This window comes from Bradyrhizobium sp. Gha (assembly GCF_900113735.1).
Classification (GTDB): Bacteria; Pseudomonadota; Alphaproteobacteria; order Rhizobiales; family Xanthobacteraceae; genus Bradyrhizobium.
Map to the genome: position 1 here is coordinate 55501 of NZ_FOQM01000027.1, position 53448 is coordinate 108948.

The following is a 53448-nucleotide window of genomic DNA, read 5'->3' on the forward strand; positions in this document are numbered from 1 at the left end:
TGCGACTTCGCACGGGGAGACCTCTTCTGTTTCCTGGTGGTCATGAAACGATTTGCATTCGAATTAGGTTTATCGGCGATCCTTTGTTCGCTATGGCTCGCATGGGATATCGTGTCGCCGCAGCCTCGTTCCAAAGAACTTCAAAATGACCTTCAGGAAGTCGTCTCCGGATTTTTGGCGGACGAACCACTTGTAAGGAATTGCGAGATGTCGGTTATGCGGGGCGATGGGTCATTCGCGTGGTCGGGTGCCGCTAGCTATGCTCACGACCGAGTTTTGATGATCGTGAGATATTACGCCGCCGCAAGAAGTTGGTCGCTATGGGGACGAAGCGGACATGCTTTAGTCGCATCACGCCGCTGGGTTTATGTGTAGAATCTCACGATTAAGTCCGCGGGCGCTCAGCCCGCCGCTCTCAGGTCTTCGGGTGACTCCACGGCGTACCCGATATCCCCCAGCGAAGTCTCTTCCTGGACTGTGATGACTTTTCGGGTCATGACGTCTTCGACCTTTCGGCCGCGCTCGTGAATGAACTCTGCCGCCGCCCGCCCTGGTCCCATAAAGAATTTCAGCCAAGCCGCATGGTTCCGGCCCGTGCCGATCTCGCTCCGGCGGAGAAAATCGCTTTCCGAGACGATGCCGACGAGATTACCGGCATCGTCGATGACCGGCAGGCCGCTGATGTGCATCCGCAGCATGATCTTCGCAGCGTCCTCGATTGTCGTGTGCGGCGTTACGGCGACAACATCTCGCGTCATGACATGAATCGCGTGCATTTGGCTGTTCTCGGCAGGTTGAGGGGGCGATAAGACTTGTGCGGCAGGAGGCGGCGACTACGGCCGCCTCGTGCCAGCGAGGCCATCAGGCGGCTTTCACATTAATGGTCTTGGCCGGCTTCTGGGCTTCTTCTGTCTTCGGCAAGACGACCTTGAGCACGCCATTCTTGAAGGTTGCCTCGATCTTGTCGGCGTTGACACCGTCCGGCAGCGCGAAGTAGCGCTCGAAGGAGCCATAGCGGCGCTCGGAGACGTAGTAGTCCTTCTTCTTCTCTTCGGTCTCTTCCTTCTTCTCACCCCGGATGGTGAGACCGCCGTTGACGAGCTTGACGTCGATGTTCTTCTCGTCGAGGCCGGGAAGTTCGGCGGTGATCTCGTAGGCCTTGTCGCTTTCGGCGACATCAACGGCCGGCGCTGCAACCGACTTTGAGAAATCGCGTTCGAGCCGCGCGAGCGACCGGAACGGCCGATTCCAGAAACCATTCCCGAAATCGTCGAAGATCTGATCGATCTCGCTCTTCAACGCCTGGAATGGTCGCCAAGGCTCACCGGCGGGTGCGGGCGTCGTTGTGGATCTCGTGACGGGAAGCTTGGTCTCAGTTGCCATGATCATTTCTCCTTCGAGGTTTGACCATCTCGGTCGGCCAAGAGAGTAGCCATGAGCACAGAAAGGCAGGTTGATTTTGCTCAAGGCTGAATTGGAACGGCGAGCATCTTTAGGCAGTCGCTGAATAATTGCGAGCGAGTTGCGCGAACTTGCCAAGCAGTGGGTTCGGCATATGACGTAGAATGTGTCAGAAAAACAGACGTTCTTTGGTGAATAGGAGAGATGTGTCCGCTTCGACGTGCACTACTTCGGCACCCATTCGTCCCCGTCTTTGACATACAAACGCTTCACGGCTGCCCAAGCCGTTCGATGTGCTATCTCTTCCTGGCGAACGTCATCGGGATGAGAGGCGAACGCATGGTTGAAAGCCTGCCGATAGATGTCCATGGCATGAGGCGGCAAGTGGTGCCGCACTGCCGGCGGAAGATCTTCACTCGTTCGATAGGGCATCTTGATCCACCCCGAAAAGCATTGCCGGTGGAAAATCGATCTGGCGATGGATAGAGAGCCGAGAGCAGGGCGTGGGAGGTGGCAGCGCTACATAGCCAAATCCCGCTCAGGCATCCGCTCGGGCTTCGTTTCCGGAATTTCGGTCATCGTCGCTTCCGTGAGAAGCAGCACGCTCGCGACGGATACTGCGTTTTCGAGCGCGGTCCGCACAACCTTCACGGGATCAACAATGCCAGCCTCGACGAGGTCGATATAGACCTTTCGAGCGGCATCGAAGCCAAAACTCCCCTGGCTTTCCAGCATCCGGGCCACGACGACGCCGCCGTCGGTCGCTGAGTTTTCGGCGATCTGTCGTGCCGGTGCTTCGAGCGCTCGCTTCAAGATCTGCACGCCGGTTCGCTCGTCGCCTTCACAAGCCGTCTCTTCCTTGGCAACTGCAGCGACGGTCCGAAGCAGGGCCAGACCGCCTCCGGGAACAATTCCCTCCGCAACCGCGGCTTTGGTCGAGCTGATGGCGTCGTCCAAGGCCTCCTTCTTTGCCTTCATTTCGGCTTCAGTCGGCGCTCCGACCCGGATCACTGCGACGCCGCCCGACAGCTTGGCGATGCGCTCTTCCAGCTTCTCCCGGTCGTAGTCGCTGGTTGTTTTCTCCATTTCAACACGGATCTGCGCCAGCCGCGCCTCGATCCTGGTGCGATCGCCGCCACTGCCGATCAACGTGGTATTCTCCCGGTCCGCGACAACCCGCGCGGCGCGGCCGAGCTGTTGCAGGCTTGCGGTCTCCAGTTTCAAGCCGATCTCCTCTGAGATCACCTGGGCGCCTGTAAGGACGGCAATGTCTTCCAGCATGGCCTTTCGTCGGTCACCGAACCCGGGTGCCTTGACGGCACAGGCCTTGAGGACGCCTCGCAATTGATTGACGATGAGAGTTGCAAGCGCTTCGCCTTCGATGTCCTCGGCGATTATCAGAAGTGGGCGTCCGCTCTTGGCGACCTGTTCCAACAGCGGGACCAGATCGCGCAGCGCGCCGATCTTGTGATCGCATAGGAGGACGTAAGGGTCCTCCAAGGCCGATTCCATGCGATCCGCATCAGTGACGAAATAAGGGGACAGAAAGCCGCGATCGAACTTCATTCCTTCGACAACGTCCAAAAGGGTCTCGGTTGTCTTGGACTCCTCGACGGAGATCACGCCATCGCCTCCGACCTTCTCGATTGCGTCGGCGACCAGCTCGCCGATGGACAGGTCATTATGTGCCGAAATCGTGGCAACTTGCACCTTCTCCGCCCTCGTCTTCACGGGCTTGGCCATGGCGTGCAGCGCGGCGATGGCGGCCTGGGTTCCACGATCAAGTCCGCGTTTGAGGTCGATCGCACTGGCGCCCGCGACGACGTTCCGGACGCCATCCGAGAGGATCGCATGGGCCAGAATGGTTGAAGTGCTGGTGCCGTCTCCGACGACATCGCCGGTCTTCTCGGCCGCTTGCCGGAGAATCTGAGCGCCAAGGTTTTCTTCTGCGTCCTTGAGATCGAATTCCTTGGCGATGGTCACGCCATCGTTGCAGACGATTGGAGTGCCCCAAGATTTTTGAATTAGGACGGATTTCGATTTGGGGCCCAGCGTGACCCGAACGGCGTCGGCAAGCAGGGAAGCGCCGCGCAAGACTTTTTCGCGGGCCGCGGAATGAAATAGGACTTGTTTGTGCGCCATCGGGTTGCCTCAAGCTGCTGTCGTTCCATCAGTTAGTTTCGTACGATCGCGCGCAGTTGAGTTGATCCTGGTCAAACGACAGGCCGACCAACGGGGGTGAGCCTGATGTTGACCTAGCGCAATCGCGCGACAGGCAGCCGCGGTATTTTGAGTAGAGCCGCTAATCCAATCGGCTGGTTCGGGCACGGCACAGTCATGGTCGAACAGGTGTTACCTCTGTCGAAGCAGCAGCATGGCGGCCGCCTTTCTGCTGAAGCAACGTGGTCCGTTCTCATTGCCCACAGATGGTTTTTCCTGATCCTTGTGGTCCTGCTGGGTCTTGGTGTCTGGCAGGGCGTGCGCGTCCTGTTCGGACCTGCCGTCGTGGTCGATCAGGTTTCGCAGGGCCGGTTGATTGAGACGGTAGTCGCCAGCGGGCATGTCGAGACGCCTTATCGGGTCGAGATCGGCAGCCAAATCACCGGGACGGTCGAGGAGGTGCTGGTCGAGGAAGGGCAGAAGGTCACCAAAGGTCAGCCGCTGATTTCTCTGGAAGCACGAGAGTTGAGGGCCTCCGTCGTGCAGGCCCAGGGCGCGGTAGCTCAGGCCGAAGCTCGGATCAGGCAGCTCGAGGAACTCGCGCTTCCTTCGGCGAAGGAAGCTCTGACACAGGCCGAAGCCACGCTTCTAAACGCGCAACAGACCTACGATCGGACCGCACAGCTCGAGCGGAATGGCTATGCGACGCGAGCGGCACTCGACGACGCGCAGAAGACGCTTGATGTGGCTCGCGCCGTCAAGCGTGCCGTGGAATTTCAGGTCTATACCGCGAGCCCCGGCGGTAGCGACTATGTCATGGCGGAGACACAGCTCAATCAGGCGCGCGCTAATCTGGAGACAGCGGAGTCCCGTCTCGGCTATGCGACGATTACGGCCCCGCGTGACGGCGTTCTCATCACCCGCGGCGTTGAGCGTGGCACGGTGGCGCAGGCAGGAAAGACGCTTCTGGTGCTGGCACCCTCGGGCGATTTGCAATTGGTGCTTCAGATCGACGAGCGAAATCTCGGCCGGTTGGCGTTCGGACAGGCGGCGCTCGCATCGGCCGACGCTTATCCCGACCAGCATTTTTCTGCTGTCGTCACCTACATCAATCCGGGCATCGACATTTCCCGCGCCACGGTCCAGGTAAAGCTCACGGTCGCCGAACCGCCGGCCTACCTGCGTCAGGATATGACTGTGTCCGTCGACATCGAGGTCGCAGCGAAGGACAATGCGCAGGTGCTTCCCTCACGCTCGGTGCACGACGTATTATCCGGTCAACCGTGGGTGCTGACAGTCAAAAACGGCCGAGCTATCAGGCGCCCAGTGAAGCTTGGTCTGCGTGGTAGCAGCCAGATTGAGATCGTTGAAGGTCTGCAAGCCGGCGACATTGCAATCCCGCAGAGTTCGGGCGTTCTCACTGGGCAACGCTTACGGACCGTGCTGCCATGAACCCCTGGCTCCCATTCGAGTGGATCGCGGCCGTGCGCTTCCTGCGCGACGGGAGATTGCAGACCATTTTCATCATTGGCGGCATTTCAATCGGGGTCGGTGTAATCGTCTTTATGTCCGCGATGCTCGCCGGCCTCGAAGCGAACTTCATCAAGCGCGTGCTGACTTCGCAGCCGCAGATCCAGCTTCTCACCCCCGATCAGATAGCGCGTCCGTTGCACAAGTCCGCCGGCGAGATCGAAGACGCTGCCGTGCAGCGTCCGAGCCAGCGAGTGATTTCGATCGATCAATGGCCGAAGATCCGCGGCCAGATGCTTGCGATGCCCGAAGTCACCGCGGTCTCGCCGACGATCACCGGATCGGTTCTGGCCCTGCGCGGCGACGCCAGCCGGGCCGTGACGCTGACAGGGATAGAGCCGGAGACATATTTCGATATCGTCAAGGTTCCGGATTATATCTTTGCCGGGGAAGCGCGGCTGACCAGCGAGGATGTCGTCATCGGTATTGAGCTGGCCAAGAATCTTGGCGCGACCGTCGGCGACAAGCTGAACCTGCAGGCCACCGGCGGCGCCAATCGTGTGCTGACGATCTCCGGCCTGGTCGATTTCGGCAACAAAGGCGTCAATCAGCGCGTGGCATTTGTCGCGCTGCGCACCGGCCAGTCGCTGCTCGGCATGATCGGCGGCGTCACGACGATCGACATGAAGATCAAGGATATCTACGCGGCTGAAGTCATTGCTCAGCGAATCCAGGCCGCAACACCAGTTCAAGCCGATAGCTGGATCGCCACGAATGCGCAGTTCTTCACCGCGGTTCAGGCACAGATTTACACGAATACTCTGATTCGTATTTTCGTAGGCCTTTCCGTCGCGTTCGGCATTGCCGCAGTTCTCATCGTTTCGGTCATCCAGCGCTCGAAGGAAATCGGCATCCTGCGAGCCATGGGCACGTCGAAGGGCCAGATTCTCCGCGTGTTCCTGCTTCAGGGGGGGCTCCTCGGTTTCATCGGCTCGATCTTCGGCGCTGCGATGGGTGCGGCTGCGCTGATCTACTGGCATGCTGTTGCCCGCCAGGCGGATGGCAGCGAATTCTTCCCGCTGATTCTGGAACGAAGCCTGTTCGTCTACACGGCAATCCTGGCCACCGTGACCGGCTTGCTCGCTGCAACCGCGCCGGCTGTGCGCGCCGCAAAGCTCGACCCTGTGGTGGCGATCCGTGGGTGACGGGATACTCAAGCTCGAGCACGTCTGCAAAGCCTACAATGTCGGGCTGCCTACGCAGGTCGAGGTGCTGCACGACATCGATCTCGAACTCGACCATGGCGAGTTTCTGGCGCTCATGGGGCCGTCCGGTTCCGGGAAAAGCACGCTCCTCAATATCGTCGGTCTACTTGACCGGCCGACCTCCGGCCGTCTGCTGATCAAGGGCAGGGATACCGCGATACTCGGAGATGATGAGCTCACGCATTTGCGAGGTCATACCATCGGCTTCGTGTTCCAGTATCATTTGCTGATATCCGCATTCACGGCCCGCGAAAACGTGATGATGCCGATGCTTGCCGATCGCGGATTTCCAAGCGTGGAGCTCGGAAAGCGCGCGGACGATCTTCTGCGTCAGGTCGGTTTGGAGAGGTTCGGGAGCAACCTTGCCAACAACATGTCGGGAGGCCAGCAGCAGCGAGTGGCAGTCGCCAGAGCGCTTGCCATGAATCCCGACCTGGTCCTGGCTGACGAGCCGACCGGCAATCTCGACACGAAATCGGCGGATTCCATCTTCGAACTGATGCGACGCGTCAACCGGGAGAGCGGTACGAGTTTTCTGCTGGTTACCCACAATCTAGATCTGGCACGTCGGTGCGACCGGATCATCCAGGTTGTTGATGGGCGGATTGCGGGTCACTGACCATTGTGCGCGAGCCGATCAACTGATTGGCAATGACAACGCAGCGCGGCGGTCGCGTGTTGACCTGAATCAAGCGCACCTCGTTCACCTAAACTACCATCCTCGTTGATCGATCCGACGGGAGGTGCACGTGGATTCCAACCAGGTCTCGCGAAAGCAGACCACAATAATGGCAGTCATCTTCGCGGGGAGCATGCTGCTCGTCGTCCTGCAATTCATTGCGACCACCTACAATTCCATCGAATCCATTCCGTATAGTCAGTTCGAGCAGTTGCTGGCCCAGGACAAAGTCACGGAAGTTACTGTCGGTCCTGATACGATCCAGGGAAAACTCAAGGAGCCGCTTCCTGGCGGAAAGTCAGCCTTCGTGACGTCGCGAGTTGATATGGCTTTGGCCGAGAAGCTTTCGGCAAAAGGCGTCAGCGTGACGGGTATTCCGGGGGGCGGCCTGCTTCAGGGTTTGCTCTCCTGGATCTTCCCGGTCCTTGTCTTTGGCGTGATCTGGTACTGGGCTTGGGGCAGCATGGGCGGGCGCCAGGGCTTCGGCGGTTTGATGGCGATCGGGAAGTCGCGTGCCAAGGTCTATGTTGAGAAGGATATCAAAGTCACTTTCGCCGATGTCGCTGGCGTCGACGAGGCGAAATTCGAGCTACAGGAGGTCGTTTCGTTCCTGAGAGATCCCGCGAGCTATGGCCGATTGGGCGCGCATGTGCCCAAGGGAATCCTGCTGGTTGGGCCGCCGGGTACGGGCAAGACATTGCTTGCCCGCGCGGTGGCTGGCGAGGCGGGGGTCCCATTCTTCTCGATCTCAGGCTCGGAGTTCGTCGAAATGTTCGTCGGGGTGGGCGCGGCGCGCGTCCGAGACCTGTTCGAGCAGGCTCGCAAGGCCGCCCCTTGCATCATTTTCGTCGACGAGCTTGATGCACTCGGCCGCAGCCGCGGGCCGATGTCGTTCTCGAGCCATGACGAGAAGGAGCAGACCCTCAATCAGCTGCTGTCGGAGCTTGACGGTTTCGACCCGAGCGCCGGAGTCATCCTGCTGGCGGCTACCAATCGTCCCGAAATCCTCGATCCGGCGCTGATGCGGGCGGGGCGGTTCGACCGACAGGTTCTCGTCGACCGGCCTGACAAGATCGGACGTACAGCCATTCTCAAGGTGCACGTCGGCAAAATCCGCATGGACGAGGAGGTCGATCTCGACAAGGTGGCCGGCCTCACCGCCGGCTTCACGGGAGCTGATATCGCCAATCTCGTCAACGAGGCGGCGATCGCCGCGACCCGGCGAGGTGGCGACAAGGTCTCGTTCGGAGATTTCATCGCCGCAATAGAGCGTATCGTTGCGGGCGTCGAGAAGAAGAGCAGGGTCCTCCGCAAGGACGAGCGTCGCAGGGTGGCCTATCACGAGATGGGGCATGCTCTCGTGGCGGCAAGCCTGCCCGGCGTCGATCCGGTGCAGAAGGTTTCGATCATACCGCGCGGGATTGGTGCGCTCGGGTACACCATCCAGCGGCCGACCGAGGACCGGTTTTTGCTGACGACCGCGGAGCTGAAGAACCGTATTGCCGTGCTGATGGGCGGACGGGCCTCGGAGCATTTGAATTTCGATGGCGCCATATCGACAGGCGCAGCCGACGATCTTCAGCGCGCGACCGAAATCGCCATCGAGATGGTGACCAAATACGGCATGGACGAGGTGGTCGGGCAGCGCACCTACGCGCCCAAGCCTCAGCCATTTCTTGCGGCTCAGGATGCGGTCGTTGTCGCCGCGGAGGCCACCGGCCGAGAGATCGACCTCGCGGTGCGAAACCTGATCGATGAGGGTGATCGCCGCGCCCGCGATATACTCCAACGCCGGCGTGTCGATCTTGATGCCGGTGTTGAGCTCTTGATTGCCAATGAAACGGTGACCGCCGAGCAGTTTGCTCCCTTGGTCGCCAAGAGCGACGAAAAGAGCGACGAAAGAAATCAGCCGATTGCCGCGTGAGCGCGAGCCGGCCGTGTGCCCGGCACCGGGCGCGATTTTATGCGCCAGAGTGGGATTTGGATGCAGGCCGCCCGGGCGCTAGCCCACAGCGCGCATCAAGGGATCGCGAGGAGCATCCACCGGCTGCTGGCTGATCACGACGTCATGCCACAATTTGGCGATGCTTGCTTGGGTCTCTGGCGCGACGAAGCAGTGACCCTCGTTGTCGAAATCGCAGAAGCGTTGGCCTGCGTCTCCACGCAATTCTGTGAGAGCCGAACTGATAGCCCCCAGGCCCACCATCACCTGGTCGATGCTCTCCAGCTTGCTGTTGTGCAGCATATCCATCAGTCTGAAACTCCTGAGCGGCGGGTTCCCGAACGAGATACCGGGGTGTCTCAATTCGAACAAAACACTGAGTGCAACGGGCATTCCGCGCAGCCGGCCGAAGATGGCCGCTATATCCTCCTCACTGCAAATGGCAGGGCGGTTGGAATGGAGTTCTCGGGGAGCGGAGGCCTGAGGGGCGAGGCGAAGACCGACGATGACCTCGTGCTCGATCCAGCGTCGTACCTCGATCGGCGCGTTGCAGATCTGCTCCGCCGTCAATGTAATTCCGATCATGACGAGCTCCTATTTTTGCTCACCATAACCGCCAGATCGCAGCGGATGTTGATGTCCATCAAAAGGCTGTCGCTGTGAGAGCACCAATCGCCTGTGCTCTCAGACCGAGCGTGGGCCGATCTTGTTTCGCAAGCGCTGGCAGAAGTCATCTAGCAGCGTGTGAACATTCTCGAGATGGATTAAGTGCCGTTCCGCGTCTTGCCGTTGCGATGTACCTGGGACGAAGGAATCGCGGATGGATGCAGCTTGGACAACCTGCTGCCTGCTTGTTGCAACTTTGCTCTCAGCAAACTCAAGATGCTCGGCATCATTGCCTAGCTTGTCCAACTCGGCGACGAGCAGCGATGTTGTGGTGCTGCGTTGCTGCACCGTGAGCGCGGCATCTTTGAGAATACCTAGGTAGTGGTCCACGTTGGCCCGGGCGACATACCGGTGCATTGCGTGCTCCCCCGCTACGCGAAACTGTTCAATATTACCACTTGGAGAGGGGTTGCGGCGATATCCGGTTCCGCCGGCATTGCGGAACACGGTAGGTGTCTAATTACCAGCTTAGCGTGGTGCCTAAGTGAACATCCTGAGTTGTTGAGCTCGAGGGAAAGGAGCAGTTGGGACGCATGGAGTTGTCATGTCCCAAACTTTATTCCGTTGTCCCAACACGGGTATGAATGTCCAGCACTCTGCGGGGGAGGCATCCTCTGAAAAGAAGGATGGCGCCCTTGTGGTTGTGAATTGCCCGGCATGCGCGAGGATCCATCTCGTAAATGCCGCGACCGGCGAATTAGTGAGTGACGCCAGGCGACGATAGCAATTCAACCAGGCTTGATCTCGATCAAGCACGGCCATCCAAACCGGCTTAGCTTGTTTGTGCGTAGCTAACCCCACGGCTATGTCCCCCCAATAGTCGCCGAGGCGCCCCAAATCCTCGGCGGCTCCTCTTTTGTTGTTGCTGAGAGGGCCGGACCGCAGGATCGCACTCATGCACACTTACTATTTCGACATGAAGGACGGCGTTCCCGTTCGCGACAAAGCTGGCTTGGAATTAGCAAATGACGGCGCTGCGATTGCGCACAGTAAGCTTGGCGGACAAGGTCCGACAAGAAAAGCCCGCAGGGAATCCAGATCTAGGGATCGTCGTGATCGATGAAAGCGGTCGTGAGGTTCATCGCGAGCAGATTTACTGAAGTATCTGATGGGCATTGTTCGGCTTTATGACTTCTAGCGCTAACCGAAAGACCCTTTAAGCAGAACTGCGGCATCACGGAAGAATTCTGACCGTCAGTTGATCCCCTTCCGGAAAATTGGCGCTGCGCCAATGCTGTGCGCAAGTGGCACCAAGCTCGCCGCCGATCGGCAAATTGCGCAGCAGTCGACGCATTTGTCTTAGATCAAATTCGCGTCGTTTTCTGCGTCCTAGGATTTCAGCAGATCCAGGAAGTCATCAATCCTGGCGGAGCATCGCGGTCGCTGGGGAGGTTGGAATGACCATTCGCCGATTACTCCACAATCGCTCAGCACCGGCAGACGAGGTCCATCGACTGTATGTGGCTTACCGCAAGTCACTGCGCGGTCTCTGTCTGGTTGATCGCGGCGACCCTGTTTGCGAAATGGTCGCTAGTCGGATCATCGAGATTGCAGGAGCGGGGATTCGCGATCCGAAACGAATATCTCGAATGGCGATCGAGCAGTTTGATCCCGGTGCGATTGGGTAGGAGAGCAAGATGACGACTTTCGCTAGCGCATTGGCAAAAGCTCATGAAAAGAACATTGATCGCTATCATCGTTTGCTGAAGGGCGCGGCTTTCCGACGTCGAGCGCAATTACATTGAAAGCCGAATCTTGGCCGAACGTGCAGCTCTCCGGGCGCTCGGCGCTACTAATTGCCTCGCCTCGGCGGCGGCGGGCGGCGGCATGCCATCGCGAGAGACAGCATCCGTTTCTGATTTTGGCTCAACGGTGCAGCAGATATAGCGCTTCGCGGAGGCAGGCGACGCTAGTGCTTCCCTGGTGGCTCAAAGACTTGATTGCCGGCTGGACGCTGCTCAGTTGGAATACCAATGGTGATGAAGCCTCGCTCCATCGAGGCGTGGCAAGCGTTGCAGCCGTCGGTCAAGCCACGCATGGAAGCAGCAAACTTCTTGCTGTCGCCAACTGTAATGGCATCGGCGATCGATAACAGTGGTTCCTTCATCGTGGTGACGTTGCTCACCGGAATTCCCGGATAGAATATGGCCGCTTGGGCCAGGCTGTCAGTCAACCGTCGCAACTCAAAATTGGCCAGATCCCAATTCTTCGACTTGCCTGCATACCAGAGCTTTAAGTGCTGAACCTGCGCGGCGTTCATGGTTTCGACCAGACGAGGCACATACTTTGCGTTCGGCGAGGGCTGAAAATCCGGTTGTGCAATTGCGACAGACGTCATCGCTGTCGTCAATACCGCCACGATCGCGCGCCAATTTGGTAACTTCATTTGACCAATCCCGTTCAGTGAGGAAAGTCTATCTGGGTGTAAGCCAAGTCTGTTGCGTTGAATCAAAACCTCGATCGTCGGATCGGACGAGGCATCATAGCTTCGCGCCAGCTCAATTCTCGGCCTCCTGATTGGGTCTACTTTGGCCTCAGTTGTTGAAACGGGAGGCACCGATGTTGGCCAAAAACGAAATGGATACAACCAGCACATTTCGTAGCTGGCGCGCCATCCGCAGCTACGCACCTGAACTGCTTGAAAAGAACATCGTCCAGGAATTGATCGATGCCGCCATTCAGGCTCCGACTGCCCTCCACCTGGAGCCGTGGGCTTTTGCAGCGATCCAGGATAAGGAGCGCCTGCGACAATATTCGGACGGCGCAAAGACGTTGTTGCTGGAGCATCAGCAGGCGACGTCGTTCTTCCAGGGGCATGAGCCGCGTGCGTTGATGGCACGGGCGGTTAGGTTAGCGCGCAAAATCGTAGTTCAGGCGCTCGGGCAGCGAAACGCCAACACTGCGGGCCGCAGTTTGTCGTCACGCGGCGTGAATGCTGGCACAGCGCGGCGAGAGCTCCCAACATCACGAGACCACCACCGCAGGCCTCCTGTTTTGTTGGCGGGCGCGCTTCACTAACTAACGTCGCTGGCGACGACATCGCCTTCAGATGTCCCAAGTGCTGCACCGTGGAAGCGGGCGGCTCCGGCCCGCCGCTCACTCACCTGTCTCCCCGCAAGGTGGTCGCGACGCCGCCTAAGCCGGTTCGCGGAGGTTCCACCGGAACGCGCCTCTTTCCCGCGACGTGATGCGAAGGACAACGAGAGAGTGGAGGAGACCATGAAGCCCATCGTAGCGGTCGCGTGCGTGCTGGCGCTGGCCTCGATTTCGCCAGCGGAAGCGAAGGGCTGCATCAAGGGTGCCATCATCGGCGGCGTCGCCGGCCACATGGCTGGGCGCGGCAAGCTCGGGGCGTTAGCGGGATGTGCGATCGGGCACCATGAGGCCAACAAGAAGAACCCGAACGACTCGAACGCCCAAGCCCCGTCGCGTCAGAAGTAGCGGGCGGGACCACAGGGACGGAGAGGATGAAGATCCGCTCCCATTCCGAAAGCCACATCGTCGAGCTCGACGACGGCTCGCGCTGGCAGATCTTTCCGGGCGATCTCGACCTGACGCTCGACCGGAAGCCCGAGACCGAACTGACGCTGGTTGAAGCCGAGGACGAGGTTGCTACGCACGAACTGCTCGGCGGCAGGGGCACGGTGCGCGTGAGGCCGGCGGGCGAAAGCTGGCCGGCGAGGGACGTCAAGGACGCGTAAGGACGGCTGACGAACGCGGCTGCGGAGGACGCCGCGACCCGCATGGAAGCGGGCTGGAATGGCCATGGAAGACGAGAAGACCCGATTGCTCGCCGAAGCCCGGAAGTGCAGGCGCTTGGCAGCTTCCATCACGGATCCGGAGGTGATCCAGCGGCTTACTGCCTTGGCGGAAGAATACGAGCGCCGGGCCAATGCTTCGGATGTGAGGGACGAGAAGGATTGAGGCCCTCAGGCCTCTCCGGACCCCGAGAAGAGCGCCCTGGGCGCGCGGTGCTGGCGTCGGTGGATAGCTCGATCCGCGGCCCTTGAGGTGTATTGTTGAGCCAAGTCGAGCAGGCGCCGCTTGGTAAGCGGATCTTCTCCGCAAGATCGCGCGCGCTGCGCGAAGCCCTTGTAGAACTCTCCCACGACGCCACCCCCGCAACATCACTGAAAGCCTGATTTCAACGGCTGTACCCGAATAGGTCAAGAGCCGAGGAGATCGAGGACAATTTTCCGCGGCACTGCTGCACTCCGGGCCCGGATGCGGGGCCTGGTGCGGTCGCTCGAGTGCATCCCGAGAGAGGATGCACTGCAATCGAGCCTTTAAGTAATCAACCGCAATTTCTCTCGGCCGCCACCGGGCGCATGCTCACCGAATGGAGCGCCAGATCCTATTCAAGTGTCCGCGCACCGGCATGAACGTCCAGCACCGCTTGGAAGACGATCGGCCGGAGCCGCCCGCGGCAAACACTCACGTCCCCGTGCGGTGTCCGGCCTGCATGGCGCTGCACTTCGTCAACAGCAAGAAGTCGGCCCCTAGCCGTCAAGGCTGCCACTTCCTTTCTGGCGGCCTCTACTCTCGCATTATGGTAATTGGCCGGGTCCAGGAGGTGGATGCCCTTAGCGCATTTCTGGCTTGCTTCTATTCGCACCAGAGAGATTGCGAGTTCAGCCGCGCTGATCTTTTGTACTAGCTTAATGGAATTCAGGTGTGAAAGGTAATCCCGACACACGTCTTCAATCGGGATGATGGCCTTACCTCCGTACTGCGTCATCAAAAGGAATGCCGTGTTCATTGGGCCAAATTTCAACGCTCGTTATTCTATCTCTTCTAGCTTCCAGCGCTCTGTCCGCCATCGACGTGGAGGATCTCGCCGGTGGTGAAGCCCGCTCCTTCGAGGTACATCACCGCTTCGACAATTTCGCTCACTTCCCCCATCCGTCCGATCGGATGCAGCCTAGCCAGGAATTCATACATTTCAGGTGCATGCATTGGCGTTTTCGTCGCGCCCGGCGCCACGGCGTTGACGCGGATTCCTCGGCTTGCATATTCGACCGCGAGCGATTTCGTGGCCGCGTTCAGGCCGCCTTTCGTCAAAGCTGCCAAAACAGACGGTGCGCGGCTGTCGACGTTCTCGTCGAGACTGCTGGTGATCTGCACGATATGCCCGGCTCTACGCCTGAGCATTTCCGCGACAGCGCGTTGGGTGATGTGGAAAAAGCCGTTGAGATTGATCGCCAGGATGCTGGCATAATCTTTTGACGTATATTCGGTGAATGGCTTTCCGATGAAGATGCCGGCGTTGTTGATAAGGGTATCCACGCGGCCGAAGCGCTCGACCGCCTGCGATATGATGCGTTCCGCAGTGGCTGGATCGGTGATGTCCCCAGCTACGGCTGCGATTTCCGGATCAGACGAGGGCCTGATCGAGCGGGAATTTGCGACAACGCGAAAATCGCGATCGCGATAAGCCCTGACGAGGGCCTCACCGATACCCTGCGACGCGCCTGTGATGATCGCGACTTTCTGACTAGTACCCATGATAAGCCTCCATGTTAGATCGGACCGGCGGGCTGCGCCCGCCGCGTTTGTTCCGTTACTGCGCGGTCCAGCCGCCATCGACCGAGATTGCCGTGCCCGTGATCTGGTCTGCCGCTGGCGAACAGAGGAAGGCCACTGTGCCGCCAAGCTGTGAGGGAGAGACAAACTCAAGAGACGGCTGCTTCTCAGCCAAGATCTCCTCGGCCGCCTCCTTCTGGCTTATGTGTTTTTGGGTAGCGATATCGCTGATTTGCTTTTCCACTAGAGGCGTCCGCACCCAGCCTGGACAAACCGTATTGCAGGTGATGCCGCTGCCCGCGGTCTCCAGGCCGACCACCTTTGTTAGGCCTACCAGTCCATGCTTGGCTGCGACGTAGGCGGCCTTGTGGGTCGACGCGACCAGACCGTGCGTCGAAGCGATGTTGACGATCCGTCCCCAACGCTGCTTTTTCATCTGGGGCACCGCCGCGGCAATCCCGTGAAACGCGGCCGATAGATTGATGTCGAGAATTGCATTCCACTTGGATGTAGGAAATTCTTCGACGGGCGCGGTGAACTGGATACCGGCATTGTTGACCAGGATATCGAGACGGCCGAATGTCTCGATCGTTTTGGCGATCAATTCGCGCACGGCTTGTTCCTTTGACATATCGGCGCCATCGTAGATGACGCGCACGCCGTGCTCACGCTCGAGGCCGCTGCGGATCGTCTCGATTTCGCCCGGATCGCCGAAGCCGTTCAACACGAGGTCGGCGCCGAGCCCGGCCAATTCCTTGGCGATGCCGAGCCCGATGCCGCTGGTGGATCCGGTGACGATCGCGACTTTACTCTTCAACATGGTGAGTTCCTTTCGGTGCTGGAGAAATAAGATATATGCAGAAGGTGGTCAGTGGGCGCCGCCGGCATCGAAACGCTCCGGCCTTTTGAGCATCAGCGCCGCCGCCAGAGCGACGATCTGCGAGACTCCGAGCAGATAGAAGGTGTCGCTGAAGCCGAGGATGAAGGCCTGCTTCTGGATAATCCGGCCGATCGCGACATAGGCGTGATGAGCTGCATCGACGCGGTCGATCACGCCGTGGCTCATGAAATATTGCGTAAGCTGGTCGAGGCGTGTGCGGGTCGCTTGCTCGAACATCGATACCGACTGATTCAGAACGTTGGAATGATATTGCTCGCGCTTGGTCAGGAGTGTTTGAAGGGCAGCGATGCCGATTGCACCACCAAGGTTGCGCATCATGTTGAACAAGGCGGACGCAGATCCGGCGTTCTCGGCCTCGATTCCGGCGGTGGCGACCGCCGAGAGCGGCGCAAAGACGAGGGCTTGACCAAGAGCGCGGATGACATTCGGCCAGAAAAGCTGATCGGCCGCGTAGTCATTGGTCATGTAGATGTTCAGGAAGTTGGACCCTCCAAAGAGCACAAAGCCGACGCCGATGACGAGGCGTGGATCGAGCCGTTGCATCAGGCGAGGCACCAGCGGGATCAGCGCGAGCTGGGGCAGGCCGGTCCAGGCCAACACCATGCCGATCTGCTCCGAGTTGTAGCCTTGGATGCGCGACAGGTAGACCGGCAGGACATAGACGGACCCATACAGCGATACGCCGAGCAGGAAGTTCGCGAGCACGCCGAAGCCGAAATTGCGACGGAACAGGATCCGCAGGTTGAGCAGCGGCTTCCTCACCGTGAGCTCGATGACGACGAACAGCGTCAAAACGATCGCGGCGACGATGGCCAGCCGAACGATGAAGGGCGAGCCGAACCAATCGTCCTTGTTGCCTTCCTCCAGCACGGTCTGGAGCGCTGCGAGCCCGATCGCCATGGCGGCGATACCGACCCAATCGCCTTCGCGCAGGAGCCGCAACCGCATGGGCGTCGCTTCTAGCGAGGCGTAGAGCATCGTGATCATGATCGCGCCCGGCACGACGTTGACGTAGAAAACGTATTCCCAACCGAAGTTTTCGGTCAGGTAGCCCCCGATGGTCGGACCGATCGCCGGCGCGAACGTCGCGGAAATTGCGAACATCGCCAGCCCGATCGGCTGCTTGGGTTTCGGCAGCAGCGTGATGATCAGGGTGAACGCCATCGGAATCAGCACGCCGCCGGTAAAGCCCTGTACGGCGCGAAGTACGATCATCTGCGGCAAGTTCTGGGCGAGCGCGCAGGCCGCCGAAAACACCAGGAACAGGAAGGCATTGGTGAGCAGATAGATGCGGACCGAGAACACTTGGGCGAGCCAGCCGCTCAAGGGAATGACCACTATCTCGGCGATCAGATAGGAGGTCGAGATCCAGCCGCCGTCATCGATGCCCGCACCGATTCCACCCTGAATGTTAGCAAGGGAGGCGTTGACGATCTGGATATTGAGCACCGCCATGAAGGCACCCAGCGTGGCTCCGGTCACCGCGAGCCAGGTTTTTGCGGACACGACGGGAGCGGTGGCTGGCGGCCGCCCATCCGTTGGCGCGGCATCGATCGTGGTTCGCACTGTCGTCATGGCTGTCTGCTCGGGTGCGCAAGAGATCGGTTTTATCAGCCGCGGGGTTTGCCGCCGCGCGAGGCAAGCCGCTTCTCCGTGTCGCGCTCCGCGACAACGGCCGACTTGGTGTCGATGGTCGGCTCCGCCGACATGCCAGGGCGCAGGCTGCCCTTCAGGCTTTGGTCGTCGAGCATGATCTTCACGGGGACGCGCTGCACGATCTTGGTGAAGTTGCCGGTGGCGTTGTCCGGCGGCAGCAGGGCGAACTCCAGGCCGCTTGCCGGCGAGAGGCTGTCGACATGCCCCTTGAGCCTGGTTGAATGGAAGCTATCGACGCGCAGCTCAACCGGCTGGCCATTACGGACATGGGTGAGTTGGGTTTCCTTGAAGTTCGCGACGACATAGATCGCATCCAGCGGTACCACTGCCATGAGCTGTGTGCCGGCCTGCACATACTGGCCGACACGGAGCGTGCGGGCGCCGACCGTGCCGTCGACGGGAGCGGTGATTTGCGTATAAGACAGGTTCAGAGAAGCCTGGTGTTCGACCGCGCGGGCCCGATCGAGCTGTGCGACAGCCTGCGCGCGCTGGGTCGCGAGCACCTCGATCTTCTTGCTCGCCGCGAGCAATCCTGCCTTGCCTTGTTGCAGCTGGGCGGTCTGAGAGCGCAGCGCTGCATCGGTCTGCTGAGCCCGTTGGATTGTCCCTGAGCCGGACTTCATGAGCTCGTCGTAGCGGGCACGCTCCTGCTGCGCGAATTTCAGACCGGCTTCGGTCGCATCGACTTCGGCCGCTTGCTGTTGAATCAGCGGCTCCTGCAATTCGATTTGCGCGTCGATGTTCCTCACCGTAGCTTCGGCAGTGGCTACGTCAGCCTTGGCCTGGTTCAGCGCAGTCCTGAGATCGCGGGCGTCAATACGAGCCAGCAATTGGCCGGCTTTCACCGATTCGTTGTCGGTAACCAGGACTTCAGCGATGTAGCCGGATATTTTCGGTGCGATGATCGTGGAATCGGCTTTGACATAAGCGTCGTCCGTCGTTTCGAGGTAACGTCCGGCCGTGAGGTAGTAGTGGCCGTAGGCTGCAGCCCCCGCGACGCCGAGCGCAGCGGCGAACGCGAGCGCTGCGCGCCGGATCGCCTGGCGCGATGGAGCAAGGCGGATCTTGACCTTGTCTTCAGGAGCGTAAGAAGTTGTCGACATGGCTGTCTCCGAAGGCTTTGGGGGCTCTAGGTCTCAGTCGTGGCGATGCACGTCATGGGTGACGATGCCGAGCTCGGGCGCGGGCAGGTCCAGCCGCCGCGGCTCAGCCAAAGTGCGACGGATGTCGTCGAGGCCGCTTTGCCAATGCGCGCGCATCGCGCTCAGCCCGAACTCGTAATCCTTCGAGTGGCCCTCGTAGATCTTGGACTGGTAGATCAGATGAATGATGTTGTGGGAGCTGTGGCGGGCCAAATCCGCAATGGCGCGAATTTCCGGATCCCGCTTTGCGCTTTCCGGCAGTTTCTCCATCGTTCGCTGCAACGCCCGGCGCATCTGCTGCATCCGCAGCGCCTGATTTGTAATGGCGCGCGTTCGGCTCGAATACTGAATGTCCTTCTGGCGGCTCGACACCTCCATCATGTCGTGCGGGACACGTCCCTGCGCGGACCAGAGGTCAACTTGAAACGTCAGCGTCTCACCTGGCTCGCCGGACAGCACGCGGGAAAGCGGCGTATTCCAGGCGACGCCGCCGTCCCAGTAATGTTCGCCTTCGATGTCCACTGCCGGAAATGCCGGCGGCAAGGCACCGGAAGCCATGAAATGCTTCGGCCCCAGCCGGCGTTCGGCGGTGTCGAAATAGGTAAGGTTGCCCGTGCGCACGTTGACCGCGCCGACGCTGACGCGCACGTCCCCCGAGTTCAAGCGATCAAAATCGACGAGCCTTTCCAGCGTTCGGCTCAGCGGTGCCGTGTCGTAGTAGCTCGTCGCGGCTTCGCCCGAGAAAGGCGACCAGAACGGTGAGGGAAAGCGCGGCTTGAAGAAGCCCGGCTGCCCCTGGAACAAGGCCCGCATCGCGGCAAAAGCGTTGTTCAGTGAACGCATATCGAATGCGAAGGGCAGGGCATCGCCCGGTCCTTCGCCAGCAGGCCACCCCGCTGGACACGCGCAGACGGTCTCCCAGAACTCACGCAGCCGCTCCACCCGCTCGGCTTCTGGCGAGCCTGCGATAACGGCAGCATTGAGTGCTCCGATCGAAATGCCAGCAATCCAGTTCGGGCGGATGCCCGCCTCGTGCAGGCCCTCATAGACGCCGGCCTGATAGGCTCCCAGCGCTCCGCCTCCTTGCAAGACCAAGGCAACGACGTCGTAGGGCAAGGGCCTGGATTGCCCTGCCGCAGCACTCGTCTGCTCGCGCATCACATTCAACATGTTGCAAACTCCCGATATCGCGGCTGCTCCGGTCAGCGCGCGTTTGCTTCGATCAAGATTTCGGATCCGAGCCGTCGTGCAGTCTGGCTGGGTGCCAGATAGTCGTGGACGACGGAGCCAAGCCCGAGCGTCAGGTCCGCGACGAGGTGCTTGGCGGACAGCACCTGAAGAACCGGCAGCTCAGCGACGGGCGCCAAGGCATGCGAATGGAGGTCGAGCGCGGCCGGCCCGGTCCATGCGCCCTTCACGGTGATGTCTTCGAGGTGGTAGCGGACCAGCTCGCAGATGCGTGCCGAGCCGTCGACATGCGGGATAATCTTGAGCAGGAAATTCGGTGCGGTGAGCTTCCTTGCTTCGATCTCGGCGTCGAGGGCGCGATGCTTGTAGCCCATCGTGCCGGTCGCGATGCGCACCGAGCCATAGTTCAGGGTGCCGACCAGCGTATCGATCTCGACTGCAAGCTTCGGTTGGGCGAGCTTCTTCGGAAAACCCCACAGCTCGCGACCGCCCGCGATGGGAGGATGGTCGTTGAGGAACATCTGATGGGTAAAGCTGCCGGCCTGGCCCCTGTACGACACCGGGATGACCTGTCCGCTTTCGGTGTAGTGGCCGAAGCCGGTTGAATCAGGCATGCGGATGAATTCGTAATTCACCACGGGTTCGGCCAGCTCGAGCGGCTCCGGCACGATCCGGCGGAGCGCCTCAGGATCGGTGCGGTATTGGATGATGAAGTATTCGCGATTGACGAAACGATAAGGACCTGGAGGGAAGGCCGGGTTGGTGAGCGGCATCGCGAATGCCGTTGTGCGTACGGTGTCGTGTTTCATCGCATGAAATCCTGGTTGAGCGCTTGGGATCGGGCCGCGCCCTTCGAGAGAAGCGCGGCCCGACGGCTTCCTACAGCTCGCTGACGTGCTCCGGATCGGCTGACGCCAGCGCCGCGGCGCGCTCGGCGCGTGGCGGGTAGATCCACACCGTGTTGATCTGCTGCTTGGTCTTCTTGGCCTCGTCTCCAACCAGTCTCAGCTTCCGCTCCCAGCCGAGCGTGAAGATTGCGCCCGCTTCTCCGAGATCGAGGCAAGTGGCGTATGCGACCTGGTGATAGGGTTTGGTCGGCACACCCAGGAGCTCGGCGGCGGCGTTGTTGCCGGCAAAAGCGCCCATGCGCAGCGCGTGCTGGCAGGACATCAGCGCGTAGTTGCCGGCATCATCGCATGCGGCGCGCGCAGCATCGCCGGTTGCAAATACCCCCGCGACGCCCGGCACGCGCAAGTCGCGGTCCACCAGCAGCCGGCCCAGCTTGTCGCGCTCGGCGGGGATCTGGGTGGTCAAAGGCGCTGCGCGCATGCCAGCGGCCCATATCACCGTCTCGGTCTCGATGTGTTCGCCGGTGGAGAGCAAGACGCCGGATCCTTCGAGCGATTCGACACCCGCACCGACCCGGGTCTCGATGCCGAGCTTCTTCAATGCGTCCTCGATGACGGGGCGGGAATCTGAGCCCATGTCGGGAGCGACCGCCTTGCTTCGATCGACTATCACGACGCGTGGCTTTGCATCCTTGCCGAGGATCGCGCGAAGCCGCGCCGGCATCTCGGTCGCCGCTTCGATACCGGTGAAGCCGCCGCCGGCGACAACGACAGTGTCGCGTCCGTTCGAGGCTGGCCGGCTGGCTAGGCTATGGAGGTGCTTGTCGAGAGCAACGGCATCGGCGAGCTGGTCGACGCTGAAACCGTGCTCGGAGAGGCCGGGAATGTTCGGGCGGAACAGCCGGCTGCCGGTCGCGACGACCAGTCGATCGTAAGAGAGCTGCTTCTTCGTTCCCTCCCTTGTAACGATAGTTACCGCGCGAGAATTGGTATCGATCGTCTCGGCGCTGCCCTGCACATAAACAACGTCGATGGATTTGAGGACGTCCGCCAGAGGCGCGGTCAAGGTCTCAGGTTTCGGCTCATAAAGCCGCGGACGAACCACCAGTGTCGGCTCGGGCGCGACCAGCGCGATCTCGAGCTCCTTGGGCGTGGCGCCCCTGATGTCGCGAAGGCGAGCGGCGGAAAGTGCGGCATACATGCCGGCGAAACCGGCGCCAATGATAACAAGTCGCATCTGATCTACTCCTCTGGTTTGACGTCTCGGGACACACGCGCGTCACCACCGCCGCTCCCCCGATAAGGAGAGGACTTGCCGCGATCACGACACGCAAAAGATGTGAATCGAAGAATGCTGGTCGCTTATGGAGCGCTGCAGTCCGGCGTTAGCCGTGTTTCGCATGCCGCGTGACAGTCTCGTGACGCCATCGGCCCGCCTAGCCGAAGAGCGATGGGCTCGCTTGTGCGCAACAACCCACCATCGTGGAAGGAGAGGGCTTCATCCCTGGTCACGATCGACGTCGCAGCAGTCGGCGGAATTTCGACTTCTTCACCCGTTGCCGACGTGAAGCGCACGCTGAGTGACAACCCGTAGACCAGCGCTGTCGCGATAGCCCTCCGTGACCGGACCATTCCGAGGAGGGCGACACTGTGCTTCCAGGCCATTGCTCGTCTCCATCCATTGTCGGTGTTCGACGCCGTAGTTTTACAGGATTGGAGCTGCTGCTGCGCCAGAGCGATTGATGTGATTGCAGAGAGATTGCTGTTAGCGCACGCGCCTGCGCCAATCGCTTGGAGTTTCGCCGGTCAGATTCTTGAATGCCGCGGCGAACGCGGTTTGTGATGCGTAGCCAAGCTCCTTTGCCACCGATTGGATTGCCGCATCGGTTTCCTTGAGCAAGTTCATGGCGCGCTCGAGCCGCTGCTGGCGCAACCAGGCATGAGGCGAAAGACCCGTACTTTCCTTGAAGGCGCGGCAGAAGTGAAAGCGCGACAGGCCGGCGTCGGATGCGAGCGCCGCCAGAGAGACGTCAGAATCGCAATCCGAACGCAATCGCTCGATCGCGCGACGAAGCGCATGGGGAGCCAGCCCGCCCGTGATCGGCTCGAAGGCTACCAGTGCGCCGGAATGCTCCGCCAGGATGCGCGTCGCCAGGAGCTCAGTCAGCCGCTGTCTGAACAGGGCGTCCAGCACAGCATTGCCCTCCAGCGCATCGGCCGCGCTCATCAGCAAACCTGACGTGACAGGATCGGGGTGCCCGGTGCGCTCCAAGAGATCTCCGGGAGCCGGCGCATCGGCATCGCGAGCGATACGTTCTAGCGTCCTGTGCGGAAGGTAGAGCTGGACGACATCGACAGGCCCCGGAATATCCCATCTGGCGCTTGAGCCGGCGGGAATGATGGTCACAACTCCGGAACGCGCCGTTCCAATCGCCACGGACCTTCCCATGCGCCGCTCCAGGCGCTGGACCCCTGTCGGATAAGCCATGATGACGTGGTCAGTCATGGGCTGGACAACGTCGTGCAGAGCACCGTGCTTCCAATGCGCGATGCCGCCATTGGATGGATCCGAGGTAATCTGGAGCGGGGTTGTCTTGAGGATGCGGGCCATCTCCGCATCGGCGGGTCGTCGCTCGGCGGCCGCCGAGGTGCTGGGGCACGCGCTTGGTGCGGCAAGCAGAGCCTGCAAAGGATCGTGGGGGAGCGGCTTGTCCATGAAGCGGTCCTCGCGTTCGGCAGACACTTCGAGCTCGAGAGTGTTTTGCTAACGCACACGCCGCCGCCAATCGCTTGGCATCTCTCCGCTCAATCGCCTGAAGGCTGCGGCGAATGCCGTTTGCGAAGCATAGCCAAGCTCTGCTGCCACCATCGCGATCGATATGTCTGTGTCGCGAAGCATGGTCATGGCCTGTTGGAGCCTGTGTTGGCGCAGCCATCCGTGAGGTGAAAGGCCGGTGCTCTCCTTGAAGGCGCGACAGAAATGGGAGCGGGACACGCCGGCATCGGAGGCGAGGGCGCCGAGCGAGACGTCGGCGTCGCTGTCCGATCGCAAGCGTTCGATGGCGCGGGCCAGGACCTTCGGCGAAAGTCCGCCGACGATCGGCTGGAATGTCGTTGGCGAGCCGGTGTGCGCAGCCAGGAGGCGCATGGCCAAGAGGTCTATCAGCTGGTGCCTGAACAGATTGTCCAGGGCGCCATTGCTCTCGAGCGCGCTTACCGTGCTTAAAAGCAATCGGGACGTAATGGGATCCGGATGCGCCGTTCGCTCCAGGAGATCGGTCACTGTGCCGGTCACCGCTTCGTCGGCGACGCGCTTCAGCGTTGCGTGAGGAAGGTAGAGCTGCACGACGTCGACGGGTTTCGGGATATCCCACCTCGAGCTGGATCCCTCCGGAATGATGATCACGACTCCGCGACGAAACGTACCCCTCGCGACCGATCTTCCCGACCGACGCTCCATGTGCTGCATCATGCCGTTGTAAGCCATGATGACGTGGTGACTCATGGGTTCGACGACGTCATGCAATGGGTCATGTTTCCAGTGGGCGATGCCGGCGCCCGAGGCATCCAAAGCCATGCGAAAGGGCGTGGTGTGGAGCACGCGCGCCATCTCTGCACCAGCGGCGCGCCGCCCGGCAGTCGACGGTTGGCCCTGGCTCGGCTCGGATATCGCCGTCAGATCATCTGGAGCAGCATTCTCTATCGGCTGGCTCATGGGGGAATCCTCGCTTCAAGGCCATACGGTCGCAGCATCGGAGACTCGATTTCGCGGCTGGCCTGAGGGCGGTTGCCTGCTGTCGGCCCTGGTCGGGTTACCGGGCGAGCGTCGCGAGCTGCAGGCGGGCGTTCTATGCCCGCAGAACTACTGGGTCTTTCCCAAAGCGGCGCCGCTTTTCCCGATTCTGCTCAAAGCGCCGCGTGCGAGACATTGTGATCGGTCGAGCAGGCGTTCTGTCTGATCGATTAACCGGAGGAAATCGCAAATAGCCTTGAAATCGCTACGAAAAATCGCTTCTAGAATCGGATCTGCCGTTTGTGCAATCGCACGTTCAAACGCGCTCCAAGCTGGACCTCCCACCCGGATACCGGATAATGAGGACCGACTTTAAGGGCGGTGGGGCGTAACGGGCTGTCGGGGCAAAATCTTGATCGGCGATCGAAATGGCACAGACCGGTTTCTATGGTCAGAGGCTTGCGCAGTTCTTGCGCTTGAAGAACGTGCCGTCTTCGCTGATTACGCGTTCACTGCGCAGTGCCGAAGTTGCTGTTACCGAGGCGTGGAATGACAACCCAGAGCCAGCTCTGAGCGGCTCGTATCGCGAAGACGCCTACAACGTCAGTCTGAAGCTTCAGGATTACCCCGACTGCGAGCTCTGGGATAATGGCAAGTGCGTCGTCAAGGCGGATATCCGGGCCGGCGCGACATACCTATACGACCTCAAGCGCGATCCACGCTACGTCATCGACAAGCCGTTCCACTCGCTTCATTTCTATGTTCCGCGTTCGGCGTTGGACGGCATCGCTGAACAGCTCGGCGCGCCGCGCATTGGCGAACTGAGCTGTCCGCTCGGCGTCGGCCATGACGATGCTATCATGCGTCATGTGGGCGCCTCGCTGCTGGAAGCGCTGCGTCGGCAGGACGAGGCCAATCAGCTTTTCATTGATCACACGATGCTTGCGTTGACAGCCCATGTCGCCCAGACCTATGGCGGGCTGCAGCGCATCAGCGAACTGGCGCGTGGCGGTCTTGCGTCGTGGCAGGTGAGACGGGCATGCGAAAGGCTCGATTCCGATCTCGGTGGGAAATTGTCATTGCAACGGGTCGCGGCTGAACTTGGTCTCTCGGTCAGCCATTTTTCACGGGCGTTCCGTATCTCGACAGGTCTACCGCCGCACCAATGGCTGCTTCGCCAGCGCGTGAAGGCGGCCAAGCAATTGATGAGCGTGCGCGGTCTGACGCTGTCCGAGATTGCGATATCGGCGGGGTTCGCCAACCAAAGCCACTTCACGAAGGTGTTTTCGGCCCAGGTCGGTGTCAGTCCGGCCGCATGGCGCCGGGAAGCACTCGGCGTCAGGGACCGCGAGTCCTGACCACTCGATTAGCGGCGCTGCGCGAGGTGCATCGCGTAGACGGCGGGTCGCGCTGCAAAGATCTCGTCCGGCGGATAACCGATACCCTCAGCGAGATTTGCAGGATCGAAGGCAAAGGCGTCGCACGTTTCGTTCGGCTCGACACCGGTGATCACGATGGTGCCGAGCCGCACGGCCTCCCGGCTGTCTTCATCGGGCCATCGGATCGTGACATCGAGCGTGGGGTCTTCGGGGCGGCCGAGCAGCGCCATGAGGCTGAAGCGGATATCGCTGTCAGCGATGTGCCTTTCGAGGTCATTATGCAGGGCGGCGGCCGAACTTGTCTTGACCTCGCCTTCAGGCAGCGCAGCGTCGGCGCCGACCGGGGCCACCTTGAATTTGATGAACTGCGTCTCGCCGGTCGCATTGGTAGCCGGGAACGCATGAACGGCCCAATAGGTGGTTTCGGCAAAGCTCGGGGGCAGCGGATGGGCGGCGATGTAGTCGGCCTGGTGCCGCGTTTCCGGATTGGTCGCGGAGAATGCCCCGACCTTCACCGGGTCCCGTCTTCCATCCGCCCGCGGGCTGTGGGCCTTGAGGAAGGCCAGCATCTGATCGAGCGTCTTCGCATAATGAACCGGAGCGCTCTGCGTGAGAATGTCCGAGCGATGATGCCCATCCCCGAGCCTGAAACTGAAGCCGCGCAGGACCAGATTGTCGGTTTCCGATCCGTTGGCGCGGCCGTCCACAGAGAAGCGCGCCAGCACGCGTGATGGTCTGGTGAAGCTCCGTGACCTTGTGACCTCGTCGGCTCGATCCGAGGGAATGTAGGTCCCCCGGACGCAGTATCCACCGGCAAAGCACGCGCGTGCCGAGGAGGTTCCGTTGATGGCTCTCATGGCGTCGACGATCGACGCGTGCTTGGCGGCATTGGACCGGATCATGGTGATGTATCCGATCGACTTGCTAAAGCTGCCACGCGCGGCAGTTCTTTGGATGCAGGAAGACAGGGGGCTGGGGGCGCGTCGGTCGTGAGCTCCTGCAAAAGAGCGGCACGTCATCCGCGGCCGTGATCAAAACCATGGGATTTTGCGCATCGACCGACGGCGCCGGGATCTTCTGTCCTTCCTCTATTGCCGACGTGAAGCGAACCGTCGCGGAAAGGGCGCACATGAAGGTTGTTCTGAGAACTCTCGGTCGGGAGGCGAGTATCGCAGATTGGCTGACCAGGTAATTCCAGACCATCATTTTGTTCCTCCGCTCGTTGGTGCGTCGACACACTGATGGTAGTCGGCGGGCGCGGGCGCTGCCCCAGAGCGATTGTCCCCGTTGCAGAGCGATTGCTGCTAGACGAGGAGGCCACGGCATTACCGCGAGTAAGGGAGGAGGGCAGTACAACGAAGCGCCAGGATCGTGCGACGAATGGCGCGGGCTTGGCGCTCGCGCTAATCGAAACATGAGCTTTAATTTCAAAAGCTTCCTGGTGAGCGTGAGACGGTGGCTACCACTCTCACGACCACTTTACCCAGAAATCTCCACGGCGATTGCTGCTGCTATGGAAGAACAAGCGGCAGCTACACAAGAAATTACCCGGAACGTGCAGCAGGTTGCTGAAGCGTCGAACCAAGTATCCGAGCACATTGAAGGTGTCAGCTCGGTGGTTACCGAGACAGACCACGCCGCCTCGAATCTGTTAAACGCGGCAGATGTGCTTGTAGACGAGGCCCAGACGCTCCGACGCGAGGTGGATGGATTCCTTAGTTTGGTTCGCGCGGCTTAAGGATATGCAGCACGATCTCGTCAACGATGAGTATCAGCAAGGCGAGACGCTGGCGCTGTTGCCCAAGGAAAGCCGCGTGCAACGGTGGCTGGCGGACCGAATGACACTCAAGCAGGGGCGATCCTATTCGGTTGATCGTGAAGTTCATGTTGCAGACGAAAAGGAGCCCGACATCCGGCTTCGGTGTAAGCCTACGGATGCGACGATGCCCATCGAAATCAAAGTTGCGGAAAGCTGGACCTTGGAGCAGCTTGAAGACGCGCTCGTAAGGCAGCTCTGCGGGCGCTACGCGCCAAAGACGGACGGCACGGCATCCTGTTGTTGGTTCACCAGAAGCACAGACCTCGGGGTTGGTCGAGGAAAAAGGGGCCGGCTCTGACATTTACTGAGGTCGTCGCTCACCTTAAGAAGATGGCAGTCAGGATATCAGTTGCGGCCGTTGGCGGCCCGCAGCCTGAGATCGCGTCGATCGATGTTTCGCAGTTTCGTAGGAAGGCAAAGTCAGAAGCCACCCGAAAGAAGGCCGCGAAAGCTGCCAAGAAAACCAAGCCCAAGCCCAAGGCCAAGGCCAAGGTAGTCCAGAGGGCGGTTGCGAAAGCGAAGAAAACGAACGCGGTAAGAGCGAAAAAGGCGAACGTAAAGAGGAAGCCCTCGACTACGACTAGAGCAAAAGTCAGCAAGAAAGCTGTGGTCAGGTCTTCTTCTCGCCCTCCCAGAAAAAGACGGCGCTAAGCTTTGAAGGCGGCCGTCGCGCCTAAAGCCCTGATTGAGACGTTCGAACGCCTCGGCGCCCCTTCTCCGGTCTCAACCTCTGGAGGGCCTGAGCTAGGTCGAATCCTTCAGCTTCGGCGAACGCCGCCTGCTGCGCTTGGACTTATGCCCGGGCTCGGCAGGAGGCTGAAGCCTAATCGTGAACCCGATCTGTAGGAGTTAGCGTATCGGATCCAGGAGGCGGGTGGCCAGCAACCGTGGCCTCGGACCTAAGCAATATGAGAAAGTGGCGGGTTTTTGCGCACGGGTTCGGCGCTTGAACGTTAGGCTTTGGGCTTTCGGACCTTCTGCACGGCCATGGCCGACGAACGGATCCCGAACGAGGTTTGTAAACCTAGGCCGAAAATTGTAAACTAATGCGGGCCTCTAGCTCATCCCAATCGAAAGATGAGCTTTAATTTCAAGAGCTTCGTGGTGAGCGCGCTGGGGCTCGAACCCAGGACCCCGTGATTAAAAGTTTGCTTTTGGCGTCCCAATACGTCCTAATAAGCGCTATTTTCCCTGAAATCATTGACTTTATTGCCACTGTAGTCATAGGGTCTTCTACTGCCTTTTAAACACGCTGCTGATTAGATGCCGATTAAGTGGCGGGATCACAGGGTCGCGTCACAGGGTCTAATCAGCAGGCTCGCTTAATCAGCAAGGAGCCCCGATGCCCAAAGCCACCCTCACCACCAAGAAAGCCGTCGATGACCTGCCGCACCCGGAAAAAGGCCAGGTGCCGTACTGGGACGATTCCGGGCTGACCGGGTTCGGCGTCGTCGTCGGCACCCGCGAGAAGACCTACGTCATCGAGCGCCGCATTCACGGCAAGTCGAGACGGATCACGCTCGGCCGGGTTGGGACGATCACCCTGCAGAAGGCCCGCAAGGACGCCGAGCAACTGGTGGGAGAGATCGCGGGCGGCACCGATCCAGTGCAGCGCCGACGCGATCAAACCGCAGGCGGCATGACCCTGCGGCAGGCCTGGGAGCTTCACCAGCAGGCGATGAAGAGGAAAGGCAACTCGCAGGCCACTTTCGACGATTACCAGAGCAAGATCGATTGCCACCTCAGTGACTGGCTGGATCGGCCATTGGTCAGCATCACCCGCGCCGCCGCCCGCGAACGTCACACCAAGATCGGCGAGAACTCCGGGACCTACATGGCAAACGGTACCATGAGGGTCTTGCGCGCGATCTGGCGTCGGGCCCGGCGCGAGCATCCGGAGTTGCCGGAGCCGCCGACTGTCAACGTTGACTTCTACGCCGAGAAGAACAGGACGACTGTCATCACCGACTGGCCCGCATGGTGGGCAGGCATTCAACAGATCGAGAACCCGGTGCGCCGCGACTTCTATATCTGGCTCGCCTTCACCGGCTGCCGGGCAGGGGAAACCATGCGGATGGAATGGGACAACGTCGATCTCGATGCCAGGGTGGTGCGCTATCCGATCACCAAGACCGAAGCGTTGGAGTTGCCGCTATCCGACTTTCTTGTCGAACTGCTGCGCAAGCGCAACGCCTGCCCGCAGACCATCGAGCTGTTCGGTGCCGATTGTAAGTGGGTGTTTCCTTCGCTGCTCGCGAAGAGTGGTCATCTCGAAGAGGAGAAACTGATCCGGAGCGAGCCGAAGTTGTTCAAGCAGCGCTGGAGCCCGCATGTGTTGCGGCACAGCTGGATCACCGCTGCCGATCAGAAAGTGAAGATCTCCGATGCCCATCAGCGCGCGCTCACCAATCACAAACCGAAGCGCACGAAGAACAATGATGCCCACGCCGGATACATCCACCCCGACCTCAATGATCTCCGGAATAGCCAGCAGACGATGACTGACTATTTGCTGGCGCAGATCAACGCGTCGAGACCGGCCAAGAGCGGCAAGATGAACAACGTGGTCGCATTCGAAAGGCGTAATGCGGCAAAATGAGAGCTATTGCGGCTCTCTAAAAAACTGACATACTGGCACGGCCGAGGGGACCAAGCCTCGGCCGTAGTCGTCTTATTGAGCGACTACACTCGGCCCCGGCTTTCGGCACGGCGATTGTCCGGCTCAAAACAGCGAAAACAGCAGATCAGATCAATGCGCACCCGTAACCGGGCGTCGGCGCACGGCTAGCCCTTCGGTCGCCGCGCTGTTGTCGCTCCCAACGCTGAGCCGAGCCAATGCAAAACAGCACCGCCAAGACCTCCGCAACGATCACCACCGAATATCTCACCACGCCGGAAGCGGCCGGATATCTCAAGGTGTCACCGCAATATCTTGAAGGTGCCCGCTCTCGCGGTGATGGCACCGGACCTCCCTACGTCAAACTTGAACGAGCCGTTCGCTATCGCAGGCACGATCTCGACGCTTGGATGGCCTCGCGCATTCATGCAGCCGACAAGCCGATCTGATCCAGCAACAAAAATGCCCGGCTTCGCACCGGGCATTTTCGTTGCTGGATCGCCTTCACAAGCCGCGCCACACGAGTTGGAAGGAGACTTAGTTCTATGTCCGCTCAATTTGAAACGCAAGATCATGCCGCGTCCGTTCTCGATGACGCGAGCATTCTCACCGCTAGGTCGAGCTGCCAGCCCAAGAACTGTGACGATTACGTCAAGGACATCCACCATCATTGGGGGAGGGCCGTCCAAAGCATCATTGCGACCGGATGCATCTTATTAGCGGCTAAGGAGGGTCCCCATCGGCTGCAGCACGGTACGTTCGAAGCGATGGTGCGAAGCAAATTGCCTTTCAGTGAACGTACGGCTCAGATGTTGATGAAGATCGCGGGGCATCCGGTCTTGTCGAATCCGAAACATGTTTCGCTTTTGCCGCCGTCCTGGGGGACGCTCTACGAGTTGACCAAGTTGCCTGACAACAAACTGCTGACCGGTATCAGGGATGGCACCATCACTCCCAAGCTGGAGCGAAGAGACGCTGCCGCTCTCCATCGTGATCGAGCGTCGAGAACCGGTGAGCGAACGTCCCCCAATCTGCACGAACAGAATGCGCAATTGAAAGCTGAAAATCAACGCCTGCGCGAAGACAAGGGTGACGCGTTTGGCCCCAACGATACTGTCGCCGACATAGTGCGCGTGATTGTCGAGCAGCTCCGCAGGTTAAGCAATGATAAGATCGAAAAAGTCCTACAAGAGGTGAAAAGAACCGTCAAAGTGCAGCGCAGTTAATAAGCGGGCGGAACACCGACTCCGGCGCGATTCGGCACTCAGATCGCGCTGAACCAGCAAACGCGAAACAGCAAAATCGAAAACGCAAAGTCGAAACGCGAGAACGGAAAAATGAAAATACTGGCCGTAACATTGCTGATCGCGAGAATGCGCCATGAATCGCCAACAGAAGCCGATCACCGGCTTGACGCCGAATATCACCGACATCTGCGCTCACTTGTATGCGATAGCCCCGCCCGCCCGCCCGCGCGGCTACTCACAAACCGCATGCATCGAAATTGCTTACGGTAAAGAGCCCAATCAGGCGCAGAACTTCTCCGTTTTCGAAATCGAGTATGCTGCCGAGTTCGCCGCCGCTCGAAACGAAAATGGCGACAATGTTTGGGTTGGTGCAAACATCCGCGATTGGCGCCGCGATCCACCACAGGCGCGCTCAACGGTCGATGAGTTTGGATCATCAGATTATGTGTGGTTCGATTTTGATGATCCCGGCGATGCCGAGCGCGTCGATTCAATTTTGAAGCAGAGCAACATCCGGCTTTCTTTCGTAGTGACCACCGGGACGATCCCGCATTTGCGCATGCACGGTTACATCCGGGTAGATGACATCCGCGATGCCGCACATCAGAAGCAAATCAATTCAGCCTTGCAGCGTTTACTGAGCACCGATCCTTTAGTTATAGACTCCGGCCGTGTGATGAGGCTCGCCGGGACTATTGCCTATCCGGACAAGGACAAGCGCGAACGCGGCTACGTCTCTGAGGTCACGACATTCCACAAGTTCGACGAACCGCCGACTTATCGGGCTGAGCAGTTGCTCAAATTACTCGGTGATAACGTTGGCGCGCAGAAGCCAGATCACCTCCAGCCTCTCGCCTCCGGCGATCTCAACGTATATGAGCGTCACGCCGCTGACCTATTGCATGCAGACGGCCGCCTCACTGAAAATGACATTCGAGAGCTGCTCCAGAAGCATGAAGGCGGGAAAGGTAAGGGTTGGCACAACGACATGCTCGCGGTGACGTGGGAGCTGATCATTCGCGGCTATGATCCGTTTGGAATCCGCCTGATCGTTCAGAGCGCATGCAAGCACGGTTTTGATGATCGCGATATCGGACCATTGGTCGACAAGAAGTGGGCGGAATTCCACGCGCAAGACGTTAGCGCCACCAGCCAAATCAACACGCCCGCTCCAGCACCACGCTTCTTGACCTTGGCGCAATGGCGCGAGCGCGATCTGCCGACGCCGGATTATCTGATGAGCGAGGTGTTCTCGACCACCAGCCGCGCAATCCTGGCTGGGCCAACCGGCTTGGGGAAATCGAATCTGGCGATTGCCATCGGGATGCGGATGGCTGCCGGTGCGAGATTCTTGCACTGGCTGGGACGTCGCCGGTCCACGGTTTTGTATATCGACGGCGAGATGTCGCGCCGCTTGCTCCGCGAGCGTTTGCTGAGCGAAGAGAAGCGCCTGCTCAATGAATGCAGTGAGGTTGAGAGACCTGCGATCAACATCGATGGCTTCCACGCGCTCAACACCGAGGACATAGCAAGCTTTCATCCGCTTAATACGCGCGCGGGACAAGCGAGCATCGAGCGGTTGATTGCCGATATCGAGGGCTGCGACTTCGTCATCTTCGATAACGTGATGGCGCTGATCTCAGGACCGATGATTGATGAGGAAGCGTGGGCGCAGACCTTGCCATGGGTCAAGTCGCTGACCAAGCGCGGCATCGGGCAGCTCTGGGTACATCACACCAACGACGAAAATAAAATCTTCGGCACCAGAACCCGCGCTTGGCAGATGGATGCCGTGATCGTGCTCACTCCGGTCGAGCGTGAGAGCACAGACATCTCGTTCGAACTGGCGTTCACGAAGGCACGCGAGCGCAGGCCTGATAACCGCAGCGACTTCGACAAGGTCGCCATCTATCTCGCCGACGATCAATGGCTATGCGATGCCCCGCAACTGAGGAAGGCGCAGGTCTCACGGCAGGCCGAGAAATTTTACCGGGCGCTGGTCAATGTGATGGCCGGTGGCATGACCCCCAAATCCAAACGGCTGCATGGCCGCCACGCGGTTCACTCCGACGACTGGCGAACCGAATGCGTCCGCCTTGGGCTTATCGATCCGGTTGAGAAGGCCCATTCAGCCCGGACCCTGTTCGCCAAGCACCGCCGCGATCTAGTCGCTTCCGACAGGATCGCCTGCGAAGGGGAGCATTCATGGGTGCTCTGATGGGCCAAAACGTCAAGCGTGCTGTCTGGTTGCGGAAGGGCCTCCGCAACCATGCCGCAACTATGGTTTTTCGAGAAGCCCGCAACTATGCGCAACCACGCGCAACCACCTTGCAACATGGGCGCAACCGTTGCGCAACCATCACCCGAGGACCTCCGCGCAACCATGCAACCGTCCCCCTAGGGGACGGTGCAATGGTTGCGTGTCCCAGAGATCAGATAGTCGAAATCAAATGAACCGCCGCGCGCGGCGCCCAAAGTTAGAGGAGTTCCTGATCATGGACATATGGATCGATCCAACGGACGGCAGCAAGGTGCTCGGCATCATCGAGCGGCAGGATGAGGCCTTGGCGCCGGAAGCGCATCCGGAGCCCGCCTATTCGCTGCAGGCGGCCGGTCTGGTGAATGCGGCGCCCACCATCGGCAAGGGCAAGTATTTCCGCATCCTGTCCCGCGATCCCCGAGCCGTTCGCTCGCGTACCACCCGCGCACGGCAGAGGGACGGCTTGGCCTCGCTGGCGCTGGACGTGCACGAGCACGACCTCGCCAAGTCGCTGATCGCGTCGGGCCGGGATGAGGATCAGGTGCTGAAACCCACCGTGGTCAAGCACGCGCTGGAGCAGGTGATCCGGGACTGGATCGAGCGCTGGAAGCCGTTCTGGCCTAAGGAGTAGTCCTGCAACGCGTGACGCTGCTATAGGCCGCGCCGGGCCTACGTTGCCCGGATGAGCACCCTTCGCAAACCATTGGTCCCAGAAGACCTCCACCGCCCCTCCCGCGCGCTCTCGATCTCCCGCGCCGTCGTCGGCATCGGCCGACATCAGGAACTGCGCGCCGCCGCTGCCTTCGTCAACGCCCAATGGGGCGATGCGCACGCGGCAAAGATCGTCGAGAAGACCGCCGTTGTGCCTGCCGACCGCAGCAACCTCACGCTGTTCAGCTCGACCACGATCTCGACGCTGTTGGACATCTTGGGACCGGACAAGGCATTCTCTCAATTGGTCCCGCGCTGCATTCCGGTGACGTTCGACAGCTACAACGCGGTGACCGTGCCCGGCATCGTGTCGGACGCCAGCGGTCAACTTCGTTGCGGAAGCCGCGCCGATCAAAGTCGTGCAGCATGACTTGTCGACCGGCGCGACGTTGACCGCCGGACACAAGCTCGCGCTGATCTCGGTGCTGACGCGCGAAGTGATCGAAGTCACCAATGCCGACGCGCTCGTGCGCGTCAAGCTCGCCGAAGATCTTTCGCTCGGTCTCGAAACGCTGATGCTCGATGACGTGGCTGCGAGCACGACGCGTCCGGCAGGTCTGCGCAACGGCGTCAACAAGACGACGGCCACGGCGGGCGGCTCTTTGAACGCGATGTTGACCGATCTGTCGACGCTGGCAGGCAAGGTCGCGGCGGTCGGTGGCGGTGATGTGGTGTTCATCGCAGATGCGACCACGGTGACGAAAGTCAAAATTCTCGCACCGCTGTTTCCCTATCCGATATGGGCGAGCGGCGGCGTTGCCGATGGCACGGTGATCGCGATTGCGCCGCGCGCGCTGTGCATCAGCGGCTCTAGCGATGCGCCGCGCATCTCGGTTTCCAATGAAGCGGTTTTGCATATGGAAGATGCCGTGCCGCTCCCGATCAGCACTGCATCGAGCATGCCGTTTCCTGTGAAAAGCCTCTATCAGACGGATTGCGCGGCGGTCCGCATCATCTGTTCTGACGTTGCGTGGGGATGGCGCGGCGCGGGCTGCGCCTATACGGATTCAATTTCGTGGTGATCGCATGAACGAAATCATCGACCGCGCCCGCGAAACACTTGATCGGCTCGGTGACATCGAGGCCGACATGATCGCTCGTCGTGAGCGTCGAGCGCTGCACGGCGATGGCGAGATGTGGCGAGTGCCGGAAGAGCGCAACAACGTGCGCAAGCAGAACACGTCGCGGCTGATCATCAAGACGCGCGAGGACGCGTTGGTCGAGACGCCAGAACCGCACCAAGTAGATCGCGCTGAGCTGATGGACTTCGCCGATGCGGTCGGTGAGACCACCGGCAAGCTGGAGAAGATGATCCGCCAAGCGGGTACGGCGCAGGATGAAGCGCTCGGCGCGCTGCGTGACGAGATGGTTGCGCTGATCGAAGATGTGAGAGCCGATCTACAGGGACAGCTCGATGCATTGGAAAGCGATCTGCTTGATCGCGGCGCGAATGTCACCGCATTGAAGAGGCGCGCTAATGTCAAAACGTGAAGAAGAAATTGCCGAACAGTTGTGGGAAGTGAAGCTTCCGACGCGCGCATCAATGCTGATCTTGACGATTGCGATGATGAACGAAGGTCCCGCTTTTGTCGGCGCAACGCTCGGCGTTGTAGAAACGCTTAGTCAATCGTTCGGACAGCGCCAACGTCTCGAATTTGTCGAGCGACTGCGCGATCTGGCTGATCGACTCGAGAGGCAGGAGCTAGCTGGGGCCAGGGGGCGGTTCAAGAATGCTTTGCCGGGTCCTTCGCCCGACGCGTCGGGGCGAAGTTAATTCCAACGTGTCGAAAGCTGTTAATATCGAAACCTCATGCCACGAAGAAGCGCCGCTGAACTATCGGTCGTGACCGGCATCGGAAGCCGGGCAAACCGGCTGCGACCGCCACCAACCTTGAACGAAACCGAGCGGACCATTTTCATCGAGATCATCAACAGCACCAACCCGCAACATTTCGTGCGCAGCGACTTGCCCTTACTGGTGCGCTATTGCGAGGCGCACGCGCTCTGTGAGCAGGCCGCCAATGAGCTTAAGGCAGGCGGGGCTGTGATCGGCGGTCGCCCATCACCATGGCTCGCGGTTGCAGAAAAGAGCAACCGCAATGTGGTTGCGTTGTCGATGCGGCTGAGGCTCAGCCCGCAGGCCCGGCAGCCCAACAATCCATCGCGGAAGGCGGCTGCTGGTGTCAGTGCCTACGAGTTGATGGAGGGTGATGATGACACCCGATGATCTCGATAAGGCAGCCCTCGAACTCGCGATGCAGATGGCACCACGCCTCGAAGCAGGACGCGGCGCACAGCTCGACGCGATGCTGGCGGGCGGCGAACCGTGGCTTACGGTCGCGCAGTTCGCGGCGTATTGCTGCCAGACGGAGAACCTGCATCTGAAGCCGTGGGAAACCCCGCCGGTGTGGATCGATGACCCGGATGATCCCGATGCAGGCGCATATAACCCGCAACCGCATGACGGCCGCCGCGAAGCGGCGAAGTTGCGGCGTCAGATGCGGAAGCTCGGCATCTCGGAGTGGCACCCCGATCCGATCGCGGCGATCGAGGCGGCGAAGTGCGCTAACGAAAAGGGCTAATCGGCTTGGATTGCTGAGTTGACGGACGCAAAGAGCTTTTCAGCCCGGTCCAAGGTTTCGTTCACTGACTGCGTCGTTGCTTCGAGCGTAGCTAGGTTGCGGATCAACCAAGCTGAAGGGGTGAAGTGATCGAATATCGGTAAGGGCTCTGGAAGAACTTTGAACGCTGCTTCCGCTTTCTTAACGAGCCGCACCGTACCGGTGTCCGCCTTGTCCAAGGTTGAACCTGTAAGCTGATATTTTGCAGGGAGGGTGTACGCCTCGTTTACGATTTCGGCGAACAATCCGATTTCAAATAGGTCCTCAATATCGGATTCGGCCTTGCCGGTGAAATCGGCGATAGTGAATACCTTGCCAGCGCGTAATATCTCGCTTTTGCGGAGTTCTTCTATTTTTTTGGTGTCTTGTTTAGTTTGATCGGCGAGCACGGCGATATCGAGCTTGTTACCGCCGAACAGTGATACGAAGGCGCGAACATTTCCGATTCCACCAGCGGGACACATGGTCCACCTGGTATCCAGCCCGGTACGCTTGCGTGCCTTCAGTGCAGACGACAGGGCTTGCAGGTAAAGGATGTCCGACGCGCCCTCGACTAGAAGGGTGTGCTTTCCGATGAAGAGTGATTGGGTGATTTCGTAACCCAAGGCTCCCTGCAGAGGAAAGAGAGTGTCGGGGTCGCGCGTCAGAATATCTTCACGCACCTTAGTTCCGAGTGGGACGCGACGTGTACCTTTCAGCTCCACTTGATCTTCAACCACGCGGACGGCGGTCAGCTTGTCCGGTGCGACCATGAACGGAGAGTGGGTCGAGTAGACAATCTGGTGATAGGGGGCCAACTTCTCCTCAAAGTACCGAAGCAGATCGCCTTGTGCCTTGCCGTGTAGCGTCAAGCCGGGTTCGTCGAGGAGGAGCACCACCGGCGTTGCATCATCTTTCACTTGGGCAAATTTCACTAGAAATGAGAAGAACCAGACGAATCCGGCGCTGCGCTCGGAAAACGGCGTGTCTACGCGATGCAGCGCATTGTAAATGCGCGCGCGACCGATGATGTTTTCGTTGAGTGGGGGCTTATCCTGCGGTCTGGCTGGGTCAATTGTCACCACTACCGACAGGTCGGGATTCTGCGTCCAAAATTCCAGTATCTGGTCGGTGATATTATTCGAAGCGGCTTGTAGTTTTGCGTTGAATGTCTCGTATGTGCCGACAGTTAAAATCTCGTCCAGAGGAACTCCGGCATACTCCAAAAACTCCATGAACAATCGGGCGCCGCTGTTCTCGTCCTTAAAGATTTCGTTGTTGCTCTTCCACGTTTTTAGAAAGTCCAGGCGGACGGCGCCGTCCATGCGGTCGTAATTGGAGAAGTACATGAACTTCGGGAAGTAAGTTTCTAGAATCGAGTACATCAGCGCATGAAAGGACGCGTGCGGTTTAATCCACTTCAGAAGCGCTGTCTGATCCTCAGTCAGTTCCGGAATCGTGGCGATCTTTGCAGCGAGATCACTGAGGTCATCGGCTCCCTTTAGCCCGGCCAGTTGTTCCGGATTGAAGTCGCGACCATTGAGCAGATGTGCAACAGCTTTTTTGTTGTCGATTTCGAATTTCCATTCGGGCTTGGAATTGTAGCGACGGCTAATCTCGATAACCGGGGATTTGAGCGCTTTGTCCCCAAGCACGTCGCGTACGTCTCCGATCTCTTCATCAGTTAGTTTCCACTTGGTCTGGATCGCGATAGCTTCTTCGCCCTTATGTCGTTGCGAGTATGCAGTGAGGTGGCGCCGGGGGTAGTCCCGTTCTTTGTCGAAGACGACGGGCGTGCTCGGGTGCGGGTTCAGGGCGGCGAGCGCGAGTAGAATGGCGCTCTTACCGGCTTCATTCTTGCCGACCAAGCAGGTGATATTTTCAAGCGAAAAAGATTCCGAGTCTTCAGCGGACCGAAAATTCGTGACGTGAGCCTCAATCAATTTCATTCAAAAACCCCCTGCGAATCACGGCGTGGAAGGGGACACAATGCAGGGTAGCAACACGAGAAATAAACCGCCCACCGCACCTATTCACAGGTGAAAGCGAGGGACCGAGCCCCCCTTTTGGCGGCGGGGCGGATCCCAGGAATGCAGGGCCGGGAAGTACCGCTCGACGAACGCCAAAAGTAGAAAATTTTGTTGCTGATTAACTGCTGATTAAATACTTGCGGAAGTTGAGCATAACCAGTTCGTCTAGTAGACGTCTAAGTTAACGACTTGCTCTTCCTCGGGTTTTTGGTGAGCGCGCTGGGGCTCGAACCCAGGACCCCGTGATTAAAAGTCACGTGCTCTACCGGCTGAGCTACGCGCTCCCATGGCCGCTGATGGCTTTAGTGATCGACCGCCATCGTCTCGGTCATTTGGAAAAGCATGTCTTGCCGCCACGCTGATTTGGCATTGCGGGGAAAACCGGATGATCCGGGTCATGCTTTCGGCCCGCGCTGTGTAGGGGCATGGGACATGGAGGTCAATAGCGCGAATGGCTGCCGCGGATAGCGGTACGAGCGGGGATTCTGCTGCGGTTTCTACCGCTTAGCGAAAGACCTTCACCTCGGTTGGCGGTTCGTCATCCACGTCGAAGTCAGTTCGCCTCCCGCCGCACCTCGCTTGGCACGGCTTGCGCGTTGCCTGCTGTCGGCAGCGCGACGGGGCGCAGGCCGATCAGCTCGGCGGTGCGGATCGCGCTGTCGCGCCAGAACTGGAACGAGTTGATGCGGCTGAGCTCGAGGATGGCGATCGCGACCGCGGCCAGGAACGGCAGGCTCTGCAGCACCAGCACGCCGGCGAAGATGTAGATCTCGGTGATCTGGCGGAAAGAGTTGGAGGCGACCAGCACGCCGGCGCCGACCAGCAGCAGGGTGCCGATGACGGCCTCCCAGAACGCCTGGAACTCGATCGACATCCTGGACAGGCCGCCCTTGGAGGTGCGTGCGAATGCGATGTGCTCGGTGATCAGGCCCTGCGCCACAGCGCGCGACACCGTCCATTGCACGCTCATCGCGGCGATCATGGCGCCAAGCATCTGGCCGGGTTTGATCGCAACGCGCGCGCGGTACATCGACAGGAAGTGCGCGAGCGAGACGACGAAGGCGCCGATGATCGGCAGCGTCAGAATCTTGTCGGGGATGGCGATGTCGGCGAAGGCGACGATCGGCACCCAGACGAGGTTGAGCAGCGCCACGACGACACCGAGGCTTTCGGCCCCGAGCCAGTTCAGCCAGCCCAGGCCATATTCGCGCTTCTGATCAGGCGTCAGTCGGCTGTTGCCGGGCAGGAAGCGCCGCCAATGCTTCTTCACGATCTGGAGGCCGCCATAGGCCCAGCGGTGACGCTGCTTCTTGAAGGCCTCATAGGTGTCCGGTAGCAGGCCCTTGCCGTAGCGGTAGCGGGTGTAGTGGGTGGTCCAGCCGAGCTCCTGGATCGCAAGCCCGAGATCCGAATCCTCGCAGATCGTGTCGGATGACCAGCCGCCGGCCATGTCCATCGCGGCGCGGCGGATCAGGCACATCGTGCCGTGCACGATGACGGCGTTGAGCTCGTTGCGCTGGACCATGCCGATGTCGAAGAAGCCCGCATATTCGCCGTTCATGATGTAATGCATGATCGACAGATCGCCGTCACGGTGCTCCTGCGGCGCCTGCACCAGCCCAACGCGCGGGTCGGCGAAAGCCGGCACGAGATCCTTCAGCCAGTCGGGCTCGACGACATAGTCGGCATCGAGGATGCCGATGATCTCGGCGTCGGCGGCGGTGCGGTCCATCGCGATCCGCAGCGCGCCGGCCTTGAAACCCTGCACCTTCTCGGCGTTGATGAACTTGAAGCGTTCACCGAGCGCGCGGCAATGATCCTGAATCGGCTGCCAGAATGCGGGATCGGGCGTGTTGTTGATGATGACCACGCATTCGTAGTTCGGATAGTCGAGCCGCGACAGCGCATCGAGCGTCTGCTTGAGCATCTCGACCGGCTCGAAATACGCAGGGATGTGGATCGAGACCTTCGGATAGTAATTCTCGGGCACGTTCTCGATCGGCTTGCTCTTGGCGAGCAGCCGCTGCGGCGGGCGGCCGAAGGCGACGGCCGCAATCTCGTCGATGCGGGCCATGGCGATCAGGACGAGAGGAACAAGCAGGATCATGCCGAGCGTCAGCGCGAACGCCGAGCCGAAGATGAAATAGTGCCCGTTCCAGAACGCGAACACGGTCGCGGCCCAGGCGCCGACGCCATTGGCGGCCGCCGACAGCAGGAAGGCCTGCCTGGCGGTGGGCTGCTCCAGGCGCAGGATCGGCAGCGACAACAGGATGCCGACCAGCAGTGCGATCGTCATCAGCTTCCAATAGTCGGGATTTTCGACCGGTCCGGTCCAGGCGAATTTCGGCTCGCGATTGGCGTTGAGGATGCCCCAGTACGGACCGACGCCGCCCTCAAAATATTTCCAGGGCTGATCGATCGCCTCGACGATGTTGTAGTCCATGCCAAGCGCTTCGGCACGGCTGACGAAGTTGCGCAGCGTCAGGGCTTGCTGGAACGGACCGGGATCGGCGTTGCGCAAATTATAGCCCGCGCTCGGCCAGCCGAACTCAGCGATGACGATGCGCTTGCCGGGGAACTGGTTGCGCAACAGGTTGTAGCGATCCACGGCCTGGTCGACGGCCTGGTCCGAGCGGAAGTTTTCCCAGTAAGGCAGCACGTGCGCGGCGATGAAATCGACGTTGGAGCCGAGTTCGGGATTATCGCGCCAGATGTTCCAGATCTCGCCGGTGGTGACTGGCACGTGGACAGCGCTCTTCACCTGCTTGATCATCTCGATGAGGTCTTCGACCTTCTGCTCGCCGCGATAGATCACCTCATTGCCGACCACGACGCCGACGACGTTGCTGTTCTTGCGGGCGAGGGCGATCGCCGCCTTGATCTCGCGGTCGTTGCGATCCTTGTCCTTGTCGATCCAGGCGCCGACGGTGACCTTGATGCCGAACTCCGCCGCGATCGGCGGCACCAGTTCCACGCCGCCCGTGGACGAATAGAGACGGATCGCGCGCGTCATCGTCGACAGCGTCTTGAGGTCGGCGCGGATTTTCTCGACAGTCGGGATGTTGTCGATGTCGGGGTGGGACGCGCCTTCGAACGGCGCGTAGGAGACGCTGGGAAGCAGGCCCTTGAAATCGGGCGCGGGTTCCTTGTCGCGCAAGACTCCCCACAACCCGGCGTGAAGCGCGGACACGAGCAACAGAACTGCGGCGACAACGCGCATCGCGGCTAAACCAAAAGGGGCTAAAGGGGCAGGGAAGCGGATCCGACCCCGAGATCCGACCAAGTCCGCGGCAAATGGAGCATACCTCTGCCGCGCGGTTTCACAACTGTCATGGCCTCATGTCCCTATGAAGGCATGGCAATTTTGGATGCGTGGCAGTGCCATCAGCAGATATCGCCGACCGTTCCTGAACGGGGGCTGAAGCCGGCCTGCGGCTATTTGGACGGTGCCGGCGTCGGGCTGGCCGCAGGCGAGGGGCTCGCTGCCGGCTGCGGCTGCGGGGCGCCGCCGGCGGCCGGTGCGGGCGATGGCGAAGCCGCTGCGGCTGTCTGCTGCGGCTGCGCAGCCGGGTTGATCCAGCAGGCCTGGGTCAGATTATTCAGGCTGTTCGGAACCTTGTCGTCGATCTGGGTGAGGAAGCGGGTCAGGCAGCGGAACGCGGCCTGGATGTGGCCGCCCGGGCAACCGAAGCGGTCGTAAAGATCGATGTGGCGAAAGGCGGTATCGAGGTCGTCCCGGTACATCAACTGAACTGCGCGACGGCCGAGCCAGACGCATTCAGGGTTGCCGCCCGGACCGTTAATCGCTCGGGCAGCTTCGGCGAACTCGTCGATGCGCTTCTGGTTCTGATTCTGGTTGGCTTCCTTGGCTGCGTCGGTAGCCTGCGCCGCCGGCTGCTTGCCCTGCTCGGGCGCCGGCGCTCCACTCTGGGCTGAGGCGCCGCCGAGGCTGGTCAGTAGAACAAGGGAAGTGACGGCCAAGGTGGCGGCGAACTGCCGCAGGACCGCATTTCGTGACTCGAACACCCGTCGCCGCATGAATTCCCCAATATCTCAGCCGTCCGACCCGCGGGAGGACCCCGCCGACGCCGATGTGATGGCGTCGAAATGGGTCTCCAATGCGGCGGAAAAGTCGCGTGAAATCCATTGGCCTGTATTTGGATTTTTGTCCAGCAAAGTCACGATCCTACGGCCCGGTCTAACGGCCGCAGGTTATTTCGCCGGGGAGAGGCGGGGTCTCACCCGTGCCCCCCCTTGGCAGACGGCGTGCGAGCAGGTAATCGACGGGCCCTTCGCGGAGGACGGAACCGATTTCTCTTCGTACGCCACTGGCGCTTCTGCTCGTCTCCCTGGGTGCGATTGCTGCCGTGTGGTGGTGGCTTGCCACGCCGATCACGCTCGCGCGTGCCCCCATCGACCCCAACGACAAGGTCCAATGCGTCTCCTACGCCCCGTTCCGCGGCGAGCAGACGCCATTGAACGCATGGACCCACATCGAGGCCGACCAGATCGAGCAGGACCTGCGGCAACTGAAGCAGATCACCGACTGCGTCCGCACCTACTCGATCGAGAACGGGCTCGACCAGGTGCCTTCGGTCGCGACCAAGGTCGGAGGGCTGAAGGTGATCCAGGGCATCTGGCTCGGCAGCAACCGCGCCAAGAACTTTGAGCAGGTGGCGACCGCTATCCGCCTCACCAAGGAATTTCCCGACACCATCTCCGCGCTCGTCGTCGGCAACGAGGTGCTGCTGCGCGGAGAGATGACGACACAGGATCTGATCGCGATCATCCGTTCGGTCAAGGCGCAGGTCAGCGTGCCCGTGACCTATGCCGACGTGTGGGAATACTGGCTGAAGAACCGCGAGGTCTACGACGCCGTCGACTTCGTCACGATTCACATCCTGCCTTACTGGGAGGATTTGCCCGTGAAGGCGAAATTCGCCTCTGCCCATGTCGAGGCGATCCGCGAGCGCATGGCGGTGGCGTTTCCCGGCAAGGAGATTCTGATCGGCGAAACCGGCTGGCCGAGCGAAGGTCGCATGCGCGACGGAGCTTTGCCGTCGCGTACCAACCAGGCGCGGGTCGTCTCGGAAATCCTGGCGCTTGCCAAGACTCAGAAGTTTCGCGTCAACCTGATCGAGGCCTATGACCAGCCGTGGAAGCGGCGGTTAGAGGGCACCGTCGGCGGCTATTGGGGCCTGCTCGATTCCGTGCGGCGCCAGCTGAAATATCCGCCGGGCCAGCCGATCAGCAACTTCCCGTTCTGGAAATGGTACATGGGGTCAGGCATGGTCCTCAGCGTGCTGGTGTTCGCGGTCGCGGGCATCACGCTGCGTCGCCGGCCCTGGACGCCGCGCTTCTCGGCCTGGCTTGGCGTCGGCATCTCCGCGACATCGGCGGGCATCCTGCTCGGGATCGCCGCCGACAAAATGTATTACGAGAGCTACGGTTGGGGCGGTTGGCTGCAATGGGGCGCGCTGCTGCTCGCCGGCATCCTGTCGCCGATCTTCTGTGCGCAGGCGCTTGTCATCGGCCGCAACCTGCCGAGCTTCCTCGACCTGCTGGGTCCGCGCGAGGGCCGCAAATGGTCAAAACTCTCGGCCGTGCTCGGCCTGACCGTGGCGGTCACGGCAGTGATCGCGGCCGAGACCGCGCTTGGATTCGTATTCGATCCGCGCTACCGCGACTTCCCCTATGCCTCGCTGACGATGGCGGTGGTGCCGTTCGCGCTGTTGATGCTGAACCGGCCGCAGATCGGCGTGCGGCCGATTGCGGAAGCGGTGTTCGCGGGGCTCTTGGCGCTGTCGGCGGTCTATGTGCTTCTGAACGAAGGCCGCGACAATTGGCAGGCGATGTGGACCTGCGCGATCTATTTGCTGTTCGCGCTCACGCTGTGGCGGGCGCGGGCCGAGCAAAGCCAAGGATGAGCAGGCCGATCGCAAGGCCTGCCAGCACGATGTTGTAGAGCACGATACCGAGGCCGGCAGCGATGACGCCGAGCGTGAGCAGCACGATCGAAGGCCGCATCAGGTTCAGCGTCGCGATGACCAGCGCGACAATGCCGAACACCGAATTCTTGAACAGCGACGTCGACACCGAGCGTGCCTTGCAGATCATGGTCTGCAAGCCGGCGTCGCATGCGAGCGCCACCGTCGAGAACTCGATTGCGAGATAGCGCACATAGAGCGCCCAGCCGACGGTAACGAACCCGACGACGATGAGAAACTGCACTTGATAGGGCGTAAGGCGGAACGGCTTTTTTGTCATGCGGGCAATATGGTTGGGATGGCGGGAGGGAGCAACAGGGGCGGGGCATTTTATTGCCGGGGGCGTCGCGCCCTCTGCGCTCCTTTTGACGGCACCCCAACGCAATCAGAACCGTAGCGATACGGATTTGCGACAGTTCCTGGGTCGCCTAACATCCCACATGAAGCGCGGGCGTGCCGATCCGATCAGGAGCAGATCACGCCGTTCGAGAGCGTCACTGCGAGGACGCAAGGGAGGTTGGGGGATGGCTGAGGCGTTGCAGATCAATTTTGCGCTTTGGGGCATGATCATTTGCGCAGCAATCAAGATCAGCCAGTTGGCCGCAGTTTTTTAGGAGCCTCGTTTCGGCGAGACGCTGCGGCTTCGACCCAATGCCTGATAGTCCTACCTTCTGAAGAACGACGACAGCGTCGAACTTGTCGAGGCCGTCTCGGGCTTGGCTTGAGCAGCCGGCTGAGGCGCGGGTGCAGGCGCCGGCTCCTCGCGCTTTGACGAGCGCTTGGAGGAGTAGCTGCGGCGATGCCTCTCGGGCTTGGCAGCGGGCGCGGGAGCAGGGGCGGTTTCAGCTTGCGGTAGCGCGTCCTGGCTCCTCTCCGCGTTCTTGTCCTGGTTCTGGTCTGAGCCCTTGTCCTGGTTCTTGTCTTGAGCCTTGTCGTGGGCCTTGTCTTGGGCCTTGTCTTGAGCCTTGTCTTGGCCGCCGCGCATCGACAGGCGCTGGCCGTCGAACACGGTCGTCTCGCAATGGCGGTCGTTCTCGGCAAGACCGGCGCAGAGCTTCGCCGCGGCAGCGGCGTTGATCAGGGGGCCGGCGCCAAGGCGGAGCTGCATGCCGAGGCCGTTACCGCTTTCCTTGATCATGATGATCGGCCGGAGCGCGGCGATTTCCGGATTGGATTTGTACAGGCCACGCCAGAGCGCGCGCAGGCCGTCGACCGAATTCGCGCCGCCGAGATCGATCGCAAAGCGCGTCTGCTGGACCGTGATCGCGGAAGGTTCTGCCTGGCTTGCTTCCGGTGATTTGGCCGGTGTCGCGGCAATCTCGGTCGCGGGAGGCGTCGGCTCAGGTTTCTTCTCTGCGGCCTTGTCGGTCGCGTCCGGTTCGATCAATTTCGATGCGGCCGGATCGGGCGGAGCCATGATCGACTTCGATGGCACCAGCGGAGGGATCGGGATCGCTGACGTGGTCACCGACGATAGCGGTACGAGCGAGGCGGCGGAAGCGCTCTGCGGCGGCGGGCTCGTCGGATCCTTTGCTGTGTCTTTCGAACTGTCCTTGTTCGAGCTGTCCTTGGGCTCCTTGCCAGCGCCTGCGCGCGGCCTGTCGACCAGCGAGGCCGCGGTGGAGGCGACCGGCGCGATCTCAGGTGCCGGCGTCGCGGGTTGCGCAGCCGCAACGGGCGGGTCCTGCGGCTTGGGGACCGGCGGCTGGGGTGATGTCGCGTTCTGCCTGGCGAGGGCGCCCGTGACGGAATCGAGCCCCTGTTCGAGCACCGTGATGCGCGTATAAAGCCGGTCGCGATCGGAGTTCAGCGTCTCGATCGCGGAGGTGAGGCGGCGCGTTTCGAGCTGGCTTTCCTTGGTCAGCACCTGGAGCCGGTCGGACTGGCGGGCGAGATCGGCGGAGGCGACCTGGTCTCGTCGCCAGCCGAGCTGGGCCTGGTTGGCCATCACGGCGATCACGACGGCGCCGACGGCGGCCGCGCCCCAGGAGCCTAGCCGCCAGAGCATGCGACGATCGAACGTGCTTTCCTCGGCCAAAAGGCCGGAGAACAGTCCGCCGGTCTCCTTGTCGCCGAAGGCATCCGCCAGTGGGTCGGAATCCTTTGCCATGAATGTTGAGTGCCCAGCCCTGTCCGGCTTCCCCGAATCAATCAAGGAACATTAACAGGAAAACCCACGCGCACTTGAATTCCGGGCGTTTGCGGGGGTAGCAAGGCAACAAGCTCAGGCGACATCGGCTTGTCGCCCGTCGACATGACGATCGTTTCGGCCATTTTTGACAGGATTGCGATGACCGCCCGCTCAAGCCTCACGATCGTGCTCGCCGCCGGCGAGGGCACGCGCATGCGATCCAGCTTGCCGAAAGTGCTGCATTCCGTCGCTCACCAGACATTGCTCGCCTATGTGCTGGGTGCCGCACCGCAGGGAACCGGCACCGCGCTCGCGGTCGTGATCGGCCCGGATCATCAGGCGGTCGCGGACGAGGCGAGGCGGATCCGTCCCGATGCGCTCGTGTTCGTCCAGGCCGAGCGGCTGGGCACCGCTCACGCGGTGCTGGCAGCGCGGGAGGCCATCGCGCGGGGCGTCGATGATGTCCTGATCGCGTTCGGCGATACGCCACTGATCTCGGCCGAGACTTTTGCGCGGTTGCGCGCGCCGCTCGCCAGGGGCGCGGCGATTGCCGCGCTCGGCTTTCGTGCGGCCGATCCGACAGGCTATGGCCGCTTCATCGTCGAGGGCGACCGCCTGGTCGCGATTCGCGAACACGCCGACGCTAGTGCGGACGAGCGCAAGATCAATCTGTGCAATGCCGGCGTGATGGCGGTCGACGGGCGCCGCGCCCTCGCGATCCTCGACAAGATCGGCAACGCGAATGCCAAGGGCGAGTACTATCTGACCGATGCGGTCGGCATTACCAGCGACAATGGATGGGAGTCCGTGGTGATCGAGACCAGCGAGGACGAAGTGCGCGGCATCAATACCAAGGCCCAGCTTGCGGAAGCAGAGGGCGTGATGCAGGCGCGGTTGCGCAAGGCGGCCATGGAGGCCGGCGTCACGCTGATCGCCCCTGAGACCGTCTATCTTGCCCCCGACACGACGTTCGGCACGGATGTCACCATCGAGCCCTTCGTGGTGATCGGACCGGGCGTTTCGATCGCCGACGGGACCGTGATCCACTCTTTCTCACATATCGTGCAGACTACGCTCGGCAAGAACGTCTCGATCGGTCCCTATGCGCGGCTGCGTCCCGGCACGTCGCTCGGCGACGGTGCGCGGATCGGCAATTTCGTCGAGACCAAAGCCGCGACGCTGGAGGCCGGCGTCAAGGTCAACCATCTCTCCTACATCGGCGATGCCACCGTTGGTGCCAATTCCAACATCGGGGCCGGCACCATCACCTGCAACTACGATGGCTTCAAGAAGCACAAGACGACAATCGGGCAGGGCGCTTTTGTCGGCACCAACTCGTCACTGGTCGCTCCCGTGAAGATCGGCAATGGCGCCTATATCGGCTCCGGCTCGGTGATCACGCGCGACGTGCCCGATGACGCCATGGCGCTCGAGCGCAATCAGCAGACCATCCGCGAAGGCGGCGCTGCGCGCTACCGCGAGCTGAAGACGACCGGCAAGACGACCCAGAAATAAGCGGCGCTAGTCGTCGTCGGCGACCTCGGAGAACATCGCGCGCGAAAGGCGCCAGCCGCGCGGCCTGGCGCGCTTTGCCGGTTCGCCGGCGGCCTGCGTGACGAGGACAGGCTTGGCTTCCTTGCCGCGCTCCATGGCACGCTGGGGCGGTGGCCAATGGGCAAGGTGCGTGCCCGTGGTCTCGCTGGCGTGTACCAAACTCGATGACAGACCTTTGCGGTCGGACGTGCGTTTCATGGCCACATCTCCTGGCGGAGGAATCGTTGGTCAAATCTGTTGACAACGCGTTAATGCACGCGGTTAAAGGCCGGCCACTTCAGACGAAGCGCAGGGCGCCCGGGGGCTGTCTCGATCAGCAATAATTGCAATAATTATTGACTATCTGGTTCCCTGGGAATTTCGTTAAAAACCGGGCGCGTCGTTTAGGCGATTTTTTCGACGATTTGGGGGATATTGATCCGCATGTGCGGGATTGTCGGCATTCTCGGGCGCGAACCGGTTGCAGAGCAATTGGTGGATTCGCTCAAACGTCTCGAATATCGCGGCTACGATTCCGCTGGTATCGCCACGCTTGAAGGCAAGCACCTCGAGCGCCGGCGCGCCGAAGGCAAGCTGAAGAATCTGGAGAAGCGGCTGGAAGCCGAGCCGTTGAAGGGCACCACCGGGATCGGTCACACCCGCTGGGCCACGCACGGCAAACCGACCGTCAACAACGCCCATCCGCATGCGACCGATCGCGTCGCGGTCGTGCATAACGGCATCATCGAGAATTTCCGCGAGCTGCGCGAGGAGCTCGAGAAGAAGGGCACGGTGTTCCACACCGAGACCGACACCGAGATCGTGCTGCACCTCGTCGACGATCTCTTGAGCCGCGGCAACAAGCCGGTCGAGGCGGTGAAGCTGACGCTGGCCCGCCTGCGCGGCGCCTTTGCGCTCGGCTTCATCTTCGCCGGCGACGACGATCTCATGATCGGCGCCCGCAACGGTCCGCCGCTTGCGATCGGGTATGGCGACGGCGAGATGTATCTCGGCTCGGACGCGATCGCGCTCGGCCCGTTCACGGATACGATCAGCTACCTCGAAGACGGTGACTGGGTCGTGCTGACGCACGAAAGTGCCGATATCTTCGACAAGGACGGTCAGCCCGTCACGCGCGACAAGATCAGGCACGCTGCCTCGACCTCGCTGGTCGACAAGGCCAACTACCGCCACTTCATGGCGAAGGAGATCCACGAGCAGCCGGAAGTGGTCGGCCATACGCTGGCCCGTTATGTCGACATGGCGAGCGAGCGCGTCTCGCTGCCGGTCAAGCTGCCGTTCGACTTCAAGGACATCCAGCGCATCAACATCACGGCCTGTGGCACCGCGAGCTACGCCGGCATCGTCGCAAAATACTGGTTCGAGCGCTTTGCACGCCTGCCGGTCGAAGTCGATGTCGCCTCCGAATTCCGTTACCGCGAAGCGCCGCTGCGCAAGGGCGATCTCGCGATCTTCATCTCGCAATCAGGCGAGACCGCCGACACGCTTGCTGCGCTGCGCTACGCCAAGGCCGAGGGCGCGCACACCATTGCCGTCGTCAACGTCCCGACCTCGACCATCGCGCGTGAGAGCGAGACCGTGCTGCAAACGCTAGCCGGCCCCGAGATCGGCGTCGCCTCGACCAAAGCCTTCACCTGCCAGCTCATGGTACTGGCGAACCTCGCGATCGCGGCGGGCAAGGCGAGAGGCGAATTGTCCGATGAGGATGAGACCAAGCTCGTTCACGGTCTCGTCGAGGTCCCGCGCTTGATGTCGGACGCGCTCACCACCGAGCTTCAGATCGAGAAGCTCGCGCACCGGATCGCCAAATCCCGCGACGTGCTCTATCTCGGCCGCGGCACCAGCTTCCCGCTGGCGCTCGAAGGCGCGCTGAAGCTGAAGGAAATCTCCTACATTCACGCCGAAGGTTACGCCGCCGGCGAGCTCAAGCATGGCCCGATCGCGCTGATCGACGAGACCATGCCCGTTGTGGTGATCGCGCCCCACGACAGGGTGTTCGAGAAGGCCGTCTCCAACATGCAGGAGGTCGCCGCCCGCGGCGGCAACATCATCCTGATGACCGACGCCAAGGGCGCGGCGGAGGCGACAGTGGATTCGCTCGTCACCATCGTCATGCCTGATATGGCTGCGGCTTTCACGCCGATGGTCTATGCCGTCCCCGTGCAGCTGCTCGCCTATCATACGGCTGTCGTGATGGGCACCGACGTCGATCAGCCACGCAACCTCGCGAAGTCAGTGACGGTGGAATAGGCAGAAGGGATCAGGTCACGCTCTTCCAAAACCTGCTAGAAGTCCCTAGCTTGAATGTAGCGACCGACCTGGAACCCGAATGACCCCCCGCGACGACGCGCCTGCGCCGCTTGATCCCGCCCCGGAACCACATACCGGCCTGATGGGCCGCTTCCGCAATTATTTCCTGACCGGACTGATCGTCACCGGTCCGATCGCAATCACCCTGTACTTGGTCTGGTGGTTCGTCACCTGGGTCGATGGCGTGGTGCGGCCATTCGTGCCGCTGGCCTATCGTCCCGAAACCTATCTTCCTTACGGCGTTCCCGGCTGGGGACTGATTGTCGCATTCTTCACGCTGACCTTGGTCGGCTTCCTCGCCGCGAACCTGATCGGCCGTACCCTGGTGGATGTCGGCGAGACCTTCCTCGGCCGGATCCCGGCCGTGCGCGCGATCTATCGCGGTCTGAAGCAGGTGTTCGAGACGCTGTTCTCAGGCAAGGGCTCGAGCTTTCGCAAAGTCGGCCTCGTCGAGTTTCCCTCGCCCGGCATGTGGTCGATCGTGCTGATTTCCCAATCGCCGAACGAAGAGATCTCCCGCAGCCTGCCGGGGCAGGAGGAACATGTCTCCGTGTTTCTGCCGTGCTCGCCGAATCCGACCACCGGATTCTTCTTCTACGTGCCCAGGAGCAAGATCATCGAGGTCGAGCTCACCGCCGAGGATGCGGCAACGCTGATCATGTCGGCCGGCGTGGTGCAGCCTGGCTCGGCGCCCGATCCGAAGAAGGCCGCCGCGCTTGCGGGCATGGCCAACGCCGCGCGCATCGCCAACGCCTCAACACTTCGGCCGGAGCCTGCGAAGGCGGAGTAGGGCCATTCCCATGCGGGATGGCCCCGGGTCACGCAGGCGTTCGTGTCCTCTGCTATTGTTCCGGTCCAACTGAGCGCAGCGCTCGGAATTCGAACCGGAGTGCCTCGATGTCCAAGGCGTCAAAGACCATTGCGATCCTCGCGCCCGGTGCCATGGGCAGCGCGGTGGCGCGCCGCCTGAACGAGAGCGGCGCGCGCGTGCTGACGTCGTTGGAGGGGCGAAGCGAGGCGACGTTGAAGCGGGCCGCGGCTGCCGGCATGGTCGGCGCCGGGGACGATGCGATTGCGGACGCCGACATCATCCTCTCGATCGTGCCGCCGGGCGAGGCGGTGGCGCTCGCCGAGCGGCTGGCCGCGCTCATTGTCAGGCGCGCGAAGAAGCCTGTCGTGGTGGACTGCAACGCCGTCAACGTCGACACGGTAAAGCGCATCGAGGAGATCATCGGCTCGGCCCAGGCGCCCTTCGTCGACGGCGGCATCATCGGCTTCCCGCCGCAGCCGGGCGGCAAGAGCCCGGCATTCTATTTGTCGGGTGAGCATGCCAGGGACGTTGTTGTGCTGAAAGATCTCGGGCTCGACATCCGCGTGGTCGAAGGCCCGGTCGGTGCGGCCTCCGCGCTCAAGATGTCCTATGCCGGCATCGTCAAGGGTCTTGCCGGGATTGGCTCGGCCATGGTCCTGGCAGCAACCAAAGCAGGCGCCGCGGACGCGCTCCGCGACGAGCTCGCGCTGAGCCAGCCCGCGATCCTGGCGCGGCTCGAGGTCGCGCTGCCCGACATGATCCCGAAGGCCTATCGCTGGGTCGCGGAGATGCAGGAGATATCAGGCTTCCTGGGGTCCGATCATCCGGCAAGCCAGGTCTACCAAGGTTTTGCGAGGTGGTTTGAGCACCTCGCGGCGGATGCGAAGGGCGATGCTGTGGATGCGGAGTTGATGAAGGCATTCGCTGCCAGCGTCGCGCGGAAGAAGACCTAGCCGTCCGGAGTTGCCGAAACCGACTCCGGAAAGCTTTGTCCCGGTCGCGTCTCAAGCGTACAACGTGTGCCGAGCTCCACCCACACCATCATAGCGAGCGAAGCGGAGCAATCCGGAATCTTTCCGCGGAGGAACTCTGGATTGCTCACATGGGGAGTTTGCGTGTCAAGGTGTTTGATCAGCTCTTTGTTCGATTGCAGGCCAGCTCTTCGTCCCGACCGTGGCAGTGTGAAGATGGCGCGCGCAGGTCACGTCAAGGTCGGCCCGGAGGGCCGCCGCGCAGCGGCTTGACCTTGACTTGACCGAGCACGCCATCAGGCTGGTGTGGTCGGGCGTAGCGGCGGAAGCTCCTTTCGGTTTGCGATCCAAGGGTCGAGCCGGTTTTGGCAATCTGGTTTGCATGCCAGATCAAACTCACATTCGGTCGTCGCGAGGGTCACGACTGCACCAACATTCCGCTTGCGG

General features: G+C 60.9%; 54 protein-coding genes and 1 tRNA gene (1 of these 55 only partly in view). 30 read left to right on the plus strand and 25 right to left on the minus strand.

The window, feature by feature from the left end; genetic code table 11:
- Nucleotides 1–46: the 3' end of an acyltransferase family protein gene (locus BM222_RS27340; RefSeq protein ID WP_092234907.1), read on the plus strand. The gene continues 1130 nt to the left of window position 1, outside the view; the window shows 46 of its 1176 coding nt (coding positions 1131–1176); its start codon lies beyond the left edge, outside the window; its stop codon occupies nt 44–46.
- A gap of 355 nt (nt 47–401) precedes the next feature.
- Here the strand turns inward: BM222_RS27340 and BM222_RS27345 are convergent, their stop codons facing one another.
- The 4 genes from BM222_RS27345 to groL form a co-directional block, all read right to left on the minus strand.
- Complete coding sequence (locus tag BM222_RS27345; RefSeq protein ID WP_244547265.1) at nt 402–776, minus strand: CBS domain-containing protein; 375 nt, start codon at nt 774–776, stop codon at nt 402–404.
- 85 nt (nt 777–861) lie between these two features.
- Complete coding sequence (locus tag BM222_RS27350; protein ID WP_092235080.1) at nt 862–1383, minus strand: Hsp20/alpha crystallin family protein; 522 nt, start codon at nt 1381–1383, stop codon at nt 862–864.
- Between the two features lie 243 nt (nt 1384–1626).
- Complete coding sequence (locus tag BM222_RS27355) at nt 1627–1833, minus strand: ChaB family protein (protein ID WP_092234910.1); 207 nt, start codon at nt 1831–1833, stop codon at nt 1627–1629.
- Nucleotides 1834–1920: 87 nt separating this feature from the next.
- Nucleotides 1921–3543 carry a chaperonin GroEL gene (groL, locus tag BM222_RS27360; RefSeq protein ID WP_092234913.1) on the minus strand — a complete coding sequence of 541 codons (1623 nt, stop codon included), beginning with the start codon at nt 3541–3543 and terminating at the stop codon, nt 1921–1923.
- A gap of 195 nt (nt 3544–3738) precedes the next feature.
- On the opposite strand from groL, the gene BM222_RS27365 reads away from it, so the two are divergent.
- From BM222_RS27365 to ftsH, 4 genes are all read left to right on the plus strand, one after another.
- The gene (locus BM222_RS27365) at nt 3739–5013 is read left to right on the plus strand and encodes an efflux RND transporter periplasmic adaptor subunit (protein ID WP_092234916.1); all 1275 of its coding nucleotides are present in this window, start codon (nt 3739–3741) and stop codon (nt 5011–5013) included.
- On the plus strand, nt 5010–6236 hold the full coding sequence (locus BM222_RS27370; protein ID WP_092234919.1) for an ABC transporter permease: 1227 nt from the start codon (nt 5010–5012) through the stop codon (nt 6234–6236). The genes BM222_RS27365 and BM222_RS27370 overlap by 4 nt, the downstream gene beginning before the upstream one ends.
- Nucleotides 6229–6915, plus strand: coding sequence for an ABC transporter ATP-binding protein (locus BM222_RS27375; RefSeq protein WP_092234922.1), 687 nt, complete (start codon nt 6229–6231; stop codon nt 6913–6915). Before BM222_RS27370 ends, BM222_RS27375 begins: the two co-directional genes overlap by 8 nt.
- A 169-nt stretch (nt 6916–7084) precedes the next feature.
- Nucleotides 7085–8899 (plus strand): ATP-dependent zinc metalloprotease FtsH, encoded by a 1815-nt coding sequence (gene ftsH, locus BM222_RS27380; RefSeq protein WP_244547266.1) that lies wholly within the window; start codon nt 7085–7087, stop codon nt 8897–8899.
- Between the two features lie 78 nt (nt 8900–8977).
- Here the strand turns inward: ftsH and BM222_RS27385 are convergent, their stop codons facing one another.
- Both BM222_RS27385 and BM222_RS27390 read right to left on the minus strand, forming a co-directional pair.
- The gene (locus BM222_RS27385) at nt 8978–9502 is read right to left on the minus strand and encodes a hypothetical protein (RefSeq protein WP_092234929.1); all 525 of its coding nucleotides are present in this window, start codon (nt 9500–9502) and stop codon (nt 8978–8980) included.
- 99 nt (nt 9503–9601) lie between these two features.
- Nucleotides 9602–10030 (minus strand): hypothetical protein, encoded by a 429-nt coding sequence (locus BM222_RS27390; protein WP_143106059.1) that lies wholly within the window; start codon nt 10028–10030, stop codon nt 9602–9604.
- A gap of 469 nt (nt 10031–10499) precedes the next feature.
- Here BM222_RS27390 and BM222_RS43405 point away from each other — a divergent pair, with 469 nt between their 5' ends.
- Entirely contained in the window at nt 10500–10646 is a 147-nt protein-coding gene (locus BM222_RS43405; protein WP_502690927.1) for a hypothetical protein, read from the plus strand.
- Between the two features lie 334 nt (nt 10647–10980).
- The gene (locus tag BM222_RS40300; RefSeq protein WP_143106060.1) at nt 10981–11211 is read left to right on the plus strand and encodes a hypothetical protein; all 231 of its coding nucleotides are present in this window, start codon (nt 10981–10983) and stop codon (nt 11209–11211) included.
- Nucleotides 11212–11492: 281 nt separating this feature from the next.
- Here BM222_RS40300 and BM222_RS27405 read toward each other — a convergent pair whose 3' ends face one another.
- Nucleotides 11493–11969 (minus strand): hypothetical protein, encoded by a 477-nt coding sequence (locus BM222_RS27405; RefSeq protein WP_092234939.1) that lies wholly within the window; start codon nt 11967–11969, stop codon nt 11493–11495.
- A gap of 173 nt (nt 11970–12142) precedes the next feature.
- On the opposite strand from BM222_RS27405, the gene BM222_RS27410 reads away from it, so the two are divergent.
- The 4 genes from BM222_RS27410 to BM222_RS41350 all read left to right on the plus strand — a co-directional run bounded on the left by BM222_RS27410 (nt 12143) and on the right by BM222_RS41350 (nt 13507).
- Nucleotides 12143–12601 (plus strand): nitroreductase family protein, encoded by a 459-nt coding sequence (locus BM222_RS27410; protein WP_143106061.1) that lies wholly within the window; start codon nt 12143–12145, stop codon nt 12599–12601.
- 201 nt (nt 12602–12802) lie between these two features.
- The gene (locus BM222_RS27415) at nt 12803–13024 is read left to right on the plus strand and encodes a hypothetical protein (protein WP_092235083.1); all 222 of its coding nucleotides are present in this window, start codon (nt 12803–12805) and stop codon (nt 13022–13024) included.
- A 26-nt stretch (nt 13025–13050) separates the two neighbouring features.
- Nucleotides 13051–13284 (plus strand): hypothetical protein, encoded by a 234-nt coding sequence (locus BM222_RS27420; protein WP_092234945.1) that lies wholly within the window; start codon nt 13051–13053, stop codon nt 13282–13284.
- Between the two features lie 64 nt (nt 13285–13348).
- A complete protein-coding gene (locus tag BM222_RS41350) occupies nt 13349–13507 on the plus strand; it encodes a hypothetical protein (protein WP_177243498.1) in 159 nt (52 codons plus the stop codon).
- A 430-nt stretch (nt 13508–13937) separates the two neighbouring features.
- Here BM222_RS41350 and BM222_RS43080 read toward each other — a convergent pair whose 3' ends face one another.
- The 10 genes from BM222_RS43080 to BM222_RS27480 all read right to left on the minus strand — a co-directional run bounded on the left by BM222_RS43080 (nt 13938) and on the right by BM222_RS27480 (nt 24556).
- Complete coding sequence (locus BM222_RS43080; protein ID WP_349509874.1) at nt 13938–14342, minus strand: pyocin activator PrtN family protein; 405 nt, start codon at nt 14340–14342, stop codon at nt 13938–13940.
- Between the two features lie 35 nt (nt 14343–14377).
- The gene (locus tag BM222_RS27435) at nt 14378–15088 is read right to left on the minus strand and encodes an SDR family NAD(P)-dependent oxidoreductase (RefSeq protein WP_092234950.1); all 711 of its coding nucleotides are present in this window, start codon (nt 15086–15088) and stop codon (nt 14378–14380) included.
- Between the two features lie 55 nt (nt 15089–15143).
- The gene (locus BM222_RS27440) at nt 15144–15926 is read right to left on the minus strand and encodes a 3-hydroxybutyrate dehydrogenase (protein WP_092234953.1); all 783 of its coding nucleotides are present in this window, start codon (nt 15924–15926) and stop codon (nt 15144–15146) included.
- Nucleotides 15927–15974: 48 nt separating this feature from the next.
- Nucleotides 15975–17582 (minus strand): MDR family MFS transporter, encoded by a 1608-nt coding sequence (locus BM222_RS27445; RefSeq protein WP_092234956.1) that lies wholly within the window; start codon nt 17580–17582, stop codon nt 15975–15977.
- A 35-nt stretch (nt 17583–17617) separates the two neighbouring features.
- Entirely contained in the window at nt 17618–18766 is a 1149-nt protein-coding gene (locus BM222_RS27450) for an HlyD family secretion protein (RefSeq protein ID WP_092234959.1), read from the minus strand.
- A 33-nt stretch (nt 18767–18799) separates the two neighbouring features.
- Nucleotides 18800–19975 (minus strand): patatin-like phospholipase family protein, encoded by a 1176-nt coding sequence (locus tag BM222_RS27455; protein ID WP_092234962.1) that lies wholly within the window; start codon nt 19973–19975, stop codon nt 18800–18802.
- 32 nt (nt 19976–20007) lie between these two features.
- Nucleotides 20008–20802, minus strand: a complete 795-nt coding sequence (locus BM222_RS27460; protein WP_092234965.1) for an acetoacetate decarboxylase — start codon at nt 20800–20802, stop codon at nt 20008–20010.
- 70 nt (nt 20803–20872) lie between these two features.
- Nucleotides 20873–22078, minus strand: a complete 1206-nt coding sequence (locus tag BM222_RS27465) for an NAD(P)/FAD-dependent oxidoreductase (RefSeq protein ID WP_092234968.1) — start codon at nt 22076–22078, stop codon at nt 20873–20875.
- Between the two features lie 528 nt (nt 22079–22606).
- Nucleotides 22607–23557 (minus strand): helix-turn-helix transcriptional regulator, encoded by a 951-nt coding sequence (locus BM222_RS27475; RefSeq protein ID WP_092234971.1) that lies wholly within the window; start codon nt 23555–23557, stop codon nt 22607–22609.
- Between the two features lie 48 nt (nt 23558–23605).
- Nucleotides 23606–24556: a helix-turn-helix transcriptional regulator gene (locus BM222_RS27480; protein WP_092234973.1), complete on the minus strand. Its 951-nt coding sequence runs from the start codon at nt 24554–24556 to the stop codon at nt 23606–23608.
- 446 nt (nt 24557–25002) lie between these two features.
- On the opposite strand from BM222_RS27480, the gene BM222_RS27485 reads away from it, so the two are divergent.
- Nucleotides 25003–25932 (plus strand): helix-turn-helix domain-containing protein, encoded by a 930-nt coding sequence (locus BM222_RS27485; RefSeq protein ID WP_092234977.1) that lies wholly within the window; start codon nt 25003–25005, stop codon nt 25930–25932.
- Between the two features lie 8 nt (nt 25933–25940).
- On the opposite strand, the gene BM222_RS27490 is transcribed toward BM222_RS27485, so the two are convergent.
- Nucleotides 25941–26855, minus strand: a complete 915-nt coding sequence (locus BM222_RS27490) for a catalase (protein WP_092234980.1) — start codon at nt 26853–26855, stop codon at nt 25941–25943.
- Between the two features lie 512 nt (nt 26856–27367).
- On the opposite strand from BM222_RS27490, the gene BM222_RS27495 reads away from it, so the two are divergent.
- The 13 genes from BM222_RS27495 to BM222_RS27560 all read left to right on the plus strand — a co-directional run bounded on the left by BM222_RS27495 (nt 27368) and on the right by BM222_RS27560 (nt 37189).
- Nucleotides 27368–27691 carry a hypothetical protein gene (locus BM222_RS27495; RefSeq protein WP_143106062.1) on the plus strand — a complete coding sequence of 108 codons (324 nt, stop codon included), beginning with the start codon at nt 27368–27370 and terminating at the stop codon, nt 27689–27691.
- A 4-nt stretch (nt 27692–27695) separates the two neighbouring features.
- Nucleotides 27696–28070, plus strand: coding sequence for a hypothetical protein (locus BM222_RS27500; RefSeq protein WP_092234988.1), 375 nt, complete (start codon nt 27696–27698; stop codon nt 28068–28070).
- Nucleotides 28071–29114: 1044 nt separating this feature from the next.
- Nucleotides 29115–30371, plus strand: a complete 1257-nt coding sequence (locus tag BM222_RS27510) for a tyrosine-type recombinase/integrase (RefSeq protein WP_092234994.1) — start codon at nt 29115–29117, stop codon at nt 30369–30371.
- A 236-nt stretch (nt 30372–30607) separates the two neighbouring features.
- Nucleotides 30608–30838, plus strand: coding sequence for a helix-turn-helix transcriptional regulator (locus BM222_RS27515; protein ID WP_092234997.1), 231 nt, complete (start codon nt 30608–30610; stop codon nt 30836–30838).
- Between the two features lie 96 nt (nt 30839–30934).
- A complete protein-coding gene (locus tag BM222_RS27520; RefSeq protein WP_092235001.1) occupies nt 30935–31615 on the plus strand; it encodes a hypothetical protein in 681 nt (226 codons plus the stop codon).
- A 154-nt stretch (nt 31616–31769) separates the two neighbouring features.
- A complete protein-coding gene (locus BM222_RS27525) occupies nt 31770–33854 on the plus strand; it encodes an AAA family ATPase (protein ID WP_092235003.1) in 2085 nt (694 codons plus the stop codon).
- Nucleotides 33855–34131: 277 nt separating this feature from the next.
- On the plus strand, nt 34132–34527 hold the full coding sequence (locus tag BM222_RS27530; protein WP_143106063.1) for a hypothetical protein: 396 nt from the start codon (nt 34132–34134) through the stop codon (nt 34525–34527).
- Between the two features lie 51 nt (nt 34528–34578).
- Complete coding sequence (locus BM222_RS27535) at nt 34579–34977, plus strand: hypothetical protein (RefSeq protein WP_143106064.1); 399 nt, start codon at nt 34579–34581, stop codon at nt 34975–34977.
- Nucleotide 34978: 1 nt separating this feature from the next.
- Nucleotides 34979–35629, plus strand: a complete 651-nt coding sequence (locus tag BM222_RS27540) for a hypothetical protein (protein WP_092235012.1) — start codon at nt 34979–34981, stop codon at nt 35627–35629.
- 4 nt (nt 35630–35633) lie between these two features.
- The gene (locus BM222_RS27545) at nt 35634–36098 is read left to right on the plus strand and encodes a hypothetical protein (RefSeq protein WP_092235015.1); all 465 of its coding nucleotides are present in this window, start codon (nt 35634–35636) and stop codon (nt 36096–36098) included.
- Nucleotides 36085–36381, plus strand: a complete 297-nt coding sequence (locus tag BM222_RS27550; protein ID WP_092235018.1) for a hypothetical protein — start codon at nt 36085–36087, stop codon at nt 36379–36381. The genes BM222_RS27545 and BM222_RS27550 overlap by 14 nt, the downstream gene beginning before the upstream one ends.
- 69 nt (nt 36382–36450) lie before the next feature.
- A complete protein-coding gene (locus BM222_RS27555; RefSeq protein WP_177243499.1) occupies nt 36451–36834 on the plus strand; it encodes a P27 family phage terminase small subunit in 384 nt (127 codons plus the stop codon).
- The gene (locus tag BM222_RS27560; protein WP_143106066.1) at nt 36818–37189 is read left to right on the plus strand and encodes a hypothetical protein; all 372 of its coding nucleotides are present in this window, start codon (nt 36818–36820) and stop codon (nt 37187–37189) included. The genes BM222_RS27555 and BM222_RS27560 overlap by 17 nt, the downstream gene beginning before the upstream one ends.
- Here BM222_RS27560 and BM222_RS27565 read toward each other — a convergent pair.
- The 4 genes from BM222_RS27565 to BM222_RS27580 form a co-directional block, all read right to left on the minus strand.
- Complete coding sequence (locus BM222_RS27565; RefSeq protein ID WP_092235027.1) at nt 37186–39156, minus strand: AAA family ATPase; 1971 nt, start codon at nt 39154–39156, stop codon at nt 37186–37188. The two genes, BM222_RS27560 and BM222_RS27565, sit on opposite strands and share 4 nt — an antisense overlap.
- A 289-nt stretch (nt 39157–39445) precedes the next feature.
- Nucleotides 39446–39521, minus strand: a tRNA-Lys gene (locus tag BM222_RS27570).
- Between the two features lie 269 nt (nt 39522–39790).
- Complete coding sequence (locus BM222_RS27575) at nt 39791–42457, minus strand: glycosyltransferase (RefSeq protein ID WP_092235030.1); 2667 nt, start codon at nt 42455–42457, stop codon at nt 39791–39793.
- A gap of 215 nt (nt 42458–42672) precedes the next feature.
- Entirely contained in the window at nt 42673–43275 is a 603-nt protein-coding gene (locus BM222_RS27580) for a beta-1-3, beta-1-6-glucan biosynthesis protein (protein ID WP_092235033.1), read from the minus strand.
- A 329-nt stretch (nt 43276–43604) separates the two neighbouring features.
- On the opposite strand from BM222_RS27580, the gene BM222_RS27585 reads away from it, so the two are divergent.
- The gene (locus tag BM222_RS27585) at nt 43605–45164 is read left to right on the plus strand and encodes a glycoside hydrolase family 17 protein (RefSeq protein ID WP_244547267.1); all 1560 of its coding nucleotides are present in this window, start codon (nt 43605–43607) and stop codon (nt 45162–45164) included.
- On the opposite strand, the gene BM222_RS27590 is transcribed toward BM222_RS27585, so the two are convergent.
- Together BM222_RS27590 and BM222_RS27595 are read right to left on the minus strand one after the other, a co-directional pair.
- Nucleotides 45124–45504, minus strand: a complete 381-nt coding sequence (locus BM222_RS27590) for a hypothetical protein (RefSeq protein WP_092235040.1) — start codon at nt 45502–45504, stop codon at nt 45124–45126. The two genes, BM222_RS27585 and BM222_RS27590, sit on opposite strands and share 41 nt — an antisense overlap.
- 384 nt (nt 45505–45888) lie before the next feature.
- Nucleotides 45889–47334 (minus strand): hypothetical protein, encoded by a 1446-nt coding sequence (locus BM222_RS27595; protein ID WP_092235043.1) that lies wholly within the window; start codon nt 47332–47334, stop codon nt 45889–45891.
- 180 nt (nt 47335–47514) lie between these two features.
- Between BM222_RS27595 and glmU the strand changes: the two genes are divergently transcribed.
- Nucleotides 47515–48870 (plus strand): bifunctional UDP-N-acetylglucosamine diphosphorylase/glucosamine-1-phosphate N-acetyltransferase GlmU, encoded by a 1356-nt coding sequence (gene glmU / locus BM222_RS27600; RefSeq protein ID WP_092235089.1) that lies wholly within the window; start codon nt 47515–47517, stop codon nt 48868–48870.
- A gap of 6 nt (nt 48871–48876) precedes the next feature.
- Here the strand turns inward: glmU and BM222_RS27605 are convergent, their stop codons facing one another.
- Nucleotides 48877–49107 carry a hypothetical protein gene (locus tag BM222_RS27605; protein ID WP_092235046.1) on the minus strand — a complete coding sequence of 77 codons (231 nt, stop codon included), beginning with the start codon at nt 49105–49107 and terminating at the stop codon, nt 48877–48879.
- Between the two features lie 225 nt (nt 49108–49332).
- Here BM222_RS27605 and glmS point away from each other — a divergent pair, with 225 nt between their 5' ends.
- From glmS to BM222_RS27620, 3 genes are all read left to right on the plus strand, one after another.
- Nucleotides 49333–51159 carry a glutamine--fructose-6-phosphate transaminase (isomerizing) gene (gene glmS / locus BM222_RS27610; RefSeq protein WP_092235049.1) on the plus strand — a complete coding sequence of 609 codons (1827 nt, stop codon included), beginning with the start codon at nt 49333–49335 and terminating at the stop codon, nt 51157–51159.
- Nucleotides 51160–51238: 79 nt separating this feature from the next.
- Nucleotides 51239–52009 (plus strand): DUF502 domain-containing protein, encoded by a 771-nt coding sequence (locus tag BM222_RS27615; RefSeq protein WP_092235051.1) that lies wholly within the window; start codon nt 51239–51241, stop codon nt 52007–52009.
- Nucleotides 52010–52116: 107 nt separating this feature from the next.
- A complete protein-coding gene (locus tag BM222_RS27620; protein ID WP_092235054.1) occupies nt 52117–52983 on the plus strand; it encodes a DUF1932 domain-containing protein in 867 nt (288 codons plus the stop codon).
- The last annotated feature ends 465 nt before the right edge of the window (nt 52984–53448 follow it).

Excerpts from the sequence above, each read along its gene's own strand:
- groL (WP_092234913.1), bottom strand. The coding sequence starts at position 3,543 with ATGGCGCACAAACAAGTCCTATTTCATTCCGCGGCCCGCGAAAAAGTC.
- BM222_RS27480 (WP_092234973.1), bottom strand. The coding sequence starts at position 24,556 with ATGAGCCAGCCGATAGAGAATGCTGCTCCAGATGATCTGACGGCGATA.
- BM222_RS27460 (WP_092234965.1), bottom strand. The coding sequence starts at position 20,802 with ATGAAACACGACACCGTACGCACAACGGCATTCGCGATGCCGCTCACC.
- glmU (WP_092235089.1), top strand. The coding sequence starts at position 47,515 with ATGACCGCCCGCTCAAGCCTCACGATCGTGCTCGCCGCCGGCGAGGGC.
- BM222_RS27525 (WP_092235003.1), top strand. The coding sequence starts at position 31,770 with ATGAATCGCCAACAGAAGCCGATCACCGGCTTGACGCCGAATATCACC.
- BM222_RS27575 (WP_092235030.1), bottom strand. The coding sequence starts at position 42,457 with ATGCGCGTTGTCGCCGCAGTTCTGTTGCTCGTGTCCGCGCTTCACGCC.
- BM222_RS40300 (WP_143106060.1), top strand. The coding sequence starts at position 10,981 with ATGACCATTCGCCGATTACTCCACAATCGCTCAGCACCGGCAGACGAG.
- BM222_RS27535 (WP_143106064.1), top strand. The coding sequence starts at position 34,579 with ATGAGCACCCTTCGCAAACCATTGGTCCCAGAAGACCTCCACCGCCCC.
- BM222_RS27405 (WP_092234939.1), bottom strand. The coding sequence starts at position 11,969 with ATGAAGTTACCAAATTGGCGCGCGATCGTGGCGGTATTGACGACAGCG.
- BM222_RS27580 (WP_092235033.1), bottom strand. The coding sequence starts at position 43,275 with ATGCGGCGACGGGTGTTCGAGTCACGAAATGCGGTCCTGCGGCAGTTC.
- BM222_RS27485 (WP_092234977.1), top strand. The coding sequence starts at position 25,003 with ATGGCACAGACCGGTTTCTATGGTCAGAGGCTTGCGCAGTTCTTGCGC.
- BM222_RS27520 (WP_092235001.1), top strand. The coding sequence starts at position 30,935 with ATGTCCGCTCAATTTGAAACGCAAGATCATGCCGCGTCCGTTCTCGAT.
- BM222_RS27550 (WP_092235018.1), top strand. The coding sequence starts at position 36,085 with ATGTCAAAACGTGAAGAAGAAATTGCCGAACAGTTGTGGGAAGTGAAG.
- BM222_RS27355 (WP_092234910.1), bottom strand. The coding sequence starts at position 1,833 with ATGCCCTATCGAACGAGTGAAGATCTTCCGCCGGCAGTGCGGCACCAC.
- BM222_RS27500 (WP_092234988.1), top strand. The coding sequence starts at position 27,696 with ATGCAGCACGATCTCGTCAACGATGAGTATCAGCAAGGCGAGACGCTG.
- BM222_RS27595 (WP_092235043.1), bottom strand. The coding sequence starts at position 47,334 with ATGGCAAAGGATTCCGACCCACTGGCGGATGCCTTCGGCGACAAGGAG.
- BM222_RS27510 (WP_092234994.1), top strand. The coding sequence starts at position 29,115 with ATGCCCAAAGCCACCCTCACCACCAAGAAAGCCGTCGATGACCTGCCG.
- BM222_RS27440 (WP_092234953.1), bottom strand. The coding sequence starts at position 15,926 with ATGTTGAAGAGTAAAGTCGCGATCGTCACCGGATCCACCAGCGGCATC.
- glmS (WP_092235049.1), top strand. The coding sequence starts at position 49,333 with ATGTGCGGGATTGTCGGCATTCTCGGGCGCGAACCGGTTGCAGAGCAA.
- ftsH (WP_244547266.1), top strand. The coding sequence starts at position 7,085 with ATGGCAGTCATCTTCGCGGGGAGCATGCTGCTCGTCGTCCTGCAATTC.
- BM222_RS27515 (WP_092234997.1), top strand. The coding sequence starts at position 30,608 with ATGCAAAACAGCACCGCCAAGACCTCCGCAACGATCACCACCGAATAT.
- BM222_RS27615 (WP_092235051.1), top strand. The coding sequence starts at position 51,239 with ATGACCCCCCGCGACGACGCGCCTGCGCCGCTTGATCCCGCCCCGGAA.
- BM222_RS27465 (WP_092234968.1), bottom strand. The coding sequence starts at position 22,078 with ATGCGACTTGTTATCATTGGCGCCGGTTTCGCCGGCATGTATGCCGCA.
- BM222_RS27385 (WP_092234929.1), bottom strand. The coding sequence starts at position 9,502 with ATGATCGGAATTACATTGACGGCGGAGCAGATCTGCAACGCGCCGATC.
- BM222_RS27435 (WP_092234950.1), bottom strand. The coding sequence starts at position 15,088 with ATGGGTACTAGTCAGAAAGTCGCGATCATCACAGGCGCGTCGCAGGGT.
- BM222_RS27420 (WP_092234945.1), top strand. The coding sequence starts at position 13,051 with ATGAAGATCCGCTCCCATTCCGAAAGCCACATCGTCGAGCTCGACGAC.
- BM222_RS27345 (WP_244547265.1), bottom strand. The coding sequence starts at position 776 with ATGCACGCGATTCATGTCATGACGCGAGATGTTGTCGCCGTAACGCCG.
- BM222_RS27415 (WP_092235083.1), top strand. The coding sequence starts at position 12,803 with ATGAAGCCCATCGTAGCGGTCGCGTGCGTGCTGGCGCTGGCCTCGATT.
- BM222_RS27495 (WP_143106062.1), top strand. The coding sequence starts at position 27,368 with ATGAGCTTTAATTTCAAAAGCTTCCTGGTGAGCGTGAGACGGTGGCTA.
- BM222_RS27620 (WP_092235054.1), top strand. The coding sequence starts at position 52,117 with ATGTCCAAGGCGTCAAAGACCATTGCGATCCTCGCGCCCGGTGCCATG.
- BM222_RS27530 (WP_143106063.1), top strand. The coding sequence starts at position 34,132 with ATGGACATATGGATCGATCCAACGGACGGCAGCAAGGTGCTCGGCATC.
- BM222_RS27490 (WP_092234980.1), bottom strand. The coding sequence starts at position 26,855 with ATGATCCGGTCCAATGCCGCCAAGCACGCGTCGATCGTCGACGCCATG.
- BM222_RS27410 (WP_143106061.1), top strand. The coding sequence starts at position 12,143 with ATGTTGGCCAAAAACGAAATGGATACAACCAGCACATTTCGTAGCTGG.
- BM222_RS27365 (WP_092234916.1), top strand. The coding sequence starts at position 3,739 with ATGGTCGAACAGGTGTTACCTCTGTCGAAGCAGCAGCATGGCGGCCGC.
- BM222_RS27445 (WP_092234956.1), bottom strand. The coding sequence starts at position 17,582 with ATGACGACAGTGCGAACCACGATCGATGCCGCGCCAACGGATGGGCGG.
- BM222_RS27560 (WP_143106066.1), top strand. The coding sequence starts at position 36,818 with ATGATGACACCCGATGATCTCGATAAGGCAGCCCTCGAACTCGCGATG.
- BM222_RS27350 (WP_092235080.1), bottom strand. The coding sequence starts at position 1,383 with ATGGCAACTGAGACCAAGCTTCCCGTCACGAGATCCACAACGACGCCC.
- BM222_RS27475 (WP_092234971.1), bottom strand. The coding sequence starts at position 23,557 with ATGGACAAGCCGCTCCCCCACGATCCTTTGCAGGCTCTGCTTGCCGCA.
- BM222_RS27370 (WP_092234919.1), top strand. The coding sequence starts at position 5,010 with ATGAACCCCTGGCTCCCATTCGAGTGGATCGCGGCCGTGCGCTTCCTG.
- BM222_RS43080 (WP_349509874.1), bottom strand. The coding sequence starts at position 14,342 with ATGAACACGGCATTCCTTTTGATGACGCAGTACGGAGGTAAGGCCATC.
- BM222_RS27455 (WP_092234962.1), bottom strand. The coding sequence starts at position 19,975 with ATGTTGAATGTGATGCGCGAGCAGACGAGTGCTGCGGCAGGGCAATCC.
- BM222_RS27545 (WP_092235015.1), top strand. The coding sequence starts at position 35,634 with ATGAACGAAATCATCGACCGCGCCCGCGAAACACTTGATCGGCTCGGT.
- BM222_RS43405 (WP_502690927.1), top strand. The coding sequence starts at position 10,500 with ATGAAGGACGGCGTTCCCGTTCGCGACAAAGCTGGCTTGGAATTAGCA.
- BM222_RS41350 (WP_177243498.1), top strand. The coding sequence starts at position 13,349 with ATGGAAGACGAGAAGACCCGATTGCTCGCCGAAGCCCGGAAGTGCAGG.
- BM222_RS27565 (WP_092235027.1), bottom strand. The coding sequence starts at position 39,156 with ATGAAATTGATTGAGGCTCACGTCACGAATTTTCGGTCCGCTGAAGAC.
- BM222_RS27605 (WP_092235046.1), bottom strand. The coding sequence starts at position 49,107 with ATGAAACGCACGTCCGACCGCAAAGGTCTGTCATCGAGTTTGGTACAC.
- BM222_RS27590 (WP_092235040.1), bottom strand. The coding sequence starts at position 45,504 with ATGACAAAAAAGCCGTTCCGCCTTACGCCCTATCAAGTGCAGTTTCTC.
- BM222_RS27450 (WP_092234959.1), bottom strand. The coding sequence starts at position 18,766 with ATGTCGACAACTTCTTACGCTCCTGAAGACAAGGTCAAGATCCGCCTT.